This is a genomic window from Streptomyces sp. ASQP_92 (assembly GCF_025399895.1).
GTDB lineage: Bacteria > Actinomycetota > Actinomycetes > Streptomycetales > Streptomycetaceae > Streptomyces.
The window spans coordinates 170,145-227,367 of record NZ_JAODUA010000006.1; the positions used below are offsets into that span (position 1 = coordinate 170,145).

The 57,223-nt window shown below is 71.8% G+C and carries 49 protein-coding genes, 5 tRNA genes, 1 other RNA gene and 1 pseudogene (1 of these 56 running past the window's edge); 27 read left to right on the top strand and 29 right to left on the bottom strand.

Translation table 11 applies throughout. The features are described 5' to 3' along the window. Positions 1-77: 77 nt before the first annotated feature. Together N4G70_RS16710 and N4G70_RS16715 are read left to right on the top strand one after the other, a co-directional pair. Positions 78-851: a GntR family transcriptional regulator gene (locus tag N4G70_RS16710; RefSeq protein ID WP_261713444.1), complete on the top strand. Its 774-nt coding sequence runs from the start codon at positions 78-80 to the stop codon at positions 849-851. Next, positions 848-1,417, top strand: a complete 570-nt coding sequence (locus N4G70_RS16715; protein WP_261713445.1) for a GNAT family N-acetyltransferase — start codon at positions 848-850, stop codon at positions 1,415-1,417. Before N4G70_RS16710 ends, N4G70_RS16715 begins: the two co-directional genes overlap by 4 nt. 248 nt (positions 1,418-1,665) lie before the next feature. Here N4G70_RS16715 and N4G70_RS16720 read toward each other — a convergent pair. Then, a pseudogene (locus N4G70_RS16720) lies at positions 1,666-1,847 on the bottom strand (NUDIX hydrolase); the annotation flags it as partial. 172 nt (positions 1,848-2,019) lie between these two features. Between N4G70_RS16720 and N4G70_RS16725 the strand changes: the two are divergent. After that, a complete protein-coding gene (locus N4G70_RS16725; RefSeq protein ID WP_261713446.1) occupies positions 2,020-2,229 on the top strand; it encodes a hypothetical protein in 210 nt (69 codons plus the stop codon). A gap of 54 nt (positions 2,230-2,283) precedes the next feature. Here N4G70_RS16725 and N4G70_RS16730 read toward each other — a convergent pair whose 3' ends face one another. Further along, positions 2,284-2,535, bottom strand: coding sequence for a hypothetical protein (locus N4G70_RS16730; protein ID WP_261713447.1), 252 nt, complete (start codon positions 2,533-2,535; stop codon positions 2,284-2,286). A 103-nt stretch (positions 2,536-2,638) separates the two neighbouring features. Between N4G70_RS16730 and N4G70_RS16735 the strand changes: the two genes are divergently transcribed. The 8 genes from N4G70_RS16735 to N4G70_RS16770 all read left to right on the top strand — a co-directional run bounded on the left by N4G70_RS16735 (position 2,639) and on the right by N4G70_RS16770 (position 13,998). Next, positions 2,639-3,517 (top strand): DUF2797 domain-containing protein, encoded by an 879-nt coding sequence (locus N4G70_RS16735; protein WP_261713448.1) that lies wholly within the window; start codon positions 2,639-2,641, stop codon positions 3,515-3,517. Between the two features lie 565 nt (positions 3,518-4,082). Then, a complete protein-coding gene (locus N4G70_RS16740) occupies positions 4,083-4,946 on the top strand; it encodes an amidohydrolase family protein (protein WP_261713568.1) in 864 nt (287 codons plus the stop codon). Positions 4,947-5,125: 179 nt separating this feature from the next. Then, on the top strand, positions 5,126-5,866 hold the full coding sequence (locus N4G70_RS16745) for a response regulator transcription factor (protein WP_315904262.1): 741 nt from the start codon (positions 5,126-5,128) through the stop codon (positions 5,864-5,866). A 114-nt stretch (positions 5,867-5,980) separates the two neighbouring features. Beyond that, positions 5,981-7,552: a sensor histidine kinase gene (locus tag N4G70_RS16750; RefSeq protein ID WP_399035789.1), complete on the top strand. Its 1,572-nt coding sequence runs from the start codon at positions 5,981-5,983 to the stop codon at positions 7,550-7,552. A 296-nt stretch (positions 7,553-7,848) separates the two neighbouring features. Next, positions 7,849-9,192: a bifunctional glycosyltransferase family 2/GtrA family protein gene (locus tag N4G70_RS16755; RefSeq protein WP_261713450.1), complete on the top strand. Its 1,344-nt coding sequence runs from the start codon at positions 7,849-7,851 to the stop codon at positions 9,190-9,192. Further along, on the top strand, positions 9,189-11,366 hold the full coding sequence (locus N4G70_RS16760; protein WP_261713451.1) for a glycosyltransferase family 39 protein: 2,178 nt from the start codon (positions 9,189-9,191) through the stop codon (positions 11,364-11,366). Before N4G70_RS16755 ends, N4G70_RS16760 begins: the two co-directional genes overlap by 4 nt. A gap of 196 nt (positions 11,367-11,562) precedes the next feature. Continuing rightward, a complete protein-coding gene (locus N4G70_RS16765) occupies positions 11,563-13,074 on the top strand; it encodes an MFS transporter (RefSeq protein ID WP_261713452.1) in 1,512 nt (503 codons plus the stop codon). 114 nt (positions 13,075-13,188) lie between these two features. Then, positions 13,189-13,998, top strand: coding sequence for a TetR/AcrR family transcriptional regulator (locus N4G70_RS16770; RefSeq protein WP_261713453.1), 810 nt, complete (start codon positions 13,189-13,191; stop codon positions 13,996-13,998). A 471-nt stretch (positions 13,999-14,469) separates the two neighbouring features. Here the strand turns inward: N4G70_RS16770 and N4G70_RS16775 are convergent, their stop codons facing one another. From N4G70_RS16775 to N4G70_RS16785, 3 genes are all read right to left on the bottom strand, one after another. Next, on the bottom strand, positions 14,470-15,291 hold the full coding sequence (locus tag N4G70_RS16775; RefSeq protein WP_261713454.1) for a YceI family protein: 822 nt from the start codon (positions 15,289-15,291) through the stop codon (positions 14,470-14,472). A 161-nt stretch (positions 15,292-15,452) separates the two neighbouring features. Next, positions 15,453-17,912 (bottom strand): MFS transporter, encoded by a 2,460-nt coding sequence (locus tag N4G70_RS16780; RefSeq protein ID WP_261713455.1) that lies wholly within the window; start codon positions 17,910-17,912, stop codon positions 15,453-15,455. A gap of 49 nt (positions 17,913-17,961) precedes the next feature. Next, a complete protein-coding gene (locus N4G70_RS16785; protein WP_261713456.1) occupies positions 17,962-18,519 on the bottom strand; it encodes a MarR family winged helix-turn-helix transcriptional regulator in 558 nt (185 codons plus the stop codon). A gap of 250 nt (positions 18,520-18,769) precedes the next feature. Between N4G70_RS16785 and N4G70_RS16790 the strand changes: the two genes are divergently transcribed. Further along, positions 18,770-18,988 (top strand): hypothetical protein, encoded by a 219-nt coding sequence (locus N4G70_RS16790; RefSeq protein ID WP_261713457.1) that lies wholly within the window; start codon positions 18,770-18,772, stop codon positions 18,986-18,988. Positions 18,989-19,050: 62 nt separating this feature from the next. Here the strand turns inward: N4G70_RS16790 and N4G70_RS16795 are convergent, their stop codons facing one another. The 9 genes from N4G70_RS16795 to N4G70_RS16835 form a co-directional block, all read right to left on the bottom strand. Beyond that, positions 19,051-19,293 (bottom strand): hypothetical protein, encoded by a 243-nt coding sequence (locus N4G70_RS16795; protein WP_261713458.1) that lies wholly within the window; start codon positions 19,291-19,293, stop codon positions 19,051-19,053. A 716-nt stretch (positions 19,294-20,009) separates the two neighbouring features. Beyond that, complete coding sequence (locus tag N4G70_RS16800; protein WP_261713459.1) at positions 20,010-20,861, bottom strand: RNA polymerase sigma factor SigF; 852 nt, start codon at positions 20,859-20,861, stop codon at positions 20,010-20,012. Positions 20,862-21,138: 277 nt separating this feature from the next. Beyond that, complete coding sequence (locus tag N4G70_RS16805) at positions 21,139-22,014, bottom strand: RNA polymerase sigma factor SigF (RefSeq protein ID WP_120727956.1); 876 nt, start codon at positions 22,012-22,014, stop codon at positions 21,139-21,141. 229 nt (positions 22,015-22,243) lie between these two features. After that, a complete protein-coding gene (locus tag N4G70_RS16810; protein WP_261713460.1) occupies positions 22,244-22,537 on the bottom strand; it encodes a Dabb family protein in 294 nt (97 codons plus the stop codon). Between the two features lie 50 nt (positions 22,538-22,587). Then, entirely contained in the window at positions 22,588-22,749 is a 162-nt protein-coding gene (locus N4G70_RS16815; protein WP_162952557.1) for a hypothetical protein, read from the bottom strand. Between the two features lie 475 nt (positions 22,750-23,224). Continuing rightward, a tRNA-Ser gene (locus tag N4G70_RS16820) sits at positions 23,225-23,309 on the bottom strand. A 58-nt stretch (positions 23,310-23,367) separates the two neighbouring features. Next, positions 23,368-23,796, bottom strand: coding sequence for a tRNA adenosine(34) deaminase TadA (tadA, locus tag N4G70_RS16825; protein WP_261713570.1), 429 nt, complete (start codon positions 23,794-23,796; stop codon positions 23,368-23,370). A 44-nt stretch (positions 23,797-23,840) separates the two neighbouring features. After that, positions 23,841-24,398 (bottom strand): hypothetical protein, encoded by a 558-nt coding sequence (locus tag N4G70_RS16830; protein ID WP_261713571.1) that lies wholly within the window; start codon positions 24,396-24,398, stop codon positions 23,841-23,843. A gap of 228 nt (positions 24,399-24,626) precedes the next feature. Next, positions 24,627-24,806 carry a hypothetical protein gene (locus N4G70_RS16835; RefSeq protein ID WP_261713461.1) on the bottom strand — a complete coding sequence of 60 codons (180 nt, stop codon included), beginning with the start codon at positions 24,804-24,806 and terminating at the stop codon, positions 24,627-24,629. Positions 24,807-24,929: 123 nt separating this feature from the next. Between N4G70_RS16835 and upp the strand changes: the two genes are divergently transcribed. Further along, positions 24,930-25,565 (top strand): uracil phosphoribosyltransferase, encoded by a 636-nt coding sequence (upp, locus tag N4G70_RS16840; RefSeq protein WP_053725981.1) that lies wholly within the window; start codon positions 24,930-24,932, stop codon positions 25,563-25,565. Positions 25,566-25,626: 61 nt separating this feature from the next. Here the strand turns inward: upp and N4G70_RS16845 are convergent, their stop codons facing one another. Further along, on the bottom strand, positions 25,627-26,253 hold the full coding sequence (locus tag N4G70_RS16845) for a LytR C-terminal domain-containing protein (protein ID WP_261713462.1): 627 nt from the start codon (positions 26,251-26,253) through the stop codon (positions 25,627-25,629). 143 nt (positions 26,254-26,396) lie between these two features. After that, a complete protein-coding gene (locus N4G70_RS16850) occupies positions 26,397-26,693 on the bottom strand; it encodes a type II toxin-antitoxin system VapB family antitoxin (protein ID WP_053725882.1) in 297 nt (98 codons plus the stop codon). 366 nt (positions 26,694-27,059) lie between these two features. Between N4G70_RS16850 and N4G70_RS16855 the strand changes: the two genes are divergently transcribed. Then, entirely contained in the window at positions 27,060-28,541 is a 1,482-nt protein-coding gene (locus N4G70_RS16855) for a DUF853 domain-containing protein (RefSeq protein WP_261713572.1), read from the top strand. Between the two features lie 539 nt (positions 28,542-29,080). On the opposite strand, the gene N4G70_RS16860 is transcribed toward N4G70_RS16855, so the two are convergent. Further along, on the bottom strand, positions 29,081-29,698 hold the full coding sequence (locus tag N4G70_RS16860) for an HhH-GPD-type base excision DNA repair protein (RefSeq protein WP_261713463.1): 618 nt from the start codon (positions 29,696-29,698) through the stop codon (positions 29,081-29,083). Between the two features lie 458 nt (positions 29,699-30,156). Between N4G70_RS16860 and N4G70_RS16865 the strand changes: the two genes are divergently transcribed. After that, positions 30,157-32,493 (top strand): terpene synthase family protein, encoded by a 2,337-nt coding sequence (locus tag N4G70_RS16865; RefSeq protein ID WP_261713464.1) that lies wholly within the window; start codon positions 30,157-30,159, stop codon positions 32,491-32,493. Positions 32,494-32,555: 62 nt separating this feature from the next. Here the strand turns inward: N4G70_RS16865 and N4G70_RS16870 are convergent, their stop codons facing one another. After that, positions 32,556-33,674 (bottom strand): hypothetical protein, encoded by a 1,119-nt coding sequence (locus N4G70_RS16870; RefSeq protein ID WP_261713465.1) that lies wholly within the window; start codon positions 33,672-33,674, stop codon positions 32,556-32,558. A gap of 527 nt (positions 33,675-34,201) precedes the next feature. Here N4G70_RS16870 and N4G70_RS16875 point away from each other — a divergent pair. Then, on the top strand, positions 34,202-34,723 hold the full coding sequence (locus N4G70_RS16875) for a two-component system response regulator (protein WP_261713466.1): 522 nt from the start codon (positions 34,202-34,204) through the stop codon (positions 34,721-34,723). A 155-nt stretch (positions 34,724-34,878) separates the two neighbouring features. Here N4G70_RS16875 and N4G70_RS16880 read toward each other — a convergent pair whose 3' ends face one another. Together N4G70_RS16880 and N4G70_RS16885 are read right to left on the bottom strand one after the other, a co-directional pair. After that, the gene (locus tag N4G70_RS16880; RefSeq protein ID WP_261713467.1) at positions 34,879-37,308 is read right to left on the bottom strand and encodes a helicase-associated domain-containing protein; all 2,430 of its coding nucleotides are present in this window, start codon (positions 37,306-37,308) and stop codon (positions 34,879-34,881) included. A 281-nt stretch (positions 37,309-37,589) separates the two neighbouring features. Then, positions 37,590-37,677 (bottom strand) — tRNA-Ser (locus N4G70_RS16885). Positions 37,678-37,748: 71 nt separating this feature from the next. Here N4G70_RS16885 and ffs point away from each other — a divergent pair. From ffs to N4G70_RS16915, 6 genes are all read left to right on the top strand, one after another. Further along, an RNA gene (ffs, locus tag N4G70_RS16890) (signal recognition particle sRNA small type) lies at positions 37,749-37,847 on the top strand. A gap of 113 nt (positions 37,848-37,960) precedes the next feature. Continuing rightward, a complete protein-coding gene (locus tag N4G70_RS16895; protein ID WP_261713468.1) occupies positions 37,961-40,258 on the top strand; it encodes a DNA polymerase III subunit gamma and tau in 2,298 nt (765 codons plus the stop codon). A 58-nt stretch (positions 40,259-40,316) separates the two neighbouring features. Beyond that, positions 40,317-41,573: a phosphoribosylamine--glycine ligase gene (gene purD, locus N4G70_RS16900; RefSeq protein ID WP_261713469.1), complete on the top strand. Its 1,257-nt coding sequence runs from the start codon at positions 40,317-40,319 to the stop codon at positions 41,571-41,573. Between the two features lie 303 nt (positions 41,574-41,876). Next, positions 41,877-43,526 carry a hypothetical protein gene (locus N4G70_RS16905; RefSeq protein WP_261713470.1) on the top strand — a complete coding sequence of 550 codons (1,650 nt, stop codon included), beginning with the start codon at positions 41,877-41,879 and terminating at the stop codon, positions 43,524-43,526. Positions 43,527-43,797: 271 nt separating this feature from the next. Next, positions 43,798-45,288, top strand: a complete 1,491-nt coding sequence (locus N4G70_RS16910; protein WP_261713471.1) for a N,N-dimethylformamidase beta subunit family domain-containing protein — start codon at positions 43,798-43,800, stop codon at positions 45,286-45,288. Between the two features lie 211 nt (positions 45,289-45,499). Further along, a complete protein-coding gene (locus tag N4G70_RS16915) occupies positions 45,500-46,399 on the top strand; it encodes a phosphoribosylaminoimidazolesuccinocarboxamide synthase (protein WP_261713472.1) in 900 nt (299 codons plus the stop codon). Positions 46,400-46,514: 115 nt separating this feature from the next. Here the strand turns inward: N4G70_RS16915 and N4G70_RS16920 are convergent. The 8 genes from N4G70_RS16920 to N4G70_RS16955 form a co-directional block, all read right to left on the bottom strand. Further along, positions 46,515-46,587: transfer RNA gene (locus N4G70_RS16920), tRNA-Gly, on the bottom strand. A gap of 22 nt (positions 46,588-46,609) precedes the next feature. Then, the gene (locus N4G70_RS16925; RefSeq protein WP_261713473.1) at positions 46,610-47,221 is read right to left on the bottom strand and encodes a response regulator transcription factor; all 612 of its coding nucleotides are present in this window, start codon (positions 47,219-47,221) and stop codon (positions 46,610-46,612) included. After that, on the bottom strand, positions 47,218-48,366 hold the full coding sequence (locus N4G70_RS16930; RefSeq protein WP_261713474.1) for a sensor histidine kinase: 1,149 nt from the start codon (positions 48,364-48,366) through the stop codon (positions 47,218-47,220). The genes N4G70_RS16925 and N4G70_RS16930 overlap by 4 nt, the downstream gene beginning before the upstream one ends. Positions 48,367-48,453: 87 nt before the next feature. Continuing rightward, the gene (locus N4G70_RS16935; protein WP_261713475.1) at positions 48,454-49,272 is read right to left on the bottom strand and encodes an ABC transporter permease; all 819 of its coding nucleotides are present in this window, start codon (positions 49,270-49,272) and stop codon (positions 48,454-48,456) included. Then, positions 49,269-50,213 (bottom strand): ABC transporter ATP-binding protein, encoded by a 945-nt coding sequence (locus N4G70_RS16940; protein ID WP_261713476.1) that lies wholly within the window; start codon positions 50,211-50,213, stop codon positions 49,269-49,271. The genes N4G70_RS16935 and N4G70_RS16940 overlap by 4 nt, the downstream gene beginning before the upstream one ends. A gap of 132 nt (positions 50,214-50,345) precedes the next feature. Beyond that, a tRNA-Gly gene (locus N4G70_RS16945) sits at positions 50,346-50,418 on the bottom strand. Between the two features lie 78 nt (positions 50,419-50,496). Then, positions 50,497-50,568 (bottom strand) — tRNA-Gly (locus tag N4G70_RS16950). 123 nt (positions 50,569-50,691) lie between these two features. Beyond that, positions 50,692-51,009: an Lsr2 family protein gene (locus tag N4G70_RS16955; protein WP_120722308.1), complete on the bottom strand. Its 318-nt coding sequence runs from the start codon at positions 51,007-51,009 to the stop codon at positions 50,692-50,694. A 321-nt stretch (positions 51,010-51,330) separates the two neighbouring features. Here N4G70_RS16955 and purS point away from each other — a divergent pair, with 321 nt between their 5' ends. From purS to purL, 3 genes are read left to right on the top strand one after another with little or no spacing between them, the layout of a single operon-like run. Next, positions 51,331-51,585 (top strand): phosphoribosylformylglycinamidine synthase subunit PurS, encoded by a 255-nt coding sequence (gene purS, locus N4G70_RS16960; protein ID WP_120722307.1) that lies wholly within the window; start codon positions 51,331-51,333, stop codon positions 51,583-51,585. Further along, on the top strand, positions 51,582-52,262 hold the full coding sequence (gene purQ / locus N4G70_RS16965; RefSeq protein ID WP_261713477.1) for a phosphoribosylformylglycinamidine synthase subunit PurQ: 681 nt from the start codon (positions 51,582-51,584) through the stop codon (positions 52,260-52,262). The genes purS and purQ overlap by 4 nt, the downstream gene beginning before the upstream one ends. After that, positions 52,262-54,514 (top strand): phosphoribosylformylglycinamidine synthase subunit PurL, encoded by a 2,253-nt coding sequence (purL, locus tag N4G70_RS16970; protein WP_261713478.1) that lies wholly within the window; start codon positions 52,262-52,264, stop codon positions 54,512-54,514. Before purQ ends, purL begins: the two co-directional genes overlap by 1 nt. 67 nt (positions 54,515-54,581) lie before the next feature. On the opposite strand, the gene N4G70_RS16975 is transcribed toward purL, so the two are convergent. Further along, complete coding sequence (locus tag N4G70_RS16975; RefSeq protein WP_261713479.1) at positions 54,582-56,060, bottom strand: MFS transporter; 1,479 nt, start codon at positions 56,058-56,060, stop codon at positions 54,582-54,584. A 95-nt stretch (positions 56,061-56,155) separates the two neighbouring features. Here N4G70_RS16975 and N4G70_RS16980 point away from each other — a divergent pair, with 95 nt between their 5' ends. Together N4G70_RS16980 and N4G70_RS16985 are read left to right on the top strand one after the other, a co-directional pair. Continuing rightward, positions 56,156-56,794, top strand: a complete 639-nt coding sequence (locus tag N4G70_RS16980) for a TetR/AcrR family transcriptional regulator (protein ID WP_261713480.1) — start codon at positions 56,156-56,158, stop codon at positions 56,792-56,794. A 10-nt stretch (positions 56,795-56,804) separates the two neighbouring features. Continuing rightward, positions 56,805-57,223: the 5' portion of a maleylpyruvate isomerase family mycothiol-dependent enzyme gene (locus N4G70_RS16985; protein ID WP_261713481.1), read on the top strand. 379 nt of this gene lie beyond the right edge of the window; the window shows 419 of its 798 coding nt (coding positions 1-419); its start codon is at positions 56,805-56,807; the stop codon falls past the right edge of the window.

Here is a 57,223-nt window from a genome sequence, read left to right on the forward strand (position 1 = left end):
ACCCACGGACAGTGAGTCGTCAAGGGATTGGGGCCTACATGTACCAACAAGTTGCGCGAGTGCGTCATGATGAGGGCATGAACAAGCAGCCGAAGTACCGGCAGGTGGCCGACGCGCTCCGCCGAGAGATCGACAACGGCACGTACCCGCCGGGGTCGCGGCTGCCCTCAGAGAGCGAGCTTTCCGCCCGCTTCGAGGCGTCTCGCAACACCGTCCGCAACGGCCTGAGTCTCCTGGTGACGCAGGGACTCATCTCGTCCAGCCAGGGACTTGGATACGAGGTCGCCAAGCACGAGGTGTTCGAGCTGAACGCCTCACGCTTCGAGAACCTGGAGTTCCCGCAGAACGGTGACGCGTACAGCACGGACGTCACGAACGCGGGGCGCCGACCGCACCAAACCTTCCGAGTCGAGCTGACTCCCGCCCCGGGATACGTGGCTGAGCGCTTGAAGGTTGAGGAGGGTTCCACGGCCGTACTGAGGTTCTGCCACCGGTTCGTGGATGACGTTCCGTGGTCGACACAGGCCACCCATTACCCGGAGTGGCTCGTCAAGCAGGGGCCGCGACTGACCGACCCCGGGGACATCGCGGAGGGCACGACGCGCTACCTGGCGAGTCTGGGAGTCGAGCAGATCGGCTACTTCGACGAAATCGCCGCTCGTATGCCGACGCCCGAAGAGGCTCGTCTTCTGGAGATCGGCGCGGGGGTCCCGGTGCTTCTGTGGACACGCACTGGGTACTCCAATGAGCGTCCGATCCGGTGCACAGTCACGACCTTCCGGGGCGACCTGAACCGGATGAACTACGAGATCGGCGACCTGTCCGCCCGGAGTGAGAACGAGCCTCAGTGAGAATCGCCAACGCCGTGCCGGCCGATCTGCCCAAGCTGCTCGCCTTCCGAGAGGAGGCGGCGGCTTGGCTCGGTGAGCTAGGCACAGACCAGTGGCGCCGCCCGTACCCGGCGGACCGATTGCTTGCCACGATCGAGGCCGGTGTGGTCTTCATGGTTCGCGACGGGGAAGCCACGGCCGCGACCATAACGCTGACCCCGGATGCGGAAGACGGCCTCTGGTCGGACGCGGAACTATCCGAGCCGTCGATGTTCGTGAACAAACTGACGGTGGCGCGGACACACGCCGGACAGGACCTCGGCGGCCGTTTGCTCGATTGGGCAGGTGACCGGGCGTTCCGGTCCGGCGCCGTATGGCTCCGCTTGGATGCCTGGACCACGAACGAGCCGCTCCAGCGCTACTACCTCAACCACGGATTCGAGCACGTTCGTACGGTCACGGAGGGCGGGGCGGTGAATGGCGGGCCTCGCGTCTCGGGTTGGCTTGCACAGCGGCCAGCGCGACGCGACGCAGGTCACGGGCTGGACGACACGACTTCGGCGCCGACATCAATTACCGCTGTGTGACATCAACGGCTGACATCAACGTGGGCGTACACCGGGAGACATCCACGGATACGGCACGGCTTGAGCTGGCCTCTCAACCCGGTCTCCTCCCGGCGTGCGACTGGCGCCTAATAGGGGCGCACGCGCCTACGGATCAGAAGGTTGCAGGTTCGAATCCTGCCGAGTGCACAGCAGGTGAGAGGCCCCGGACATCGCGTCCGGGGCCTCTTGCGTTGGGTCGTGGTCGTACAGCAGCGAAGTACGGCAACGCGGTGCCGCCACATCATCAGGACCTCGCGCCGCTCGTTGACCACGGCAGCCAACGCCAGGTGCCGGAGCTTGACGACGTGGTGCTCCCAGCGGTTCCCGTCCGGCGTCTCGACGTCGGTGAGCCACAGGTTCACCCGGCTGTTCTCGTAGATCGGACGTTCCCGTGGATCTTCCACTGCATCGCTGCGGCCCCTCCCGATCGGCTTCCAGAGTCTCAGACCAAGCCAAGAGGAGACGTACGTGCAAGTCGTTTGGCGTCAACTGGGCGCGGTGGACGCGCAGTTGCACTGCTGCGCACGAGGAGTGAGCCGCATCTAAGTGATGGTTTCTGGCCCGGGCGATAACGTGGCGCCATGGATGAACCCCGGATCAGGCTCTACGGCTCGGCGGACGAAGTCACCATCGCGGCCAATGCTGCCGGGTTGAGGGAACTTGCCGAGCGACTCCTGGGACTTGCGGATCCCGAACTTCGGGACGGCTACCACCAGCACCTTGATGCGGGTATCAACCTTGAAGAGGGGTCCATCAACCTGATTCTGGAGCGCGACGACAAGGTTTGGTGACGACGCGCCCCGCGAGGGTCGGACCGTGCGGCGACAGGGGTGGGCGCGTGCGGACTACTGGTCCGCCTTCCAGTCCGTGTCCAGGGTTGCGGCGTGGACGGTCGCGACGATCAGGGTGATGGTGAGGACGCCCCACACCCAGTTCTTGGGGTTGCCGAAGATCGAGCCCCCGAAGGCGGAGCCATAGACGAGTGCTCCGTAGATGGCCGGCATGGCCATCGTGACGAGGCGCTTCTTGGCGGCGATGAAGAACAGCGGCGGCGCCAGCAGGCCGGCTGACAGCACGACCGCGGCGATCCAGATCACCTTGTGCTGCTTGCTTCCGAGGTTGCTGTCCGGCGCCCATTCCTGTCCGCTCCCGCTTCGCGAGAGCGGCTGGGTTGTCAGTAGGGGGCGGTAGCTTCGAGGGGTGGCTGGGTTGTGGCGGTGTGTTGGGGTTCGGTGGGGGGCCGACGGGCCCGGGCTGCGGTGGGAAGGGGGGCGGGTCAGTGCGCTCGGCTACGGGCGGGATGTGGCGTTCCGGGCCGTCGGGGTGCGGAGCTGTGTGGGGGCGCGGGGGAATCCCTGTCCGGTGACGGCGCCGGTGCCGGGGCGGGGTACGCAGGCGCGGTGCGCTGAATGTGCTCGGCTCGATCGGGCGCACTCCGTGGCCGCCGACACCTACGTCGATGACCCGCGCACCTATCGCGTCTACCTCGCCTGGTTCGGGAGCGGGATGGTCAAGGTCGGGATCACCGCGGAGGAGCGCGGGTCGGCCCGGCTGCTCGAACAGGGGGCGGTGGCGTTCGGCTGGCTCGGGCGCGGGCCCCTGATGGCGGCCCGCCGCTGCGAAGAGCTGCTCCGGGCTGCCCTCGCGGTGCCGGACCGGATTCCCTACGCGGCAAAACGTGCGGTACGGGCCCGGCTTCCCGGGGTGGCCGAGCGCGCGGCCGAGGTCGCCGCCCTGCACGCGCGGGCGGTCGCCCTGCCCGGCTGGCCCGAGTCATTGCAGCGGCTGGAGTGCCAAGTCGTCGACCACGCAGGGGAGTTCGGGCTCGACGGGCTTCCGCCCGCCTCGGGGGTGGTCACCGAGCTCGTGGACCAGGGCGTGGTGAGCGGTCGGCTCGTCGCCGCTGCGGGGCCCGACCTCCACCTGGAGGCCGGGGGCGGGCGCGGTGTCCTGGTGCTGGACGCGCGGCTCATGAGCGGGTGGGATCTCGCGGCGGTCGGTCCCAGTGAGGCGGAGGGTGTGACCGTGCCGGTTCGGGATGTTCCCAAGGAGGGTGGGGTCCAGGATTTGTTGTTTTGAGGGGATCTGCGCGGGTTGCGGGTTGCGGGTTGAGGTTTGTGGGTTGTGGGTTGTCCTGCGGGGCCCGTTCGGCTGGGCGCCCGTTCGGCCGGGCGGCCGTTCGGCAGGGCTGCTGGGTCGTCGGAATGGGAGTGTGCCGCGTTCCAGGTTCCCGTGATCGCTGGACAGGGTTCGCGGGGCGGCCGAGGGTGGGGGCATGAGTGATCGGGTGGGGTGGCGGGGATCGGTCGGTGACTCGGCGTCGGCCGGAAGCGCGGCATTGAGCGGCGGCGACGACGAGGTGCTGGGCAGCGGCAGCGGCAGCGGCGGCGGCAGCGGTGGGGTTCTGGGCGGCGGCCACGCGTCAAGGACCGGCCACGCGTCAGGGACCGGCCGCCCCGCGTCGCCCGGTCACCCCGCAGCGCCCGGCCACTCCGCGTCCCCCGGCCGCCCCGCATCGGTAGGCCACCCCGAATCGGCCCGCTCCAGCGGCGCCGGCGCCCACCCCGCATCGCCCACCCACCCCGCATCCCCCGGCCGCGTCGAGCCTGGTGAGGGGGGCCGGGTTCGGGGGTTCTGGGGGCGGATCGGGGTGCCTGGGGGCATTGATGTCCATACGCACTTCATGCCCCGGCGCGTGCTCGACAAGGTGTGGCGGTATTTCGACTCCGCGGGGGAGTTGGTGGGCGGGGTCGAGTGGCCCATCACCTATCGGGAGGAGGAGGCCGAGCGGGTGCGGCTGTTGCGGGAGGAGTTGGGGGTGCTCGCCTTCACCTCGATGATCTACCCGCACAAGCCCGGGATGGCTGCCTGGCTCAACGGGTGGAGTGCCGGGTTCGCCGCGCGGACGGACGGGTGTCTGCACACCTCCACTCTCTTTCCCGAGCCGGGGGCCGCCGCCTATGTGCGGGATGCCCTCGAAGCGGGGGCCCGGGTGTTCAAGTCCCATGTGCAGGTGGGGAGTTACGATCCTGGCGACCCGCTCCTCGACCCCGTATGGGGGCTGCTCGCCGAGGCGGGCGTGCCTGTGGTGATGCACTGCGGGTCCGGGCCCGCGCCGGGGAAGTACACGGGGCCGGGGCCGGTCGGGCGGGTGCTCGCGCGCCACCCCCGGCTGCGGCTGATCGTCGCGCACATGGGGATGCCGGAGTACGCCGACTTCCTCGACCTCGCCGAGGCGTACGACTCCGTCATGCTCGACACGACCATGGCCTTCACCGACTTCAGTGAGCGCCTCGCGCCGTTCCCCGCCGACGAGCTCGGCCGGTTGCGCGACCTAGGGGATCGGGTGCTGTTCGGTTCGGACTTTCCCAACCTCCCCTATCCCTACCTCCATCAGCTGGAGTCGCTGGAGCGGCTCGGGCTCGGGGACGCGTGGCTGCGGGCCGTCTGTCACGACAACGCGGCCCGTCTCTTCGGGCCGGTCCCCGGGCGGCCTCCGGGTGATTAGGCCCGCTCCGCGCCGGGCGGCCTCCGGGTGAGTAGATCCGTCCCGCGCCGGGCGGCCCCGCGTCCGTCCGGCCCATACGGCTGCCGTACCGCCGTACCGCCCCATCGTCGCCGCACTTTCTCAGGGAAATCACAGGATCGGCCAAGGCTGTTCTCACGGCCCCCTCACAGGGTGGGCGCATGACCGTTACCTCCTCGCCCCAGGGGCGGACCGAAATGCTCAGGCCGGACGGCAGTCCCGTCCGGGTGCTCGTCGTGGACGACGAGGCGCCGCTCAGCGAGCTGCTCTCCATGGCGCTGCGCTACGAGGGCTGGGAAGTGCGCAGCGCCGGTGACGGGGCCGGGGCGGTGCGCGACGCCCGGGCCTTCCGGCCCGACGCCGTGATCCTGGACATCATGCTGCCCGACATGGACGGCCTCGCCGTGCTCGGCCGGCTGCGTCGCGAGCTCCCCGACGTGCCGGTGCTCTTCCTCACCGCCAAGGACTCCGTCGAGGACCGGATCGCCGGGCTCACGGCGGGCGGCGACGACTACGTCACCAAGCCGTTCAGCCTGGAGGAGGTCGTGGCCCGGCTGCGTGGTCTCATCCGCCGCTCGGGCACGGCGGCGCTGCGCAGCGAGTCCGTCCTGACCGTCGGCGACCTCACCCTCGACGAGGACAGTCACGACGTGACCCGGGGCGGGGTCAACATCCATCTCACCGCGACCGAGTTCGAGCTGCTCCGCTTCCTGATGCGCAACCCGCGCCGGGTGCTCAGCAAGGCGCAGATCCTCGACCGGGTGTGGTCGTACGACTTCGGCGGACAGGCCAATGTCGTCGAGCTGTACATCTCCTACCTGCGGCGGAAGATCGACGCCGGGCGCTCCCCGATGATCCACACCCGGCGCGGCGCGGGATATCTGATCAAGCCCGGGGAGTAGGACCGCGTGGGCAGGCTCCGGGGGCCCTGGTCGCTCCGTACCCGGCTCGTCGTGTCGGCGGTGGCGCTGCTCGCGGTGGTGGGGGCCGTCATCGGCACCGTGACCGTGCTCGCGATGGGCGCCAACCTCCAGAGCCAGCTCGACGCCCAACTGCGCGGCGCCCTCGTGCCGGGCCGGATGGTCGGCCACGAGTCGCCGGGCTCGGGTCCGCCGACCGGCGCCCCGGCCGGCGGGACCGGCGACACCACCACCGGCACGGGTGCGGACCCCGGTACGGGCAAAGCCGCCGACCCCGGTACGGGCAAAGCCGCCGACCCCGGTACCGGCAAAGCCACCCCCGGCACCAGTACCGGCAGAAGCGCCGGGCGGATCGACTTCGTCGTGTCGCGGCCCGGGCAGCCGCTGCACGCGGTGGCGGCCGGCGCGGGCGCCGACGGACGGGTCGCGGGTGCGCAGGCCGTCCGGCCCGAGCGCCAGGGCGAGGCCCGCAGCGCCGCGCTGACCGCGGCGCAGACCCGGGCCCTCGCCGCCGTGCCCAAGGACGGCCGGGTGCACTCCGTGGCGCTGCCCGGCCTCGGCGACTACCGGGCCGTGTGGGACCGCGAGAACGACTTCGTGCTCGGCTTCCCCACGACCGCCGTCGACTCGACCGTCAACACCCTTGTGGTCGTGGTCATTTGCGTGACCGCCGCGGGGCTCGTCGCCGCTGGGATCGCGGGCGCGGCCATCGTCGGGGTGGCCCTGCGGCCGCTGCGCCGGGTCGCGTCGACGGCCACCCGGGTCTCCGAACTCCCCCTGCACAGCGGCGAGGTGGCCCTGCATGAGCGGGTTCCGGCGGCCGAGGCGGACGCCAGGACCGAGGTCGGCCAGGTGGGTGCCGCGCTCAACCGGATGCTGGACCACGTCCACGAGGCGCTCAGCGCGCGCCAGGAGAGCGAGACGCGGGTGCGGCAGTTCGTCGCCGACGCCAGTCACGAACTCAGGACCCCGCTCGCCTCGATCCGCGGTTACGCCGAGCTGACCCGGCGCGGTCGCGAGGACGTCGGACCCGACACCCGGCACTCCCTCGGCCGCATCGAGTCGGAGGCGGCCCGGATGACCGGCCTGGTCCAGGATCTGCTGCTGCTCGCCCGGCTCGATGCCGGACGCCCGCTCTCGTACGAGAGCACTGATCTCTCCGCACTCGTGGTGGACGCGGTCGGGGACGCGCACGCCGCCGGGCAGGGCCACTGCTGGCGGCTCGAACTGCCCCAGGAACCCGTCGCCGTGCACGGGGACGCGGAGCGGCTCCAGCAGGTGCTGGTCAATCTGCTCGCCAACGCCCGTACGCACACCCCGCCGGGGACGACCGTCACCGCCCGGGTCGAGGTGCGCGGGCCGGACGCCGTCGTCGTCGCGATCGAGGACACCGGGCCGGGGATCCCGTCCGCGCTGCTGCCGCACGTCTTCGAGCGGTTCGCGCGCGGGGACGCCTCCCGATCCCGCAACGCCGGATCCACCGGCCTCGGGCTCGCGATCGTGCAGGCCGTCGTCGTCGCGCACGGCGGCCGGGTGGAGGTACGGAGTCGGCCCGGGCGGACGGTGTTCACGGTGCACCTCCCCGGCGCACCCGGCCCCGGCATGCCCGGCCCCGCCACCCCGGCCCCCACCTCACAGGCTGAGCACAGGGCGACCACACAGGTGTGACAGGGGGGCTCGCGAGGGTCGGACGTATGCGAACCGAACCCTCTGCGGGCGCCACCGGCGCTACGGGCGCCGCGACCGCGCCCCGCGCGGCCGACCCGGCGCATCCCGCGCCCCATGTGGCGCCCCGCGCGGCTGACCTGCCGCATCCCCCGCCCCGCGCGGCCGACCCGACGCATCCGGCAACCCCGCCGTCAAACCCGCCGGCAACCCCGCCGGCAACCCCGCCGGCAACCCCGCCGGCAACCCCGCCGGCAACCCCGCCGGCAGCTCCGCCGGCAACCCCGCCGGCACCGCCGATGGCCCTGCCCGCCCGGCAGCACCTGCCCGTCCAGGCGGCCGACGTCCCCGTGCTCGATGTGGTGATCCCCGTCTACAACGAGGAGCGGGACCTTGAGCCGTGTGTGCGGCGGCTGCACGAGCACCTCGCGCGGACCTTCCCGTACGGCTTCCGGATCACCATCGCCGACAATGCCAGCACCGACTCAACTCCCCTGATATCAGCCGGACTTGAGGGCGCGTTGCCCGAGGTGCGGGCGTTCCGGCTGGAGGAGAAGGGGCGCGGGCGGGCCCTGCGGACCGTGTGGTCGGCCTCCGACGCGCCCGTGCTCGCGTACATGGACGTGGACCTGTCCACGGACCTCAACGCCCTGCTGCCGCTGGTCGCGCCGCTCATCTCGGGCCACTCGGACCTCGCCATCGGCTCGCGGCTCGCGCGGTCCTCGCGGGTGGTGCGCGGCGCCAAGCGGGAGTTCGTCTCGCGGACGTACAACCTGATCCTGCGCGGCTCGCTGGCGGCGCGGTTCTCCGACGCCCAGTGCGGGTTCAAGGCGATCCGGCGCGATGTGGCACAGCGGCTGCTGCCGATGGTCGAGGACACCGGGTGGTTCTTCGACACCGAGATGCTGGTGCTCGCCGAGCGGGCGGGGCTGAGGATCCACGAGGTGCCGGTGGACTGGGTCGACGATCCGGCGAGCACCGTGCACATCGTCAGCACGGCGGTGGACGACCTCAAGGGAGTGTGGCGCGTCGGGCGGGCGCTGGCGGTGGGGGCGCTGCCGCTGGACCGGCTCGCGCGGCCGTTCGGCGACGACCCCAGGGACCGGCAGCTCCCCGGAGTGCCGGGGGGTCTGGCCCGCCAGCTCGTCGGGTTCTGTGTCGTGGGCGCGCTCTCCACCCTCTTCTACCTCGTCCTGTACTCACTCGCGCGCACCGCCATGAGCCCTCAACTCGCCAACGCCGCCGCCCTGTTGGTGTCAGCGGTCGCCAACACCTCGGCCAACCGGAGGCTCACCTTCGGGGTGCGCGGCCGGGACCGGGCGGTGCGCCACCAGGCGCAGGGCCTCGCGGTGTTCGCGATCGGGCTCGCCCTGACGAGCGGCTCGCTCGCCGCCCTCGACGCCGCGCACGCGAGCGCCGCGCACTCCACCGAGGTGGCCGTCCTGGTCGCGGCGAACCTCGCGGCGACGGTCCTGCGCTTCCTGCTGTTCCGCGCCTGGGTCTTCCCCGACCGTGCGCCGGCCCCGGGCGAGGCGGCCTCCCCCGCCGCCCCGCCCGAGCCGTCCGCGCCCGCCACCGCCGCCACCATCGCGCCGGAGGCGGCGGCCTTCCACCACCCCCACCCGAAGGGCGACGCACGATGACCACGACCTCCTCCCCCCAGGCCGGTCCGCGCGAGGGGGCCGGGGCGGTCCGGCGCCGTCGGGGCGCCCCGAGCCGGTGGTGGCGTGGCCGGGCCGACGATCCGGCCTGGGCGCGGCCCGCGTTCCTCGCGCTGCTCGCCGCCACCTTCGCCGCGTACCTGACGAACCTCACCGCCTCCGGCTACGCCAACTCCTTCTACTCGGCGGCCGTTCAGGCGGGCAGCGAGAGCTGGAAGGCGTTCTTCTTCGGTTCGCTGGACGCCGCCAACGCGATCACCGTGGACAAGCCCCCGGCCGCGCTGTGGCCGATGGCCCTGTCCGTACGCCTCTTCGGGCTCGGCTCCTGGCAGATCCTGCTGCCCGAGGTGCTGATGGGCGTGGGCACGGTCGCCGTCCTGTACGCGGCGGTGCGGCGCCGGTTCAGTGCGGCGGCGGGGCTGATCTCCGGCGCGGTGCTGGCCCTGACGCCCGTCGCCGCGCTCATGTTCCGCTTCAACAACCCGGACGCGCTGCTCGCGTTCCTGATGACGGTCACCGTGTACTGCGTGCTGCGCGCCCTGGAAGGGGCCCGTACCCGGTGGCTGGTGTGGGCGGGGGTCGCGATCGGCTTCGCGTTCTTGACCAAGACGCTCCAGGCGTTCCTGATCCTGCCGCCGCTCGCGCTCCTGTACGCGGTGTGCGCGCCCACCTCGGTGCGGCGCAGGCTCGCTCAACTCGCTCTCGCCACAGGGGTGTTGGTGGTCTCCGGCGGGTGGTGGGTGGCGGCCGTGGAGCTGTGGCCGAAGTCGTCCCGCCCGTACATCGGAGGGTCGCAGCACAACTCGTTCCTGGAGCTCACCTTCGGCTACAACGGGCTGGGGCGGCTCAGCGGCGACGAGACGGGCAGCGTCGGTGGCGGGGGCGTCCGGCCACGCGGCATGGACCTCCCGGCGGGCGTGGAACTCCCGGCCGGGATGCGGGCGGGCGGCGCAGGCGGGGGCGGGGGTGGCTGGGGTGAGACCGGCATCGGCCGGATGTTCAACTCCGAGATCGGCGGCCAGATCTCGTGGCTGCTGCCCGCAGCCCTGTTCCTGCTGATCGCGGGCCTCGTCGTCACGTGGAGGGCCGGGCGCGCCGACACCGCGCGGGCCGCGTTCCTCGCCTGGGGCGGGGCGCTCCTGACGACCGGCGTGGTCTTCAGTTTCATGGCCGGGATCTTCCACCAGTACTACACGGTGGCCCTGGCGCCCTACATCGCGGCGCTCGTCGGCATGGGCGTCACGGTGCTGTGGGAGGAGCGGTCGCGGATCGGCGCGGCCCTCGCGCTCGGGGTGACGGTGGCGGGCACGGCCCTCTGGTCGTATGTGCTGCTCGGGCGCACCCCGGACCATCTGCCCTGGCTGCGGTGGGCGGTCCTGATCGGCGGCCTCGTGGCGGCGGTCGGCCTCGCGGTCATGGGCCGCCTGAACCGCCGGCTCGCCCTCGGTGTCGCGGGGTTCGGCCTCGCGGCCTCGCTGGCCGGGCCCGCCGCGTACGCGGTGAGCACCCTGGACACCGGGCACACCGGCTCGATCGTCACGGCCGGCCCGGCCGGGGCGGGCGGCGGCCCCGGGGGCGGTGGGCCCGGTGGCGGGCGGATGCGGTTCGGCGGGGCGCCGGGCGCGGGTCGGAACGGCGGGACCGGCCAGAACGGCGGGCTGCCGGGTGGCGGCGCCCTGGGCCGCCCGCCCACCGCACCCACCGCACCCACCGCACCCGGCCAGAACGGCCAGAACGGCCAGAACGGCCAGGGAGGGCGCGGCGGGATGGGCGGTCTGCTGGACGGTGCCAAGGTCGGCGCCGACGCCCAGGCGCTCCTGAAGAGGAACGCGGAGCACTACACCTGGGCCGCGGCCGCCATCGGCTCGCAGAACGCCGCGAGCTATCAACTCGCCACCGGGCAGCCCGTGATGGCGATCGGCGGCTTCAACGGCAGTGATCCCTCGCCGACCCTGGCCCAGTTCCAGCGGTACGTCGCCGAAGGCAGGATCCACTACTTCATCGCCAGTGGCGGCGGGATGACGGCGGGCGGCGGTCAGGGCGCTCAGGCCGGTGGCAGCTCCCTCAGTGGCTGGGTGGAGTCGTCGTTCAAGAAGGTGACGGTCGGTACGGCCACCTTCTACGACCTGACCTCACCGGTGAAGGCGGCGGACTGACGGCCCCACCCGCGGCGACGGTGCGGCGGTGGTCCGAGGCGCGAAGGCGTCCCGGCCGCCGCCGCGTCGGGTGCTCCGCGTCCCGTGGCCGATGGCGAAAGGAACGGCCGCGTAATTCACTTTACGGCGTAGAAGAACAGCCTTACGGTGTACAACGACACCTTCCCTTACGCCGTACAAGGAGCCAGGAGCCGCCATGACGGCCACGACAGCCGAGAACTCCACCACCCCCACCGGGCATCCGCAGCGCTGGTTGATCCTCGGCGTCATCTGCGTGGCCCAGCTCACGGTGCTGCTCGACAACACCGTCCTCAACGTCGCCATCCCCTCCCTCACCACCTCGCTCGGCGCGTCCACCGCCGACATCCAGTGGATGATCAACGCGTACTCGCTCGTCCAGTCGGGGCTGCTCCTCACCGCGGGCAGCGCGTCCGACCGCTACGGGCGCAAGAAGATGCTCGCGGCGGGGCTCGCCCTCTTCGGCATCGGTTCCCTGGCGGCCGGCCTCGCGCAGAACTCGGGGCAGCTCATCGCGGCGCGCGCGGGCATGGGCATCGGCGGGGCGCTCCTCATGACCACCACGCTCGCCGTCGTCGTGCAGATCTTCGACGACGAGTCCCGGATCAAGGCCATCGGCATCTGGGCCACCGTCAACTCCCTTGGTTTCGCGGCCGGTCCGCTCATCGGCGGGGTCATGCTCGACCACTTCTGGTGGGGCGCGATCTTCCTGGTGAACATCCCGGTGGCGGTGCTCGGTCTGATCGCCGTCGTCGTCCTCGTACCGGAGTCGAAGAACCCGCAGGGCGACCGGCCCGACCTGCTCGGGGCGCTGCTCTCCACGATCGGCATGACCGGGGTGGTCTACGCGATCATCTCCGGGCCGGGCCACGGCTGGCTCTCCGGCCATGTGCTGGTCTCCGCGGGCGTCGGCGCGGTCTTCCTCGCGGCCTTCGTACGCTGGGAGCTGTCCATCGAGCACCCCATGCTGGACATGCACTTCTTCCGCAACCAGAAGTTCATCGGCGCCGTCGCCGGATCGATCCTGGTCGCCTTCGGCATGGGCGGCTCGCTGTTCCTGCTCACCCAGCACCTCCAATTCGTCCTCGGATACGGCCCGTTGGAGGCGGGGGTGCGGACCGCGCCGCTCGCGCTCAGCGTCGTCGCGCTGAACATGACGGGCGTCGGGGCGAAGCTGGTCGCCAAGGTCGGCACCCCGCGCGCCATCGCGATCGGCATGACGGCGAACGCGGCCGGGCTCGCCTCGATCGCGCTGCTCGGTGGGCACAGCTACGGCGGCACGCTGCTCGGCCTGGTCGTCATGGGCGCGGGCATCGCGCTGTCCATGCCCGCCATGGCCAACGCCATCATGAGCGCGATCCCGCCGGAGAAGGCGGGGGTGGGCGCGGGCGTCAACGGCACGCTGGGCGAGTTCGGCAACGGGCTCGGCGTGGCGGTGCTCGGCGCGGTGCTGAACTCCCGGTTCGCGGCGCTCGTGCCGGTGGCCGCGGCCTCGCTGCCGGCGGCGCTCGGCGCCGCCCGGGACGACGCCGAGCGGGGCAGGATCGCCGACGCGTTCGCCTCCGGCCTGGAGACCAGCCAGCTCGTGGGCGCGGTCGCGGTCCTCGCGGGCGGGCTGCTCGCGGCGGTCCTGCTGCACCGCGCCGAACGATCGGCGCCCGCACCCGCCGGAGCGGCTCCCGCCGCATAGCATCGTCGGGGGTGGAAGCCCCGAATTCCGGACCGAATTCCGGACATGACCTGTGATGGGCCGGTTCTTGACGCCTTGACGGGTTACCAGAACCCAGGCCAAAGGAGGGCGGCGATGGTGTCGGCGGCGGACCGTTCGAAGGACGCGGCGCGTACCAGCGTGTGGCTCGGCAGCAAGGCGGGCCACCGGGTGCGCCGCACGGAGCCGGCCGAGGGCGGGCCCGCGCTCGACCGGGACCGGATCACCGCCGAGGCCGTACGGCTGCTCGACGCCGAGGGCGCCGCCAAGTTCTCCATGCGGCGCCTGGCGGGCGAGCTCGGCGTCACCGCGATGTCCCTGTACTGGTACGTCGACACCAAGGACGACCTCCTCGAACTCGCCCTCGACGCGGTGTTCGCGGAGGTCGCCCTGCCCGACGCGGCGGACGAGGCGGCCGACTGGCGCGATCAGCTCCGCGCGGTCGCCGTGGGCTATCGCGCGGCCTTCGTCCGCCACCCCTGGGCGTCCGCGCTGATCGGGCGCTACCTCAACATCGGGCCGCACTCCATGGCCTTCTCGCGCACCGCCCAGCGCATCATGGCGCGCACCGGGCTTCCGCCCCACGGGCAGATGGGCGGGCTCGCGGCGGTGTTCCAGTTCGTGTACGGGTTCGGCACGATCGAGGGCACGTTCGTGAAGCGGTGCGCGGATGCGGGGCTCACCCAGGACGAGTACTTCGCCTCGGCGATGGGGGCCTTGGTGGAGCGGCCGGAGTATCGGGAGCAGTTCGCGGATGCGGCGGAGTTGATGGCGGCGCGGGGTGGGGAGACGGTGGTGGACATGCGTCAGCGGGACTTCGACTTCGCGCTGTCCCTCCTGATCGCCGGCATCGAGGCCCTGACCCCACCCCCCGGGGCTCCACCCCAGCCCCCGCGCGCGCCTTGAGCCCGCTCGTCCTCAATCTCCCCCAAGGCCTTAAGGGCCAGGGGGGACCCCCATGACAGGCTGAGGCTGCTCGACGCGGGCCGGCACCGGCGCTGCCAGGGGCGCGGGGAACTGCGCGAGAAGCGACCACGGTCCGCAGCCGAAAGCGGGGTTGCCCGGGGCTCCGCCCCGGACCCCGTATCGCGCCTGAACGGCGCTCGTCCTCAATCGCCGGACAGGCTGAGGTTGCTCGACGCGGGCCAGCACCGGCGCTGCCAGGGGCGCGGGGAACTGCGCGAGAAGCGACCACGGCCCGCAGTCGAAAGCGGGGTTGCCCGGGGCTCCGCCCCGGACCCCGTATCGCGCCTGAACGGCGCTCGTCCTCAATCGCCGGACGGGCTGAAGGTGCCCCAGCACAGGAGCACTTAAGGGGCGCGAGGAACTGCGCGAACGGCACGGGGCCGCAGCCACCCCGCCCCCCGACCCGGAGGGTCAGACCCCCGGGGGCAGGGAATCCCCCCGCACCGTCTGGACGTCCAGAGCGACCCGCAACGTCGTTCCGATCGCCGAAACCCCCGCCCGCACCACCTGGTTGTAATTCATCGCGAAATCCTCGCGCCGCAGCTCCGCCGTCGCCCGGTACGCCGCCCGCACCCCGCCCCACGGGTCGGGACCCGTACCGAGGTAGGAGAGGTCGAGGTCGACCTCGCGGAGTACGCCGTGCAGGGCGAGTTCGCCGTGGACCGTCCAGCGGTCGGGGCCCGCCGGGGTCAGGCCGTGGCTGCGGTAGGTGATCTCCGGGAAGCGCTCGACGTCGAGGAAGTCCGGCGACTTCAGATGCCCGTCGCGCATCGCGTTGCCCGTGTCGATGGAGGCCGCCCCGATGACCGCCTCGACCCGCGACTTCTCCAGGTCCTCCGCGATCTCGATGCGTCCGCCGAACTCCCCGAAGCGGCCGTGCACGCTGGAGATCCCCAGGTGCTGGGCGACCGCGCCGACCGAGGAATGCGCCGGGTCGATCGTCCAGGGCCCCGGCGGCGGCAGCTCGACGCCGCCCTGGCGGGCCAGTACCACCGTGCCGACCGAGGCCCGGCCGCTCGCCGTCACCAGTGCCGTGGAGGCGGCCGGCGCGTAACCGACGGCCGTCACGATCACCGTGTACGGGCCGGGCGCGAGGTCCGCGTCGGCCGTGACCGATCCGTCCTCGGCCGCCGCAGCGCGCAGCACCTGCGTGCCCGTCATGTCGGTCATCGTCACCACGGCGTGCGAGAGTGCCCAGCCGTCGCGCGTCCTGACCTGTGCCCGCAGTCCCATCCCGTTCTCTCTTCTCTCCTCGTAAAAAAGTCGGGCCCCGGGGGCGGGGCGGCCGGCCGTCCCCTGCCCGCCGCCCCTGCCCCGGGGCCCATTTCCACACCGGGTGCGGCGGCCGCCTCCGCTCGAAGCGGGCCGCACCCGGGGGGTCTGGATTACCTCGACTACTCGCCGGGGTGGGCGAGTTCGACGTCGTGGCCGTCGACGCCGCGCCCGGCCACGGTCAGCGAGCCGGCCACCGGCGGGTAGCCCGTCGCGATCAGCGTGTACTCGCCGGAGGTGAGGTCGGCGAAGGCGTACGCGCCGTCCTCGCCCGTCGTCGCGTTGGCCACGACGTTGCCCGCCGCGTCCAGGAGGGTGACCCGGGCGTCGGCCAGCGGTCGCCGGTCGGCGCCGCCGCGGATCGTGCCCTGGACCAGCGCCCCGGCCTGGAGCGCGGCCTCGACGCGGGTCACGCCGTGGCCCGCGATCTCCACCGGGAGGGCCAGCGGGCGGAAGCCGTCCGCGTTGACCGCGACGGTGACCTGGCCCGGAACGAGCTCGCCGAAGGTGAACTCGCCCGTGGTGCCGGACTTGCCGGTGGCCAGCAGGTCGCCGCGTACATCGGTCACGATCACCATCGCGCCCTCCACGGGCGCCCCGGTCTCGGCCGCCTTCACCGTGCCGACCAGGCCACTGGTGCCGGCCAGGAGGATGTCGTACGCGAGCGGCTCGGCGCCCACCACGATCGTCGAGGCCTGCGGCTGGAAGCCGTCGGCGGCCGCGATCAGGACGTAGCTGCCGGCGCCGGGCGCGGCGAGCGCGTACCCGCCGTCGGGGCCCGCCACCGCGCGGCCGAGCTGGCTGCCGCCGAGCGAGATCAGGGTGACGGCCGCCGAGGCGACGGGCGCCCCTTCGGCGCCGCGGACCGTGCCGCGCACCGGGATGCCGTCCACGACCGGAGCCGGGGTGGTGACGTCCGCCGCGGCCGGGGCGGCCTCGACCGCCGCCGCCGGGGCGGGGGTTTCGGCGCCCGGCGCCTTCTCGGCGGCGGTGGCGCCCACGGCGTGGGAACGCAGCGGGATCTCCTTGATGAAGAGGGTGATCAGGAAGGCGAGCAGCGCGCACGGCGCCGCGTACAGGAACACATCGCCGACACCGTGCCCGTAGGCGCTCTCGATGACGGTACGGATCGGCGCGGGCAGCGTGGCCAGGTCCGGGATGGCACCGGAGCCGCCGCCGCTCTTGGCCGCGGCCGCGCCCTGCGGGCCGAGCGCGGTGAGCCCGTCCGTGACGTAGTGGGTGACCCGGTTGGCCATGACCGCGCCGAGCGCCGAGACGCCGACCGCACCACCGAGGGAGCGGAAGAAGACGACGACGGAGGAGGCCGAGCCGAGGTCGGCGGGGGAGACCTGGTTCTGGGTGCACAGGACCAGGTTCTGCATCATCATGCCGATGCCGAGGCCCATCAGCGCCATGTAGATCGCGAGGTGCCAGTACGGGGTGTCGTAGCGCATCGTGCCGAGCAGACCGAGGCCCGCCGTCACCAGCACACCACCGCTGACCAGCCACGCCTTCCACTTGCCGGTCTTGGTGATGATCTGGCCCGAGACGGTGGACGAGATGAAGAGTCCGCTGATCATGGGGATCGTCATGACACCGGACATCGTCGGCGTCCGGCCGCGCGCCAGCTGGAAGTACTGGGAGAAGAAGACCGTGCCGGCGAACATCGCGACACCCACGAAGAGCGAGGCGAGCGAGGCCAGCGTGATGGTGCGGTTGCGGAACAGGCGCAGCGGGATGATCGGCTCGCTGGCCTTCGACTCGGCCAGCACGAACAGCGCGCCAAGCACGATCGAGCCGCCGACCATGGCGTACGTCTGCCACGAGATCCAGTCGTACTTGTCGCCCGCGAACGTCACCCACACCAGGAGCAGCGAGACGGCGGCGCTGATCAGGAAGGCGCCGGTCCAGTCGACCTTGACGTCCCGCTTGACGACGGGGAGCTTCAGGGTCTTCTGGAGCACGATGAGCGCGATGACGGCGAAGGGCACGCCGACGTAGAAGCACCAGCGCCAGCCGAGCCAGTCGGTGTCCGTGATCAGACCGCCGAGCAGCGGCCCGCCGACCGTCGCGACCGCGAACGTGGCACCCAGGTAACCGCTGTAACGGCCGCGCTCACGCGGCGAGATCATGGCGGCCATGATGATCTGGGCGAGCGCGGAGAGACCGCCGACGCCGATGCCCTGGACCACGCGGCAGGCGATGAGCATGCCCGAGCTCTGGGACAGACCGGCCACGATCGAGCCGGAGACGTAGATGATCAGGGCTATCTGGACCAGCAGCTTCTTGCTGAAGAGGTCCGAGAGCTTGCCCCACAGCGGGGTGGTCGCGGTCATCGCGAGCAGCGAGGCGGTGACGACCCAGGTGTAGGCGGACTGGCCGCCGCCCAGGTCGCTGATGATGTGCGGCAGTGCGTTGGAGACGATCGTCGAGGACAGGATGGCGACGAACATGCCGAGCAGCAGCCCGGAGAGCGCCTCCATGATCTGCCGGTGAGTCATCGGCGCGCCACTGTCGGACGGCGCGTGCCCTCCGTGCTTGGCGTGGCCGCCCCGCACACCGGCTGGTGTGGTCGTAGCCATGAAGTTCCTTGTCTTGTGCGTCTGTTGGGCAGGTGTACGGGTTGTGGTGCTAAGCGGGTGTACGGGTCGGCGGACGGGTCTCGGGCGCCTTGAGGTGGGGTGCTCCCCCATGGGCTCCGCCCACATCGGGTCCTTCTCCATGGGCTCCGCCCACATGGGGGGCCCGGACGTGGGGTGCCCGGCAATCTCCGAAGGAATCACGCAGGCGGGCCAGCATCGTGTTGAGCTGCCCGACCTCGTCGTCCGACCAGTCCTTGAGGGTGTGCGCGAACATCTCCGTGGTGCGCGTCCCCAGGTCGTCGATCATGGCCTGGCCCGCGGGGGTGAGCCGCAGGATCCGTGAGCGCTTGTCCGCGGGGTCGGCGGACCTCTCGATCCAGCCCCGCTGGGCGACGTGCGCGACATGACGGCTCGTCACCGACATGTCCACCGCGAGGAGTTCGGCGAGTCTGCTGATCCGCATCTCGCCGTGGCGCTCCAGGAGGGTCAGCACCGCGGCCGAGCCGCCCGGGCACTCGGGCGGCAGGATCCGCGCGAGCCCGCGCTTGACCGCGCCGATGGCGCTGAGCTGGCGGGCCAGCTCCTCGTAGAGGCTCTGCGCGGCCATGGACACCTCCCGGAAAATGTTGTTGCTTCGGGCAACCATAAGATTGTTGGTTGCCGAAGGCAAACTAAATCCGGGGTGCTGGAGCAAAGGAAGCGCAAAGGCTTCGCAAGTGAAAACCCAAGGTGCAGGTCAAGGCCTTGCGGGCCGGTTCGGCGGAGGACTCGCCGGGTGCCCGGGGAGGTTCTCGCGGGCGCGTTCGCGCGGGGGCGGGGGTTGGGTGGAACCCCCAACTTCGCTAGGGTCCTGCCCCATGGCACACAACCCCCACGCGCCCCAGGGTCCCGAGGGCAACTACGACCCGGCGGGCTCCACGCAGATGTTCCGCGCCTTCGTCGACGAGGGCGCGCCCCAGGGCGGCCGTCCGGCTACCCCGGCCGCGGCCCCGGCGGGCCCACGAGTAGGCCTGATCGTCGGCGTCGTCGCCGTGATCGTGGTCCTTGCGGCGGTGGCCTGGCTGGCCCTGGGCTGAGGCGTTCTCCGCCTCTCTTCCGGGTGAGCGGGCAGGGGGTGGGGGGGGCGAGAGAGCGGCCCCTACCCCCAACTGGCCGTCACGGACCGCGTTTCCACATGCATCCCCAGCGGCACCCGCCACGCGTCCACACACACCCCGTACGTGCGTGACCGCACCGCCCCCGCGGGGATCGGCACGGGCAGGTCCTGACGGGACGTGATGGTGGCCCAATCCACCCCGAGCAGCCCGATGATGTGCGTCGCGAACACGACGCTGCCCGACGTCACCGCCGTACCCCCGGTGTTGCGGAACTGCACCGTCACGTTCTCGCACCACCGGTGATCCCCCGCCGACCGGCTCGGCGCCCCGAGCGCGAGCACGGCCGGCCCGGCGGGCGGGCGGGGTCTGCCGGGGTCGGACGGCGTACCGGCCGGGGCGGACGGCGTGCCGGGCCCGCCGGTACCACCGGGGTGACCACCCGTACCCCCCGTGGCGGAGCCGCCGGGCACCCCCGAGTCTCCGCCCGCGCTCGAACTCCCGGACCCGGCAGGCGGGTTGGGTCCGCCCGGAGTCCCTGGGGTCGCGGTCGTCCGCCCCGCCGGAGAGCCGCTCCCGGCCGGGGTGGAAGGCGCCCCGGAACCACCGGACGTAGCGGAACCACCGGACGTACCGGAACCACCGGGCGCCCCGGAAGCACCGGACGTACCGGAAGCACTGGACGCCCCCGGGGCTCCGGATGCGCCAGGAGCGCCGGGGGACCCCGATCCCGGCCCCGGCGACCCCGAACCGTCCAGGGGGACCAGCTTCACCTCGCCGTGGGGCGGCAGCGCGCGGCCTGGGGCGTCGGGGCCGGTGCCGGCGGCGCCGACCGCCACATAGCCGGCTCCGTCCCCGCCCCCGGCGCAGGCCGCGAGGGCGCCGCCCAGGCCCAGCACCACCGCCACCGGGATCCCGATCAGCGCAGCACGTCGTCGCATCGCGCCAGTGTGTCTGACGATGCGTCAATTAACCAGAGGGCGAGGCGGGTTCACCCGCCCACTCAGTCGGAGATCAGGCCCTCGCGGAGCTGGGCCAGCGTGCGGGTCAGGAGACGGGAGACGTGCATCTGGGAGATGCCGACCTCCTCGCCAATCTGCGACTGCGTCATGTTCGCGAAGAAGCGGAGCATGATGATCTGCCGTTCTCTGGGCGGCAGTTTGGCGAGCAGCGGCTTCAGGGACTCGCGGTACTCGACGCCTTCGAGCGCCGTGTCCTCGTAGCCGAGCCGGTCCGCGAGCGAGCCCTCGCCGCCGTCGTCCTCGGTGGCGGGCGAGTCGAGCGAGGAGGCGGTGTAGGCGTTGCCCACCGCGAGCCCGTCGACCACGTCCTCCTCGGACACCCCGAGCACGACGGCCAGTTCGGGGACGGTGGGCGAGCGGTCGAGCTTCTGCGCGAGTTCGTCACTGGCCTTGGTGAGGGCCAGGCGCAGCTCTTGGAGGCGGCGCGGCACCCGCACCGACCAGGAGGTGTCGCGGAAGAAGCGCTTGATCTCGCCGACCACGGTCGGCATCGCGAACGTGGGGAACTCCACGCCGCGTTCGCAGTCGAAGCGGTCGATCGCCTTGATCAGGCCGATCGTTCCGACCTGGACGATGTCCTCCATCGGCTCGTTGCGGCTGCGGAACCGCGCGGCCGCGTACCGCACCAGCGGCAGGTTCAGCTCGATGAGGGTGTCGCGTACGTACGTACGCTCCGGGCTGTCGGTGTCCAGCGTGGCAAGGCGCAGGAACAGGGAGCGGGACAACGTGCGGGTGTCGATGGCTGCGGTGTTTGCGGCGTGTCGGTGCACGGCGGGTGCGGGTGCGCTCTTGGTGAGCGTGAGCACCTTCGAGCTGCCCTGTTCTACGGACATGCCAACCCCCTTGAAGTTGCGGCGGTCGCGGACGGTCGTGTGGGCCACGACCATCGGAGGAAGCAGCCTCCACCTGAATACCGGACGGGGGGCTGCGGCAAACGCGGTTTCCGCAGAATGTCACATGTCGGCAACACGCTGTAGTGACTTGTCGACAAGGCAAGTCGGAGTACGTGCAGGAAGCAGGGGGTGTGAGCCTTTTGGGGCGGGAATCTTTTTACCGAGCCAAAAACAATGGCACGCAAGGGCGAACAGCGGCCCGGCTCACTCGAACCGGTTATGCCTCGATTCGATTTGCGGATCGAAGTCGGGCGAAGCTCCTGGCCAGAAGCCTTGACACATGCATCTGTGACACTCCCAATTCCTGACTGATCTGGGACTGCGTCAGATTGCTGTAATAACGGAGCATCAGGATCCGCTGCTCGCGTTCGGGCAGTTGTACGAGCAGATGACGGACGAGGTCGCGGTGTTCGACGCCGGCGAGCGCGGGGTCCTCGTAACCGAGCCGGTCGAGCAGACCGGGCAGCCCGTCACCTTCCTGGGCCGCCTCCAGGGAGGTCGCGTGGTAGGAGCGGCCCGCCTCGATGCAGGCGAGCACCTCGTCCTCGCCGATCCGGAGGCGCTCGGCGATCTCGCCGGTGGTGGGGGAGCGGCCGTGCAGGGTCGTCAGGTCCTCGGTGGCGCCGTTCACCTGCACCCACAGCTCGTGCAGCCGGCGCGGGACGTGCACGGTGCGGACGTTGTCGCGGAAGTAGCGCTTGATCTCGCCGACGACGGTGGGCATCGCGAAGGTGGGGAACTGGACGCCGCGGTCCGGGTCGAAGCGGTCGATCGCGTTGATCAGGCCGATGGTGCCGACCTGGACGACGTCCTCCATGGGCTCGTTGCGGCTGCGGAACCGGGCGGCCGCGTACCGCACCAGCGGCAGGTTGGCCTCGATGAGCGCCCCGCGCACGCGGTCGTGTTCCGGGGTGCCCGGTTCGAGGTTCTTGAGCTGGCCGAACAGCACCTGGGTGAGGGCACGGGTGTCCGCTCCCCTGGTGGAGGTTCTGACGGGACCCCTGGGGCCCTCCGCGGTGTCCTGTGCGGGCACGTCGGGGGTGTCCTGGGGCTCGTTCTGGGGCGGCACTTGAGGCGTAGTACTGGCCGGCACGGTCACGCCACCCCTTAGTCTTCGGTCCACTCATCCGTCAAAAGCGGTCATAGCATCACAAGACATGTCCACTGTGTGCAAGCACCGTATAACCACGTGTTGAGGGCAAGTTGGGACAGATGCCCCGGTCGGCGGTGTGCCGGGCCACGAAAAAGCCCCGCACCTCTCAGGTGCGGGGCCGGGCCGCGTACCGGTTCGGCCGACGGACCGGCCGGGAAGGGGACGCCGGTCAGAACGGGTAGTCGGCGATCACCCAGGTGGCGAACGCGCGCCACTGTCCCGCTGCCGCCTGATGGGCGGGGTGCTCGATGTAGCGCTTCAGGGCGTCCGCGTCGGCGACGGTGGAGTTGATGGCGAAGTCGTACGCGATCGGCCGGTCGGTGATGTTCCAGGCGCACTCCCAGAACTCGATCTCGGGAACGATCCCGTCGAGCTCCTGGAAGGCCTTCACACCGGCGACCACGCGCTCGTCGTCGCGCCGGACGCCCTCGTTGAGCTTGAACAGGACCAGGTGGCGGATCATGACGTCTCCTACGAACGCGGCTGTGACGAGGGGATGGTGGACGGGTCGGCTCAGCGGACCAGGTTGGTCATGAACTCGCCGACGCCCTTGGCCGCACTCGATATGCCCTCGAACCCGGTCTGGACCATCCCGGCGGCCTGCACCGGCGACGTGATGATCGTGTACAGCACGAAGACCACGGCGATGTAGAGCAGGACCTTCTTGATGTCCACTGTGTCGAGCCCCTCCCCGGCGCCACCCCTGTGCGGTCGGGTGAGTCTAACCGCCGTCCGCCCGGTCCTCACCCGGCCTTTAAGGACCAAGGGCCCGGCGATCGGGGCCGTTTGCCCGGCAGTACGGAAGTGACGGGAGAGCAGGATGGTTCTTGAGCCCGCCACGTCTGGCAGGAATGCGGAGGGCTCAGGAACAGGACCTCACTGCGGGGTCCGCGCCGCGCGCTTCCCCCTGACTGCGGCGCAGGGCTTGCAGGTTCTGTTCTCATCGGGGGGAGCGGCTTGTCCCCCCGATGCCGCTCCCCCCGTCCCCACGTCGAAGCCCCGGTCGCCCCCCGACCGGGGCTTCGTCGCGTACGCGGCCGGGCACGACGGGGGCTTCAGGAACGTTGATGACCGGCCACGACGGGGGCTCTCCCGCGCCGGCGAACGGGCATGCAAGAAGGGCCCCGACACTGTCGGGGCCCTTCAGAAGCGGTAGCGGAGGGATTTGAACCCTCGGTGAGTTTCCCCACACTCGCTTTCGAGGCGAGCTCCTTCGGCCGCTCGGACACGCTACCGAGAGAGAGCTTAGCCCAAGGTGGCCCGTGGTTTGAAATCGGTTCGGGGAGAGCTGGGTCACCGCTGCCGGAAGAAGGCCGTGAGCTGCGCCGAGCACTCCTCCTCGAGGACGCCCGCGACGACTTCGGGGCGGTGGTTGAGCCGCTGGTCGCGTACGAGGTCCCAGAGCGATCCGGCCGCTCCGGCCTTCTCGTCGCGGGCCCCGTAGACGACCCGCTCGAACCGCGCCTGCACCAGGGCGCCCGCGCACATCACACACGGCTCCAGGGTGACGACGAGCGTGCAGCCGGTCAGCCGCCACTGGCCGGTGCGGTGTGCCGCACGCCGGATCGCGAGGACCTCCGCGTGCGCGGTCGGATCGCCGGTCGCCTCGCGTTCGTTGTACCCGGACGCCAGGAACGTGCCGTCCGGGGCGAGCACGACCGCGCCGACCGGCACATCGCCGGCCGACTCGGCCTGTGCGGCCCCGGCCAGGGCGGAGCGCATCGGCTCCGCCCACCGTTCGCGTACGGGGTCGTGCGGATGGAGCACTAGCGGACGGCCTCCAGGACCTCGGCCGCGCCCAGCGCGTCCGCGATCGTCACGAGGGCGTCGCCGTCGAGGGCGAGCAGACGGCGCTCGCTCACTCCGAGGTCGGCGAGGATCGCACTCTCGCCGAGCGGGCCTGCGGGGGCGCTGCCGATGCCGTCCGACGGGTCGTCGATGACGTCCGGCTCGTCCTCGGCAGCGGTCGTCCCGTCCTCGTAGCCGTCCTCCGTGCCGTCGAGGTCAAGGGTCTCCAGCTCGTCCTCCTCGTCGTCCTGGTCGTGGCCGAGCAGTTCGTCGGTGAGCATGGCCCCGTACGAGGAGCGGGCTGCGACGGCGGCGTTGGAGACGAAGACACGCGGGTCCTCCTCGCCGTCGACGCGGACGACGCCGAACCAGGCGTCCTCCTGCTCGATGAAGACGAGCACCGTGTCGTCGGCCCCGTCGGTTGCTGCTTCCCGGGCCAGATCGGCCAGATCGGACAGCGTCTCCACATCGTCGAGCTCTGTGTCGCTCGCTTCCCACCCGTCTTCGGTGCGCGCGAGCAGTGCGGCGAAGTACACCGTGACTCTCCCACTGGTCATAGGCGTGCCGGTTGGGGGTCCCCCCGGCTGTGCTTCCTTCGGAATCGTGGCAGAAAACCCGGCGGTTGCGAGAGTTCTTCCGCGGTTGCGTTTTTCCGGTCGCCGCGATCACGGGTTCCGGCACGCCGTGATCACGGGTTCCGGGCCACCCCGGTCACGGGGTGCCGACGGCCGCGACCGCGGGCGCCGGAGCACCGGTTTCGCGGGTCACCAGCGGAAGGTTCGCATGCGCATGGCCTGGCGCATACGGGCCGCGCGGGCGCGGCGCGGCTGGACCCGGTCGCGCAGCGCTTTCGCCTCGTGCAGTTCGCGCAGGAACTGGGCGCGCCGCCGCCTGCGCTCCGTGTCGCTCTCGGGTTGTCGCTCTGCGCCGTGCTGGTCCGGCATTGGCTCACACCGCCCCGGGTCGGTTCGTCTCTCTCACCTTCCCCCCGTTCGGGCTCTTGACGCCAGCGTGAACCGTCACCAGGTGGGACGCGGGGCCGCCACGCCCCGGTTACTGTGGTCGTCATGCGGATCCATGTCGTCGACCACCCTCTCGTGGCGCACAAGCTCACCACGCTGCGCGACAAGCGCACCGACTCCCCGACCTTCCGGCGGCTCGCCGACGAGCTGGTCACCCTGCTCGCCTACGAGGCCACCCGGGACGTGCGCACCGAGCAGGTGGACATCGAGACCCCGGTGACGCCGACGACGGGCGTGAAGCTCTCGTACCCGCGTCCGCTGGTGGTCCCGATCCTGCGGGCCGGCCTCGGCATGCTCGACGGCATGGTGCGGCTGCTGCCGACCGCCGAGGTGGGCTTCCTCGGCATGATCCGCAACGAGGAGACCCTGGAGGCCTCCACGTACGCGACCCGGATGCCCGAGGACCTCTCGGGCCGTCAGGTGTACGTCCTGGACCCGATGCTGGCGACCGGCGGCACGCTCGTCGCGGCCATCCGTGAGCTGATCAAGCGCGGCGCGGACGACGTCACCGCTGTGGTGCTGCTGGCCGCCCCCGAGGGCGTCGAGATCATGGAGCGGGAGCTGGCGGGCACGCCGGTGACCGTGGTGACCGCCTCGGTCGACGAGCGCCTCAACGAGCACGGCTACATCGTGCCGGGCCTTGGCGACGCGGGCGACCGCATGTACGGGACGGCCGACTAGCCGTCGGCCAAGGGGGGCCGCCCGACCGGCGGCCCCGCTCACGCCGTCGGACGGCGTGCTGTCAGCACTTCCCGGAGGGCGCGGGTGCGGGCTTGGCCAGGGCGGCCAGGGTCGTGTCCGCGTCCTTCGGCGTGTTCAGGTTGGCGAACGTCGTTCCCAGGATGAGGTCGACGTCCTGCGTGTCGCGCGTGTCGGTCTTCTGCGTGGCGCCCTTGAGCTGCGCCCCCAGTACGGAGAAGGGCCCGCGGGCCGCCGCCGGGGCGCCGAGCAGCACTCCGTTGCCGGGGACCTTCTTGTCGTACTCGGAGGGCGCGTTGCCGACCTTGCCGATCGCGAAGCCGCGCTTCTTCAGCTCGTCGGCGACCGACTTGGCGAGGCCGCCGCGCGGGGTCGCGTTGTAGACGTTGACGGTGATCTGCGCGGGCTTCGGCAGCGCCTGGGGGGCGGCGGCGGTCGACGCCGAGGGTGCCGGGCAGGGCTTCTGGTGGGCGGCGGCCCTGGACTTGCCCCCGCCCCCGAACACGTCGATGAGCTGGATCGTCCCCCAGCCGATCAGGCCGAGGGCCACGACCGCGCCGACCAGCGCGAGGACCAGTCGGCCGCGCTTGCGGGGACGTCGCATCCGTGGGTACGCGTCACCCTTGATGCGGTACTTTCCGCCCATGCCGGGGGGAGTGAGCATGCTCATAGGCGCAGGGTAGTGCCGACCCGGGACGATGCCTACTAAACGATCAACGGGTGGCGTACATCTGCGCCCGTATGCGTCCGAAAGGGTCCGAAAGGCTCACCCGGCTGTCGGGTTCGATCCTTTTCGGGTACGCGCTGTCGGACTCAGTCCATTTCGAGGACGCGGGCGTGCAGGACCTGGCGCTGCTGGAGCGCCGCCCGTACCGCCCGGTGCAGCCCGTCCTCCAGGTAGAGGTCGCCCTGCCACTTCACGACGTGCGCGAAGAGGTCCCCGTAGAACGTGGAGTCCTCGGCGAGGAGGGTCTCCAGGTCGAGCTGGCCCTTGGTGGTCACGAGCTGATCGAGCCGGACCGGGCGCGGCGCGACATCCGCCCACTGCCGGGTGCTTTCCCGGCCGTGGTCGGGGTAGGGCCGCCCGCTTCCGATGCGCTTGAAGATCACACGGAAAGCCTACCGGGCGAGCGGCTCCGGGCGCAGCCATGGAGCGCGAGTGCGATCCTGGGCAAAACGCCTGAAACCCGACGCAGGGGGCCCGCCATGACCGACAGCGACCAGACGGCGGCCGCGCGCGAGCCCGCCGGCGCCGCGCCGTCGGCGGGGACGCCGGCCGGGACGGCGCCCAGGGACCAGGAACCCCACGAAACCGGAGTGCGGGATCCCGCAACGGCGCCCGCCGCCGAGCCCGCGCCCCCCGCGCCCGCTCCACCTCCCTCCCCCGCAGAGGGGACGACAGCGGGCACCGAGCCCCAGGCCCTGCCGCAGGTCGCGGCGGACATCGCCGCCGGGTACGCCTTCACGGGGCCCGCGATGGAGCTGGGCGCCCTGCTCTGGGACGGCCAGTGCCTGGCGGACGCGCCCATCCGCATCCCGCTGTCCATGCTCAACCGGCACGGCCTGGTCGCCGGGGCGACCGGCACCGGCAAGACCAAGACCCTCCAGCTCATCGCCGAGCAGCTCTCCGCCAATGGCGTCCCGGTGTTCCTCGCCGACGTGAAGGGCGACGTGTCCGGCATCTCGGCCCCCGGCACGCCCGGCGCCAAGGTGGCCGAACGGGCCGCGCAGGTCGGCCAGGACTGGGAAGCGGCCGGATTCCCCTGCGAGTTCTACGGCCTCGGCGGCATCGGCCCCGGCATCCCGCTGCGCGCCACGGTCACCAGCTTCGGCCCCGTCCTGCTGTCGAAGGTGCTCCAGCTCAACCAGACGCAGGAGCAGTCGCTGGGCCTGATCTTCCATTACGCGGACAGCAAGGGCCTGGAGCTGTACGACCTGAAGGACCTCAAAGCGGTCGCCGGCTTCCTCGTCTCGGACGTCGGCAAGGCGGAACTGAAGGGAATCGGCGGCCTGTCGTCCGCCACGGCCGGGGTCATCCTGCGGGCGATCACCGCGTTCGAGCAGCAGGGCGCCGCGCCGTTCTTCGGGGAGCCGGAGTTCGACACGAGCGAGCTGCTGCGCCTGGCCCCGGACGGCCGCGGCCTGGTGTCCGTCCTTGAACTCCCGGCGGTCCAGGACAAGCCCCAGCTCTTCTCCACCTTCCTGATGTGGCTGCTGGCCGACCTCTTCCACCGGCTCCCCGAGGTCGGCGACGTCGACCGGCCCAAGCTCGTCTTCTTCTTCGACGAGGCGCACCTCTTGTTCAACGGCGCGTCGAAGGCCTTCCTGGAATCGATCACCCAGACGGTGCGGCTGATCCGCTCCAAGGGCGTCGGCATCTTCTTCGTCACCCAGACCCCCAAGGACGTCCCCGGCGATGTCCTGGCCCAGCTCGGCAACCGCGTCCAGCACGCGCTGCGGGCCTTCACCCCGGACGACGCGAAGGCCCTGAAGGCGACTGTACGGACCTTCCCGAAGTCCCCCTACGACCTCGAAGAACTCCTCACCGGGCTCGGTACGGGGGAGGCGGTCATCACCGTACTGAGCGAGAACGGCGCGCCCACCCCCGTCGCGGCGACCCGGCTGCGGGCCCCCCGCTCCCTGATGGCCCCCCTCGACCCGGCCGCCCTGAACCAGGCGGTCAACTCCTCGTCCCTGTACGGCCGTTACGCCCAAGCGGTCGACCGTGAATCGGCCTTCGAGAAGCTGTCGGAGGCGGAACGCGAGCGCGCGGAAACGGCGGTGACCGAGGCCCTGGACACCCCCGCGTCCGCCCCGTCGCCCCGCCCGAAGAAGCAGGACGCGTCGCTGGCGGAGCAGGTGGTGGGGAGTGGGATCTTCCGGTCCCTGGCGCGGTCGGTGGGGACGCAGTTGGGGCGGGAGATCACGCGGTCGTTGTTCGGGACGCGGAGGAGGTAGGGGGCCTTTTCCCCTCCCCACCCCGCCCCTCCCCGAGCCCCTCCGGGGGACCCGGCCCCCCCCCGCAGACCGTGCCCCCTTTTGCGCAGTTCCCCGCGCCCCTGAACCCGCTCGATCCTGCGGGTCGTGCGTGGCTGGTCGCGCAGTTCCCCGCGCCCCCAAAACCCGCCTCCGTCCGTGGATCGTGGTCGCTTCTCGCGCAGTTCCCCGCGCCCCTTAACTGCTCGGTGCTGGGGCACCTTCAGCCCGTCCGGCGTTTGAGGACGAGCGCCGTTCAGGCGCGAACGGGGTCTGGGGCGGAGCCCCAGAGGTCCCGGCACTCTCCAACCCTGTGCTTACGGGCGGGTGGGTGGGCGAGGTGCCCGGGGTCTGGGGCGGAGCCCCAGGTGGGCCGGAACCCTCCAGTCCCGCCGCACGGGCGGGTGGGTGGGAACCCCCGGGGTTTGGGGCGGAGCCCCAGGGAGGGCGGGGCCAACCAACCCCCTGCACGGGCGGGCGGGTGGGAAAACGGCCCGGGGGCTGGGGCGGAGCCCCAGGGGTCACCCCGCATCGGGGCGCGGCCGGCCCCCGACCCCGCCGGAGGCACCCCGCGCGGCCCCCTTCGCCTCCCGCTTGTGGACCCGTACCTTCGCCAACGACTCCGCCCCCGTGATGTCCGCCACCGACCGGAAACACCCCGCCTCCCCGTACGCCCCCGCCGCCTCCCGCCACCCCGACGGCCGGACCCCGAGCTGCTTGCCCAGGAGCGCGAGGAAGATCTTCGCCTTCTGCTCCCCGAAGCCCGGCAGCGCCTTGAGCCGGGAGAGCAGCTCCGCCCCGGACGCCACCCCCGTCCAGACCCCGGCCGCGTCACCCCCGTACTCCTCCACGAGGAACCCGCACAGTTGCTGGATCCGCTTGGCCATGGAACCCGGGTAGCGGTGTACGGCGGGCTTCTCCCTGAGGAGTTCCGCGAACGCCTCGGGGTCGTACGCGGCGATCGCCCCCGCGTCGAGATCGTCCACCCCCATGCGCTGGGCGATCGTGTACGGGCCGCAGAACGCCCACTCCATGGGGATCTGCTGATCGAGCAGCATGCCGACCAGCGCGGCCAGCGGACTGCGGCCGAGCAGTTCGTCGGCCTCGGGCTGCTGGGCGAGCCGAAGGGTTGTGTCCATGCCTCGATGATCGGCGGGCGACGACCACGGCGCACGCGGACCCGCGCCCGCGTGTCCGCGGCGGCGCGAGCGCCTCTTTTCCCGCGCCCCTTCCGGACCGCCCCCTTCCGGACCGCCCCTCTTCCGAACCGCCCCCTTTCGAATCGCGCCCTCTCGAACCGTCCCTTTCCGACCCCTTTCTTTTCGAACCGCCTCACGCTTTCGCATGACACACACCCGCCCGCGGAATGGCGCAGGCCCGGTGGGGTAGCTCGGCTCGGACCACCCCGTGCGTACCGGGCACGCACGTACCCAAGGCGTACGCACCGGATACGGACATATCCACAAGGCCGTACAGCGAACCCGTACAGCGAACCCGTACCGCGAACCCATACCGCGAACCCATACCGCCCGGACAGACCAGCAAGGCCGTATCCGCACGCGCGTACCGCCCGTGCGCAGCAAGAGGGGCAACCGCAGTGAGCCAGCCTTTCGTCCTGCCGGATTTCTATCTGCCGTATCCGGCCCGGCTCAATCCCCATGTGGAGTCCGCGCGCGAGCACTCCCGCGTCTGGGCCCGGGACATGGGCATGCTGGAGGGGTCCGGGATCTGGGAGCTGAAGGATCTCGACGCCCACGACTACGCCCTGCTCTGCTCCTACACCCATCCGGACTGCGACGCGGACCAGCTCGCCCTGGTGACCGACTGGTATGTGTGGGTGTTCTTCTTCGACGACCACTTCCTGGAGATGTTCAAACGCACCCTCGACCGCAAGGGCGGCAAGGACTACCTCGACCGGCTGCCCGCCTTCATGCCGATGGACCTCGCCGACGGGTTCCCCGAGGCGACCAATCCCGTCGAGGCGGGCCTCGCCGACCTGTGGGCGCGCACCGTGCCGTCGATGACGCCCGAGTGGCGCGAGCGCTTCGCGATCAGCACCCGCAACCTGCTCAACGAGTCGCTCTGGGAGCTCGCCAACATCAACGAGGGGCGTATCGCCAACCCCGTCGAGTACATCGAGATGCGCCGCAAGGTGGGGGGCGCGCCCTGGTCGGCCGGCCTCATCGAGTACGCGGCGAACGCCGAACTCCCCGCCTCCATCGCCGAGTCGAGGCCGGCGCGGGTCCTCACCGACGCCTTCGCCGACGCCGTCCACCTGCGCAACGACCTCTTCTCCTACCAGCGCGAGGTCGAGGACGAGGGCGAACTCAGCAATGGAGTCCTGGTACTTGAGACGTTCCTCGGCTGTACGACGCAGGAGGCCGCCGAAGCCGTCAACGATCTGCTGACCTCGCGGCTCCAGCAGTTCGAGAACACCGCGCTCACCGAGATGCCGCGCCTGTGCGCGGAGAAGGGCCTCACCCCCGACCAATGCGCTGCCGTCGGCGCGTACGTCAAGGGCCTCCAGGACTGGCAGTCCGGCGGCCATGAGTGGCACATGCGCTCCAGCCGCTACATGAACGAGGGCGCCACACTCTCCGCCTCGCCCTTCGACGGGACGCTCGGCACCTCGGCCCGCCATGTCAGCACGCTGTTCGGGCGCCCCGCCGAGGCCCGCCGGCGCAGCTTCGCCCATGTACCGATGCAGCGGGTCGGCCCATCGCTGCTGCCCGACTTCGACATGCCGTACCCCTTGACGCTCAGCCCACATGTGGCCGGCGCACGTGTGGCGTCCATCGACTGGGCGGACCGGATGGGGCTGCTCGACGACATCTGGGACGCGGAGAAACTGGCGGGGTACGACTTCGCGACCTGCGCGGCCGGCCTCGACCCCGACGCGACGCCGGAGGAGCTCGAACTCAGCACCCAGTGGCTGACCTGGGGAACCTACGGCGACGACTACTACCCGCTGGCGTACGGACGGCCGCGCGACCTGGCCGGCGCGCGGGCCGCCCATGAACGGTTCTTGGCCTGTATGCCCCTCGACGAGCCCGGTGCCGGGCGCCTGGTGGCGAGGGCGCCCCTGGAGCGCGGCCTCGCCGACCTGTGGGCGCGCACCGCGGAACCGATGACCCGCGAGGCCCGCGCGGCCTTCCGCCGAGCCGTCGACACCATGCTGGAGAGCTGGCTCTGGGAGCTCCACAACCAGGCCCAGCACCGCATCCCCGACCCCGTCGACTACATGGAGATGCGCCGCTACACCTTCGGCGCCGACCTCACCATGAGCCTGTCGCGCCTGCGGCACGCGGGCCAGCTCCCGCCCGGGCTCCAGGAGAGCGGCCCCATGCGCAGCATGGAGAACGCGGCCGCCGACTACTGCACGCTCCTCAACGACGTCTTCTCGTACCAGAAGGAGATCGAGTACGAGGGCGAGCTGCACAACGGCGTCCTGGTCGTCCAGAACTTCTTCGACTGCGACTACCCGACGGCGCTGCGCATCGTCGATGACCTAATGCGCTCGCGGCTGCGGCAGTTCCAGCACGTCATCACGCATGAACTTCCCGTCCTGTGCGAGGACTTCGAGCTCGACGAGGCCGGTCGCCATGTGCTCGACGCCCATGTGGCCGAGCTCCAGGACTGGATCGCGGGCATTCTGAACTGGCATGTATCGACGCGCCGTTATGGGGCCGCCGACCTCCCGGACGCTCTGCCGCACGGGAGCTCCCCCGAGAGTGCGGCCCGGGGCAGTGTGGCCCCCTGGTGGATGCGGCCCACGGGCCCGGGGACCTCGGCGGACCGGGTACGGCTGCCGGAGGTGCCGGCGTCGGTCTCGGAAACGGCGGCGCCCCCGGCCAGGGCCGCGTACTCCGTTCCGGCCGGGCCGCCCCCGCCCGTCCTCCCTCTCTCCACCGTGGCGGGAGGCCACGCCTCGTGATCCTCTGATGTGCGGGGGCCCGAGGGGCGTTTCAGGGGCGGTTCAGGGCGGTTCAGGGCGTTTCAGGGGCGGCGGTTCAGGGCGCCCAACACCCAAGGGACGTAATCCTGTTGGGTCACCACATACACCGGGGTCGCTCCGTCCCGGCACTCCACGACCTGGCATCCGGGTGCGGGCCGGGGGCCCGGGTCGGTCCAGTACGGCGGGCGGACCCGGACGGCCGTGAGGGTGCGCGGCACCGGGCGGCGGGCGATCCGGCCGGACGGGTCCGGGGTGGCGGCGAGCAGCCCCGGCGCGGCGACCAGGTACCCGAACCCCTCGTGGCAGTACGGGACTTCGCCGAGGACCGTGCCCGGGAAGCACTCCTCGGCGGGCGGGACCAGGGGGTTCACCCTGATGGTGTCCGGGGTGCGCCGGCGGTGTCGGTGCGTCAGCCAGGCGGCGCCGGACAGAACGGGCACGGCCCCGACCGCCGTGAGCAGCAGGGCGGTGGGCACGCCTCCGGTGATCCAGGGGGTGCCGAACGCGAAGCACGCGATCAGCAGGACCGAACCCAGGGGCAGGGTGAACCGCCAGGGCTCGTACACCGGCGGCTTGGTGGCACTCCGTGCCGAGCAGTAGGCGGCGCGCAGGCAGGCCACCCCCACGGAGAGCGAGACGAGCGCCCCGGCCAGCGGCAGCCGGTAGCCGCCTCGCGGGTCCGCCGTCGTGTACTGGCGCAGGTTGTGGAACTCCACGTATCTGATCTCCCCACGCCAGTACGTGAGATGGAGTGTGGCCCCGGGCCGTACCGCGGCGAACACCGGCGCCCGGCCGTCCATCTTCACGCGGTGCGGCGGCGCGGCCGTGCCCGCCGGGCTCCTCGCGGGACTGGCCTTCAGCCGCCCCGGCAGCGGCCCCGACCCCTCCTGTACGTGGCCGAGCCCCAGCCAGTAGGAGGTCGAGCGGTGTTTGTGGTCGGCCGCGGCGGTGGTCACCGTGGCCGTGATGGTGTGTCTGCACTCCGTCGAGACCTCGGCCACCGGGCATCCGGCCGCCGACGCGAACGCCCGCTCCTCGTCGAGCGCCCGGGGCGCGGTCGCCAGGAGCAGCCAGCCGGCGACGAGCAGGAGCGCGACGCCGATCACCGCGGGAGCCAGGACGGCCGAGCGGTCGCGGACCGTGGCGGGGGCTGTGTTCACCGCTCGCCGCTCCGGGGCACGTACCGCACGAAAGGGGATGACTGGATCATCATCCGGTCATTCTGAAGCCTGTGCGGGGCCATGTCGCTTACGGGCCAAGGTGGTTCAGACCTCTCGGGACACCCGGGTCCGGACCGGCGGAACCGATCTTGCACCTGTCGCGGTTCCGTCTCGAGCCGACCGGGACCGTCTGGCCCACCTGCGAGGGTTCACCCATAGGTGTGAGCGGGTGGAGACATGGGCCAGTGGCACTTGCGTGACGGCACCCAGTGCCACGCGCGGAGCGGCCGGGGTGGAGCCAACAGACATCGTCGGCACCCTGATGTTCCGGCCCGCCCGGTGCGAGAATTCGGTCCACACAAGCCAGCCGACGACCATGTGCGGACCGATACCGGCCCATGCATGCCACATGTGCATCCCCCACATGCACGCCACAGTGACACCCCAGTGGTGCTCCCCGACTGCGTACGAGCGGCCGCGAACGGGCATATGCCTGTCCGGTGCTCCCGAATGAAGGTGATGGGGCCATGTCCGCGGACATGAAGGTGCTACTGGTCGACGACCACGAGGACAACCTGTTCGCCATGGAGAGCATCCTCGCGCCGCTCGGCTATCCCCTGGAGCTCGCGACCAGTGGGGATGCCGCCCTCAAGGCCGCGCTGCACGGGGGGATAGGAGTCGCGGTCCTCGACGTCGTGATGCCCGGCGTGAGCGGCCTGGACGTCGCCCGCTATCTGAGCCGCCTGACACAGACCCGGTTGATCCCCGTCATCCTGGTGACCGGCCGTGGCCACGACAACGAAATCGCCACCCAGGCCCTGCGCTTGGGCGTGGCCGACTACTTGATCAAACCGATCGATCCCTGGGCCCTGCGGATCAAGGTGCAGTACCTGTACCGCACGAGCGCCCTCCTGACCGGCCCCGCCCCCCGCCAGCGCGGCCCCCGCACCCACCCCGGCGAACCGCCCCAACTCCCATCAAGGCGCCGCCAGTTGCGCCCCACGGAAACCGTCCGCATCCCCCACCAGTCGGAGGATCCACCCCGCTGACCGGCCCCGCTGGCCGACCCGCTGACCGACGGCGCCGGCCCGGATCGCCGCCCCGGATCGCCGCCCCGGACGACGGCGATGAAGGGCGCCGCCATCGCTCTCCTTTGCAGCTCGGCCGTCGCGCACCCCGGGCGCCCGGACCCGGCCGCCGAGCCCTACGCGGGCATCACGCCATGGATGCGGGAGAGAGTGAAGACGCGTTCCGCTTCGCGCAGGTGGCACCAGGCGTCGAGGTAGGGCGGGTCCAGTGCCAGGTCGCTGAGGGTGCGTACGGTCCGGTTGCCCGAGGTGGCGATGTACTCGACGGTGATGGCCGCACCGGTGTCGATGGCATGGGCGACCTGGCGGACGTCGGTGTACGACAGGTGTTTCGCGTATCCGGCGACGATCTCCTCGGTGTCCGTCGCGAAGGGCAGCCCGCTGCCGAACGGGTCGGGTTCCGGTGCGGTCGGCGGGGCCTTGAGCAGCCGGTCGGCCAGGGCGTCCATCCCGGCGTCGGCGGGCAGGTCGGGGGCGTGGGCCGCGGTGGTTCGGGGCCCGCGCCGCCCGACGTTCCTTCGCGGCGGCGGGATGGCAGCGGCGGCCCTCTGCGGCAGGAGCTTCTCGATGCGTACCGTTCCCTCGGCGGTCTCGGCGACCGGGGCGTAGCCCGCGGCGCGGAGCGCGGCGAGAGTCGTCCCGGGTGGGCCGGCGCTGACCAGGACCGTCGGGGCGAGCTGCCGCAGGGCGAGCTCGGACAGGGCGCGGTGTGCGGCGAGTTCGGCCAGGAGCGCGGGTTCGTCGCTGTGGATGACACAGGCCGCGGGCGCGACGCGCACCCGTCCGTGACCTCGTGCGGTGTCGGCGACGAGATAGGTCAGCGGCTGTGGCAGGGCCGTGGCGGAGGCGGCCGCCAGGTCGGCGGTGATGTCGTCGGGGGTGCGGCCGGCGTCCAGGGCCCGGCGGATACTGGCGGCACTGAAGCGCCATACCGACGCCGTGCCACTGGTCTCCCGGTCGGCCAGCGAATCCAGCAGCGCCGCGAGTCGCGCGGACGGGGTGCCGGTGACGACGGCGGTGAGGTCGGCGCCGATCCGGGCCGTCGTGGTCGCGGGGGGCAGCAGCCGCCGGGCCGTGTTGCCGAGCTCTTCGTCGGCGCGGGCCGCCAGGTGGGCGCCTAGCGGGGACAGCGCACCCCGGGCCAGCACGCCCAGCAGTTCGCCTTCACGGATCACCGTGCTGAACGGTGCCGCGTCCTGGGGCGAGGCGTCGTCGGCGAGCGGACGGTGCCAGGCCACGAGCGGCCCCAACTCCGAAGCGACCTTCACCCCCTGTCCCGCCGGGAGCCCCGCGGCCGCGGTGAGCAGCCCGTGGCGGGCGTGAAGACAGCCGCCGCAGCAGGGCGCACCGGCGAGCGCGGGGAGCGCCTTGTTGTCTTCGTCGCGCGCCCGGGTGGGGGTGAGCGGCAGGTCCCGCCAAGCCCGGAGCAGTACGGCGAGTCGTTCTGCGGGCTCCTGCTCGGACCAGGCGTCGTACGCCTCGGTGGGAGGTACGTGATCGCCATCGCGGGCCAGCAGTCCGGCGGCGTACGCGGTCTCCAGGGCGAGGCGTACGACGGCGTCGTCCGCCTGGGCGGCCTTGCCGAGCCGGGCCAGTTCACGCGCGCCGATCCCGCCCGACTTCAGCCGGGTCGGTGGAGCGGTCGCGCACGCCGAAAGGACGGAGGCGGCATGGGCCACGAACGCGGTGGCGGCTGCCGCGGCCTCCTGCTCCACCTCCGAGGAGGTGAGGGGCACCAACTGAGGGACGGGCGGCAGAGGTTCGAACGGAGCATGCCAACCGGGGCCCCGCAGAGCCAGGGCCACCTCGGCCGGGATCCGGACGGGCTCGTACCGGTGACGGTCCTGGAGCAGAAGCCCGCGGTCGAGAGCCCATCGGGCGCCTGGCGGGAGGTCGCGGCCAGGAGCCCCGAACACGGCGGACAGCGACTGACGCGGCGTGGCCCCGGCGCTCTGCTCGAGCAACTTCCGTGTGGCGGCCGGTGCCCCCGCCACCAACGCGGCGACCCGTTCCGCGTCCCTGTGATGCTCCACCAGAGCCGCGAGCCGCTGCTGCCTGGTGCCGGGTGGCTTGATGCCCAGGACCGCCAGCATGCCGCGCAGTTCCTCCGAGGTGGTGCCGACCAGCAACTCTTCCAGCGGGGCGTCAAGTCCCAGGGGCGTGCCCCACGCCTGCCGCAAGGGCGTAGGCATGTGGAGTGCCTCGTTGCCGTCGTGCCACACGAGCGCCCGGTCCGACAGCGCCTCCAGGGTCGCGTCCAGCGCCTGTACCGCCGCAGGGGATGTCGAGCCGAGCAACTCGGCGAGGCTGTCCCGGGTCGCTCGTGCTCCCAGGGCCGCCAGCGCCTCGGCGGCCTGCAAGCACGGCAGCGTGAGGTGCGGCAGGACGAGTGCCACGGACCCCGGACGCTGGAGACGGTCGGCCAGCTCCCCCACCGAGCGTGGTTCCGGGGAGGAAGCCGCGTCCTTCCGCAGGGTGAGTACGCGTGCCAGGCGAGGACCGTCGAGTCCGCTCAGCCAAGTCGCAAGCGTCGATCGGGACTTCATGAGGGTGCACCTCGGTAGACAGGGAACGTCACAGGCGGGCCGAAGCCGCTTCGGCGCCGAGGTCAAGGATGGCTCAGTTCCATGATCCGTGGATGCCGTACGAAGACAGAGCCTGGGGCTCCTCCTCGTCCCTCCTCGTCCTCCTCGCCGCCGGCCCAGCCCGACGACGACGATCCGAACGGTTCCGCCGGAGCGCGTTGAGACTGTAGATGAGACCACGAACGCCGAAGGGCCCCGCAGCGAACTGCGGGGCCCTTCGACGTATTGCCCGGTGAGAGCAATGGCGGAGGATACGAGATTCGAACTCGTGAGGGGTTGCCCCCAACACGCTTTCCAAGCGTGCGCCCTAGGCCACTAGGCGAATCCTCCGCGGCAAACAATACAAGACGTTGGGGGGTGCTCGCGAACTCGTTCCCACGTCAGGGATCGGGTACCCTGTGCGGAGCCCCTCACGTGGCGCTATCTGACTGAACTCCCCCAGGGCCGGAAGGCAGCAAGGGTAGGTCGGCTCTGGCGGGTGCGTGAGGGGCGCTTGATTTTGTGGGGCCGAGGGCCCCGATCCCCTGTGCGGCGGGGGCGGGCCGGGTTCCGGGCGGGGTGGGCGGGCCGTCGGCGGGGCCGGTTGTCAGTGGGCCCCGATAACCTCGTATGCGTGTCGTCCCTTGCGCTGTACCGCCGCTACCGCCCCGAGTCGTTCGCCGAGGTCATCGGGCAGGAGCATGTCACCGACCCGCTGCAGCAGGCGCTGCGGAACAACCGGGTCAATCACGCGTACCTGTTCAGCGGGCCGCGGGGCTGCGGCAAGACGACCAGCGCCCGCATCCTCGCCCGCTGTCTGAACTGCGAGCAGGGGCCGACGCCCACCCCGTGCGGGGAGTGCCAGTCCTGCCGGGATCTCGCGCGCAACGGGCCGGGTTCCATCGACGTGATCGAGATCGACGCCGCGTCGCACGGTGGCGTGGACGACGCCCGTGAGCTGCGCGAGAAGGCCTTCTTCGGGCCCGCCTCCAGCCGGTACAAGATCTACATCATCGACGAGGCGCACATGGTGACCTCGGCCGGCTTCAACGCCCTCCTGAAGGTCGTCGAAGAGCCGCCGGAGCACCTCAAGTTCATCTTCGCCACCACCGAACCCGAGAAGGTCATCGGGACGATCCGGTCGCGTACGCACCACTATCCGTTCCGGCTCGTCCCGCCCGGGACGCTGCGGGAATACCTGGGCGAGGTCTGCGGGCAGGAGGGCATCCCCATCGAGGACGGCGTGCTGCCGCTGGTGGTGCGGTCGGGTGCCGGATCCGTGCGTGACTCGATGTCCGTCATGGACCAGCTGCTCGCCGGTGCCGCCGAAGACGGTGTGACGTACGCCATGGCCACGGCCCTGCTCGGATACACCGACGGGTCGCTGCTCGACTCGGTGGTGGACGCGTTCGCCGCGGGGGACGGGGCCGCCGCCTTCGAGGTGGTCGACCGCGTCATCGAGGGCGGCAACGACCCGCGCCGCTTCGTCGCCGACCTCCTGGAGCGGCTGCGGGACCTCGTCATCCTGGCCGCCGTCCCCGACGCGGGCGAGAAGGGGCTCATCGACGCGCCCGCGGACGTCGTCGAGCGGATGCAGGCGCAGGCCTCCGTGTTCGGCGCGGCCGAGCTGAGCCGCGCCGCCGACCTCGTCAACGCCGGGCTCACCGAGATGCGCGGGGCCACCTCGCCCCGGCTCCAGCTCGAACTGATCTGTGCACGGGTGCTGCTGCCCGCCGCGTACGACGACGAGCGCTCGCTCCAGGCCCGCATCGACCGCCTTGAGCGTGGTGCCCACTTCCAGTCGGCGCCCGCCGGCGGGCCCGCCATGGGGTACGTGCCCGGGCCCGAGGCGCATGCGCCGGCGCAGGGCGGTCCCGGTGGGCCCGAGGCGGCTCGGGCCGCGGCGCGGGGTGGCGGGGGCGGAGGGGTGGCGCCGGTTGCCGGGCCCGCCCATTCGGGGGCGGCCGCGCCGTCCGGTCCGGCCGGGCAGCAGCCCCCGGCGCAGCAGCCGCCCGCGCCGCAACCCGCCGCGCAGCAGCCCGCTCAGCAGGCGCCGGTCGCGCCGACCCGGGCGGTTCAGCCGGAACCCGCTCCGGCTCGGGCGGCCCAGCCCGCGCAGTCCGCTCAGCAGAGTCCCGCCGGAGCCTGGCCCTCGGCTGCCTCGCCCGGGCAGGGGGGTGGCCAGCGGCCCGGTGCCTGGCCCGGTGCGGCCGCCCCCGCCCCGGCCCCCTCCGCCGGTGCCTGGCCCTCGGCCGCGCCCGCCTCCGCTCCGGCCCCGGCGCCCGCACCCACGGCCGCCCCGGCCGCGCAGGCGCCCGCTCCCGGCGGCGCTCAGGGCAACGCCATGCAGGTGCGCGCCATGTGGCCGGACATTCTGGAGGCCGTCAAGAACAAGCGGCGCTTCACCTGGATCCTGCTCAGTCAGAACGCGCAGGTGGCCGGATTCGACGGCACCACCGTGCAGCTCGGGTTCATCAACGCCGGGGCCCGCGACAACTTCGCGAGCAGCGGCAGCGAGGACGTGCTGCGCTCCGTGCTCTCGGAGCGGTTCGGGGTGCAGTGGAAGGTCGAGGCGATCATCGACCCGTCGGGCGGTGTCCAACCTCCGCCCGCCGCAGGCAACTTCGGGGGCACCGCCCCCAGCCCCCCCGCGCCTCCCGTCCAGCAGTACCAGCAGCAGCACCAGGCCCCGCCCTCCGCGCAGGCCCCCCGCCCGGAGACCCCGTCCGCCCCCGCCCCACACGTACGGCAGCCGCCGCAGGCCGCCGCTCCCGTACGCCACGAGGAGCCCCCGCCGCCCCCGGTCCGGCCGGAGGACGACGTTCCGGAGGACGACGACCCGGATCTGGTGGACAACGCGCTGTCCGGGCACGACCTGATCGTGCGCGAGCTCGGGGCGACCGTGGTGGAGGAATATACGAACGAGGGCTGACGGTCCACTGGGTGGCCCGCACAAAGATCAGGCCATCGCGGCGGCTAGGCTGGCTGCCGTGAAGGTCCTTGTCATCGGCGGCGGTGCCCGTGAGCACGCCCTGTGCCGTTCCCTGTCCCTCGACCCCGACGTGACGGCGCTGCACTGCGCCCCCGGCAACGCCGGGATCGCGGAGGTCGCCGAGCTCCACCCGGTCGACCAGCTGGACGGTGGAGCGGTCGCCCGCCTCGCCGTCGAGCTCGGCAGCGACCTGGTGGTCGTCGGACCCGAGGCGCCGCTGGTCGCCGGGGTCGCCGACGCCGTACGGGCCGAGGGGATCCCCTGCTTCGGCCCCTCCCGGGAGGCCGCCCTGCTGGAGGGCTCCAAGGCGTTCGCCAAGGACGTGATGGCGGCGGCGAACGTGCCGACCGCCCGCTCCTACGTCTGCACCACCCCCGAGGAGATCGACACCGCCCTTGACGCCTTCGGCGCTCCGTACGTGGTGAAGGACGACGGTCTCGCGGCCGGCAAGGGCGTCGTCGTGACGGACGACCTCGCCGCCGCCCGGGAGCACGCGCTGGCCTGCGACCGCGTCGTCATCGAGGAGTTCCTCGACGGCCCCGAGGTCTCGCTGTTCGCGATCACCGACGGCGTCACCGTCCTTCCGCTCCAGCCCGCGCAGGACTTCAAGCGCGCGCTCGACGGCGACGAGGGCCCCAACACCGGTGGTATGGGCGCCTATTCGCCTCTTCCGTGGGCCGACCCGAAGCTGGTCGACGAGGTCATGGAGAGTGTGCTCCAGCCGACCGTCGACGAACTGCGCCGCCGTGGCACGCCGTTCTCCGGACTGCTGTACGCGGGCCTCGCCATCACCTCGCGCGGGGTGCGGGTCATCGAGTTCAACGCCCGGTTCGGCGACCCCGAGACCCAGGTCGTGCTCGCCCGGCTCAGGACCCCGCTCGCGGGCGTCCTGTTCCACTCGGCCAAGGGCACCCTCGACGTGCAGCCGCCGCTCGCCTGGCGGGACGACGCGGCCGTCACCGTGGTCATCGCCTCGCACAACTACCCCGCGACCCCGCGCACCGGCGACCCCATCGAGGGCCTGGCGGACGTCGCGGCGCAGGACGAGCCCACCGCGTACGTCCTGCACGCCGGGACCCGGCGGGACGGCGACGCCGTGGTCAGCGCGGGCGGCCGGGTCCTGTCGGTCACCGCGACCGGCGAGAACCTCGCCCAGGCCCGGGAACGCGCCTACAAGGCGGTCGGCCGCATCCGGCTCGACGGCTCGCAGCACCGCACCGACATCGCACGCGAGGCGGCCCGCGCGCAGGGCTGACCCGCGCCACGCCTTCCCGGGCCCCGGCCGCGCGCCGGGGCCCTCGCGTTGCGCCCGTGCCGTCCCGCGGCCCCACCCCGCAAGCCGCCCCGGAACATCCGCACCTTTGCCCAAAGCCATTCCATCGAGTGACGGCTGGCCCATCCGGATGACTCCTGCCCATGCCCCAACTAGGGTGCGGCGAAGGCGTTCCGGCACTTGGCCCACCGGCATTGCGGTGTCAGTGGCGGGTGCCACAGTGGGGGAGTGAGCAACGCCGCCGCAGGGCAGAGGGGGTGAAGTCCGGCCGTGTCCGGTACCGGAATGAGTGGAGAGGTGGGCGCGCTGCACGCGCGCTCGCGGGCTCTCGCCGTGCTGCGCGTCCGCAGCAGGGCGCTGGCCGTGGCTCTGCTGCCGGCGGCTGTCGCCGTCGTGCTGATCGTCGCCGCCGCGCAGGGCCGCATCGAAGGCAGCGCCTGGCACACCGCGCGCTGGGCGGTCACCGCCGCCGCGCTGCTCGTCCTGTTGCTCGCGGCCGTCGTCGCGGCCGTCATCGCCCGGGCCAGACCGGCCCTCTCTCCGACGGTGGACCTCGCCGAGTCGTCCGCCCCCGATCTGTACCGCCTGGTCAGGGACCTGGCGGAGCGGCTCGATGTGCCCCCGCCCTCGGCGATAGCCCTCACTCCCGACTGCGACAGCTGGCTGGAGGACCGTACGCATCCGGCGCACACCGCCGGCCGGGGGGTGCTGCCCGCGCGCTTCATACGCGACGCGGGTGCGCGGGCCGCTCGCGCCCGGCGGGTGCCGGCCGCGCCGGTGCTCGTCATCGGCTCGCCCTTCATGTGGTGGATGCGCGTCGGAGAGCTGCGCGCGATCCTCGCCCCGGTCGTCGCCGGTACGGGCCCCTCCGCGCACCCGGACATAGCGGCCGCCCGCCGCTTCGTACGGGGTCTGGACGCGGCGGTCGGCGTGGCCGCGCGGCCCGGGCTCGACCCGGTGCGGCGCCTCGCGCTCGGCTTCGTCGGATCCATCGCCCGGCTGCTGCTTCGCGGGTGCCGGGTGCACGCCGCCGAGATGGAGCGCGGGGTCGCGGTCGCCGCGTCCGAGCGCGCCCAGGCGGTGGACTACGGGGTGCGCATCGTCGCCCAGGAGCAGGTCGGGCTCGCCTACGCGGGCTGGGACCGGCTGCTGACCCGGGTCGCGCTGCCCGCCTGGCGGATGGGGCGCTGGCCCTCCCGGCTGGACGCGGGAGTGGTCTCGGCGCTCACCGAGCTGTCCCGGCGCGACCGCCTGGCCGAGGGCTTCACCTCCCGGCTCGGCGAGCGGCCGGCCTGCGACCTCCTGGAGGAGCCCGGGATCGCCGACGAGGCGACCTCGCTGCTGGCCGCCCGGCTGTTCCACGGCGGCCCCGCCGACCCCGGCCCCGACTGGGCGCCGGTGGACTGGGCCGCGTATCCGGAGGAAGTCGTCGACCGCAAGTGGCGCACCGAGGCGGCCCGGCTGCACCGGGTCCTGGACGCGCTGGACGAGCGGGGCGAGGCGGAGTCCGCGGCGCCCACCCTGTCCCGTGTCATCGACCACCTCGCCGCGTCGGACGGCGAGGCCGCGGATCGGCTGTCCGCCAGGATCGCGGCGGCGGTGGCCGACGAGGAGGCCGCGTCCGCGCCGCCCCCGCCCGGGCCCGAGGCCTGGGGGGACGCGGTGCCGCTCTTCCCGCTCCAACCGCCGCGCACCGGAAGGGAGTTGCTCGCCGACCATGTGACGGCGATGGTGTGCTGCGCCGCGGTCGACACGGCGGGCGCCCTGCCCGGGCTCGACTGGCTGGACGGTCCCTCGCTGCTCATCGACGAGGTCCGCCGCTCGGACCTGGCGTCTCCGGTGCTCGCCCTGGTCGAGGACGGCGACGCGGACGATCTGCGCGGCTGGCTGGCCTCGGTCGGCGTCCGCCCCGAGAAGCCGGTACGCCTGGTCTGACCCGGCCAGGACCGCCCCGGCCACCCGGCCCGGCGCCGCCTCGGCCGCCCGCCCCGGCCACAGGCCAGGACCGCACCGGGCCCCCAACACCGCTCCCACACCGCCGAGTTGACCCCACCCATCCGGAATGTCGAGTTCCCGTTGACGTCAATTCGCGACGAACGGTGACGGAGTGCGTGCGTTATGTGATGTGCTGGGGACCGGTCGCGGACAGACCGCGCACCACAGTCGCGTCAACTGTTGTCACGGGGGATCGAGAGAGGAAAGTGACATGGGGGTGGATCGGTCGGAACACATCCGGCGCTGGGAGTCCGGTGCCCTCGCGCACGCCGTCTCGGACCCCTTCGGCCAGGGCCCGCTGCCCTGGCTGCGCGGCAGCGAGCACTACTTCGACGACACCGGCCATGTGGTGCCCTGGTACGTCGACCACGTCCCGGCCCAGCGGGATACCCCGCGCGGCACCGCACGCGTCACGGGGCCGCGCACCGCCGACGACGTACGCCGGCAGATCAAGGGGTTCGCCTCCGGCGGGGCCGTCGCGCCCGGCGAGGCCATCGACTTCCACATCACCGTGGACCCCCCGCAGCAGTTCACCGTCGACGTCTACCGGATCGGGCACTACGGCGGCGACGGAGCGGCGAAGATCGCCACCAGTCCCCGGCTCTCCGGCATCGTCCAGCCTCCGCCGCTGACCGCCGACCGGACCGTCTCCTGCCACCACTGGTGGCAGTCCTGGCGCTACCAGGTCCCCGCGCACGCCTCGATCGGCGCCCATGTCGCCGTGCTGACCACCGCCGACGGCTACCGCTCGCACATTCCCTTCACGGTCCGCGACGACCAGCCGGCCGATCTGCTCCTGCTGCTGCCCGACATCACCTGGCAGGCCTACAACCTCTACCCGGAGGACGGCCGCACCGGCGCGAGCCTCTACCACGCCTGGGACGAGGAGGGCCGGCTGCTCGGCGAGGAGGACGCGGCGATCACCGTCTCCTTCGACCGGCCGTACGCGGGCGCGGGCCTGCCGCTGCACGTGGGCCACGCCTACGACTTCATCCGCTGGGCCGAGCGCTACGGCTACGACCTCGCCTATGCGGACGCCCGCGATCTGCACGCCGGCCGCGTCGACCCCACCCGCTACCGGGGCCTGGTCTTCCCCGGCCACGACGAGTACTGGTCGGCCCCCATGCGCCGGGCCGTCGAGCGGGCCCGTGACGGCGGCACCTCGCTGGTCTTCCTGTCCGCCAACTCCCTTTACTGGCAAGTGGAGTTGGGGCCCTCACCGTCCGGTGTGCCCGACCGCCTGCTGACCTGCCGCAAGCGGCGCGGCCCCGGTCGGCCCGCCCTGTGGCGCGAGGTGGCCCGGCCCGAGCAGCAGCTCCTGGGCATCCAGTACGCGGGCCGCGTCCCCGAGCCGCACCCCATGGTCGTCCGCAACGCGGACCACTGGCTGTGGGAGGCGACCGGGGCCGGTGACGGCGAGGAGATCGAGGGCCTGGTCGCGGGCGAGGCGGACCGCTACTACCCGCGCACCGCCCTGCCCGAGCACCAGGACCGCATCCTGCTCGCCCACTCCCCGTACCGGGACGGCGAGCAGAACCTCCGCCACCAGGAGACGTCCCTGTACCGGGCGCCCTCGGGAGCCCTCGTCTTCGCCTCGGGCACCTTCGCCTGGTCCCCCGCGCTGGACCGGCCCGGCCATGTGGACCCCCGCATCCAGCGGGCCACGGCCAACCTCCTCGACCGCATCTGCAAACGCGACTGACCCCGCGCCCACCTCCGGTGCCGCGCTCGGCCGGGCCGCACCCGCCGGGCCGCACCAGACCGCCCCGCACCAGACCGCCCCGCACCCGGCCGGGCCGCGCTCGACCCCGGCCGCGTCCGGCCCGACAGGCGCGGGTCCGACCCGCGACCGCCGTACCCGGTCGCATGCGAGAGAATCGGAACGCTCCTGGATCAACCTACGCGGAGGAACCGTGTCCGGATTCGTAGAAAAGCCCGAGCCGCTCAAGGTGCCGGGCCTGACCCACCTCCACACGGGCAAGGTGCGTGACCTCTATCAGAACGAGGCGGGCGACCTGGTCATGGTCGCCAGCGACCGGCTGTCCGCGTACGACTGGGTGCTGCCCACCGAGATCCCCGACAAGGGCCGGGTGCTGACCCAGCTCTCGCTGTGGTGGTTCGACCTGCTCGCCGATCTCGTCCCCCACCACGTCATCTCCAGCGAGGTCCCGGCCGGCGCCCCCGCCGACTGGGCGGGCCGCACCCTGGTGTGCAAGTCCCTGGCGATGGTCCCGGTGGAGTGCGTGGCCCGTGGCTACCTCGCGGGCTCCGGCCTCGTCGAGTACAAGGCCTCCCGTACGGTGTGCGGCCTCGCGCTGCCCGAGGGCCTGGTCAACGGCTCCGAGCTGCCCGCGCCGATCTTCACCCCCGCCACCAAGGCCGCCGTCGGCGACCACGACGAGAACGTCAGCTACGAGGAGGTGGCCCGTCAGACCGGCGCGGAGACCGCCGCCCTGCTGCGCCAGACCACCCTCGCCGTGTACGGCAGGGCCCGCGACATCGCGCGCGAGCGGGGCATCATCCTCGCGGACACCAAGTTCGAGTTCGGCTTCGCGGGCGAGGAGCTCGTCATCGCCGACGAGGTGCTCACCCCCGACTCCTCGCGCTTCTGGCCGGCCGAGAGCTGGGAGCCGGGCCGCGACCAGCCGTCCTACGACAAGCAGTACGTCCGCGACTGGCTGACCTCGCCCGACTCCGGCTGGGACCGCACGAGCGAGCGGCCCCCGCCGGCGCTGCCGCAGCACGTGGTGGACGCGACCCGGGCCAAGTACATCGAGGCGTACGAGCAGCTCACCGGCACGAGCTGGTCCTAGCCACCCCGTCGGCCCGGTCCGGGGGCCGCGCACCGCCCCCGGGGCCGCGCGGACCCCGGCCGGGCCCGACCACACGAAGAAGCCCCCGGCCGATGACCGGGGGCTTCCTCTTCTGAGCGAACGACGAGGTTCGAACTCGCGACATCCACCTTGGCAAGGTGGTGCTCTACCAGCTGAGCTACGTTCGCATGCGCCGTGGCGCGGAGACCACTATACCCAACCTCGCTCGCGCGCGAGACGCACGGCCGTATGACGGTTCTCCGCACCCAGCTTCGTGGCGGCCGACGAGAGGTAGTTGCGCACCGTCCCCTGCGACAGCGCGGCCCGCTCGGCGATCTCCGCGACGGGCGCCCCGTCGGCCGCGAACCCGAGCACCTCGGCCTCGCGCGCGGTCAGCGGCGAGTCCCCCGCCGAGATCGCGTCGGCCGCCAACTCCGGGTCCACATAACGGTTTCCGGCGTGTACGGAGCGGATGATCTCGGCGAGCCGCTGGGCGCTCACCGTCTTCGGTACGAAGCCGCGCACCCCCGCCGAGAGCGCCCGCTTGAGGTGTCCGGGGCGGCCGTGCCCGGTCACGATCATGGTCCGGCAGGAGGGCAGTTCGGTCCGCAGCGTTGTGGCCACTGTCACACCGTCCGCGCCCGGCATCTCCAGATCGAGGACCGCCACATCGGGCCGGTGGGCGCGCGCCATGGCGAGCGCCTCGGGTCCTGAAGCGGCCTCGGCGACCACCTCCAGGTCGTCCTCCAGGCCGAGCAGCGCGGCGAGCGCGCCCCGGATCAGATGCTCGTCGTCGGCGAGCAGCACCCGTACGCGGTTCACCGGGGCACCTCCGCGGTCAGCCGGAACAGTCCGTCCCCGACCGGGCCGGCCTCCAGCGTCCCGCCGAGCGCGGACAGCCGCTCGCGCAGGCCCGCGAGGCCGGAGCCGGGGGTGCCGTGGGGCCGGTCCGGTGCGCCGTCGTTCTCGACGACCAGGGTCGCGGTGCCCTCGGCGACGGCGAGGGTGATCGCCACGCTGCGGGCGTCCCCGTGCCGCAGCACATTGGTGGTGGCCTCGCGCACCACCCAGCCGAGCGCCGACTGCGCCTCGATGGCGAGCGCCTCGTCCGGTCCCGCGTACCGGCAGCCGATCCCGGCCGCCCGCAACACCCCCCGGGCGCCCTCTATCTCGACGCCGAGGTCCACCTCGCGATAACCGCGCACCACGTCCCGTACCTCTTTCTGCGATTCCTGGGCGATGCGCTGCACCTCCACCATCTGGGCCACCGCCTCGGGCCGGCCGCGCTGGGCGAGCTGGACGGCGAGTTCGGCCTTGAGCGCGATGACCGCGAGGTTGCGGCCGAGCACGTCGTGCATGTCCCGCCCGAAGCGCAGCCGTTCCTCGGCGACGGCCAGGCGCGCCTCGGTCTCACGGGCCCGGTCGGACTCCCACATCACCGACAGCGTCCAGGCCCCGCAGCGCGCCATCAGCAGGATGTACGTGCCGGACAGGGCGACCACGAGCCCCAGGGCGAGCAGACGCCCGCCCCGCACCCCGACCGCCGCGAACACGGCCACGGTCGGCAGCGCGAGCAGGGCGAACCGCCACAGGAAGGGCCACGGCGGGGTGAGGGTGCTGTACGTCATCCCGAACGGCAGCACGACGTAGAGCACGATCAGGACGAGGTCGGTCTCCTTGAGGCCGTGCGCCGCGTACAGCGCGCCGACCAGGGCGAGGGAGGCCAGGCACAGCGCGCAGGACACCAGGAGCGGGCGGCGCGGCGCGTCACCGCGCCCCAGGTACTGGTCCAGCGCGCCCCGGTGCGAGCGGACGCCCTGGAAGGCCTGTGCCGCGCCCAGGGCGAGCGCCGCGACGGCCAGGGCGAGCGGCAGGGGTTCGTGCCGCAGGCCGGTCAGCACGAACGGCACGTGCCAGCTGAGGAAGAAGAACCAGGTCGTGCACCGCCAGATCAGCCGGCTCTGCACTTCGACCTTCTCGACCCTGCTGCGGTCCCGCCAGTGGCGCTGATGCCACGCCCGTATCCGCCCCACCACCGCGTCGTCCCCCTCGTCTCAGCGTCGCGGTTCCCACCGGAAGCGCTTGCGCACGACCAGCACCGCGATGAACGTCCAGACAACCATGACGAGCAGCTGGCGCAGCACCTCCCCGATGTCCGCGCCCCCGGTCCAGCCGTCCCTGATCAGGGCGATGACCGGTGTCAGCGGCAGCAGTTCACAGACGGAGGCCAGCCGGTCGGGCATCACGGCGAGCGGCACGACCATGCCCGAGCCGAACAGGGACAGCATCATCAGCGGCAGCACCGCGACCTGGGCGGCCTCCGCGGACCTGGTCAGCGCCGCGGTCGCCGCGGCGAGCGCGCCCATCAGGCCCATGCCGAGCAGCAGCCCGACGGCCGCGAGCCACACCGAGCCCGGTACCGCGACATCCAGGAGGACCGAGCAGCCCGCCGCGAGCAGCAGGGACTGGGCGAGCCCGATGAGGACCGCGGGCAGCGCGGCCCCCGCCAGGATCTCCAGGTCCCGCAGCTCCCCGGTGCGCAGCCGCTTGAGGACGAGTTCCTCACGGCGTACGACGTAGACGCCGCTCAGCGTCGAGTACACCGCGAACAGCAGCACATAGCCGAGCGCGCCGGGCAGCAGGAGCGTTCCGACGGTGAGCCCGGTGTGCTCCAGGTCCATGCCCCGCACGGCGGGGCGCATGGAGAAGGTGAGCATGCTCGGCAGCACGAACATGGTGAACAGGGCGGACTTGTTGCGCCCGAGCAGGGTCAGTTCGGCGCGTCCCAGCGCCGTCATGCGCTCCACGGCGCTCCTCCGGTTCCGGGCGGGCTCCAGGGCCGGGCTCCGTACCGCGTCCAGGGTGGTGCTCATCGAACCGCCTCCGTTTCCTGGCGCTGCTCCCGCGCGATCTTCAAGAACGCCTCTTCGAGCGAGGCCGAGCGCACATCGAGCCCCCGCAGCTCGACGTCGCTGTCCCTGGCCCACAACAGCAGCCCGGTGGCGGCCAGTTGGAGCTGTGTGGTCTTCAGCCGTACGGTGCGCCCGGCCGTCTCGTGGCCGACGACGCCGAGCCGGTCGAGCGGCGGCAGATCACCCAGGTGGTAGCCGTCGGGCAGGTCGAAGGAGATGTGCGAGGGCTGGGCGGCGACCACTTCGTCGAGCCGGCCGCTCGCCGCGATCCGTCCGTCGTGCAGGATCGCGAGCCGCTCGGCGAGCGCCTCGGCCTCCTCCAGGTAGTGGGTGGTCAACAGGACGGTGGTGCCGCCGTCGCGCAGCGCCCGCACCAACTCCCAGGTGGCGCGCCGCCCTTCGGGGTCCAGGCCGGTCGTCGGCTCGTCGAGGAAGAGCACCTCGGGCCGCGCGAGCAGGGCGAGCGCCAGGTCGAGCCGGCGCTTCTCGCCCCCGGAGAGCTGCTTGACGCGCACCTGGGAGCGCCGGGCGAGATCGACCAGTTCGAGCGCCTCGGCCACGGGGCGGGCTCCACTGGTGCACCCCGCCCACATCCGCACCGTCTCGGCGACGGTCAGCTCGGCGGGAAAGCCGCCCTCCTGGAGCATCACGCCGGTACGGGGACGGACGGCGGCCCGCTCGGTGTACGGGTCGTGCCCGAGGACCCGGACGGTGCCGCCGCTGGGCGGGGCGAGGCCTTCGAGGAGTTCGACGGTGGAGGTCTTGCCCGCGCCGTTGGTGCCGAGCAGCGCGAAGAGTTCGCCGCGCGCCACGGAGAAGGAGATACCGGAAACGGCCTCGAAGCCTCCGGCGTAGGTACGCCGCAGCTCCTCGACCTCGATCACATCTGCTGTTCCTGCCATGACGTCAGCGTTCCGCGGGAACGGCGGCCGGGGCAGTGCGCGGTGTCATCGCCGCCCATGACAAATGTCAGGAGCGGCCGGGCACATGACGAAGGCCCCGGTTCGATGAACCGGGGCCTTTCGTGCTTCCTGAGCGGACGACGAGATTCGAACTCGCGACCCTCACCTTGGCAAGGTGATGCTCTACCAACTGAGCCACGTCCGCATGCCTCCGACCAGCTCTCACTGGGCGGCGCGAGCATCACTCTACCTGATCCACAAGAGGGACTGGTAGGCGATGCGGAGCGGGTGACAGGAATTGCACACTGCGCCTCCCCCCTGGAAGGGGGGTGTTCTACTACTGAACTACACCCGCACGCTCCGGTGGACCGGGCCTTTCGGCCTTGCCCCTCGGCGTGCTCCAGACTCTAGCTGATCAGCGGGGGGGTCGTGCAACTCCGGTGTCCGGGGCGGGCGCAGGGCCGCCCCGGACACCGGGTCAGCTCGCCTCGGCGAAGGCCTCGTAGACCTTCTTCGGGATCCGGCCCCGGGCGGGTACGTCCATCTTGTTGGAGCGTGCCCAGGCGCGGACGGCCGCCGGGTCGGGGGCGACGGCGGTGTGCCGGTAGGTCCTGCCGGACTTCGTGTGCTTGCGGCCCGCCGTCACGTAAGGCGCGAGCGCCTTGCGCAGTTTCTTTGCATTGGCGGGATTGAGGTCGATCTCGTAGACCTTTCCGTCCAGGCCGAACGTGACCGTTTCCGCCGCTTCTCCGCCGTCGATGTCATCGGAGAGTGTGACCACTACGCGCTGAGCCACGGATATCGGTTCCTTCCTGAGGTGTCGCCGCCCTCGCATGCCTGACGTGCGGCGATACCGGCCTTGCGGCTGTTATGGAGCAATGTTGTTTTCGCTGGGATTCCTTTGTACAGCGGTACCCATTGCAATGTGAAGCCCAGCCAATTGCATCAGCGTGTCTCCACGCAATGACTTCGTCGACTTTTTCTCGGGATTTTTCCCACGTGTTGTCGCCGCCGAAACCGGAACGTGATCAGGCGTTACCGATATCTACCCGCGTAGATTTTTCGGGCGGGTACTCTGAGGGAACCGCCTTCGCACCACACCACACCGGGAGTGCCAGTGGCACGCGTCGTAGTCGACGTCATGCTCAAGCCGGAAATCCTCGACCCGCAGGGACAGGCGGTGCAGCGCGCACTGCCCCGTCTCGGCTTCGAGGGGATCGGCGACGTACGTCAGGGAAAGCGTTTCGAGCTGGAAGTGGACGGGCCGGTCGATGAGGCCGCTCTCGCCCGTATCCACGAGATGGCCGAGACCTTCCTCGCCAACACCGTCATCGAAGACTTCACCGTCAAGGTCGAGGAGCAGTCCAAGTGACTGCGCGTATCGGCGTTGTGACCTTCCCCGGCACGCTCGACGACCGGGACAGTCTGCGGGCCGTGCGCATCGCGGGGGCCGAGCCGGTCTCCCTGTGGCACCGCGACAAGGACCTCAAGCAGGTCGACGCGATCGTCCTGGCCGGCGGGTTCTCCTACGGCGACTATCTGCGGGCCGGGGCCATCTCCCGGTTCTCGCCGGTGATGGAGACGGTCATCGAGCAGGCCAGGGCCGGTATGCCGGTCCTCGGCATCTGCAACGGCTTCCAGATCCTCACCGAGTCGCACCTGCTGCCGGGCGCCATGCTCCGCAACAACCACCTGCACTTCATCTGCCGCGAGCAGAAGCTGCGGGTGGAGAACGCGGAGACCGCCTGGACCGCCGACTACGAGGCGGGCCAGGAGATCCGGGTCCCGCTCAAGAACATGGACGGCCGCTACGTCGCCGACGAGCGCACGCTGGACGAGCTGGAGGCCGAGGGCAGGGTCGCGTTCCGCTACCTGGATGGCAATCCGAACGGCTCGCTCCGTGACATCGCCGGCATCACCAACGCCGCCGGCAACGTCGTCGGCCTGATGCCGCACCCCGAGCACGCCGTGGAGCCCTTGATCGGTACGGGCCGTACCGACGGCCTCGGATTCTTCACCTCGATCCTGAAGAAGCTGGTCAACGCCTGATGACTCTCGACACTGTTCTGCACGCCGCCGAGACCCCGGACGTCGAGCAGCCCTGGAAGGAGCTCGGCCTCAAGGAGGACGAGTACGCGCGCATCCGGGAGATCCTCGGCCGCCGCCCGACCGGCGCCGAGCTCGCCATGTACTCCGTCATGTGGTCCGAGCACTGCTCGTACAAGAGCAGCAAGGTCCATCTGAAGCAGTTCGGCGACAAGGTCCCCGAGAACGACGCGATGCTGGTCGGCATCGGTGAGAACGCGGGCGTCGTCGACGTCGGCCAGGGGTACGCGGTCACCTTCAAGGTCGAGTCGCACAACCACCCCAGCTACATCGAGCCCTACCAGGGTGCGGCCACCGGCATCGGCGGCATCGTCCGCGACATCCTCGCCATGGGCGCCCGCCCGGTCGCGGTCGTCGACCCGCTGCGCTTCGGCGCGGCCGACCACCCCGACACCAGGCGTGTGCTGCCGGGCGTCGTCGCGGGCATCGGCGGCTACGGCAACTGCCTGGGGCTGCCGAACATCGGCGGCGAGGTCGTCTTCGACGCCTGCTACCAGGGCAACCCGCTGGTCAACGCCGGCTGCATCGGCGTGATGAAGCACGAGGACATCCACCTCGCCCAGGCCTCCGGCCCCGGCAACAAGGTCATCCTGTACGGCGCTCGTACGGGCGGCGACGGCATCGGCGGCGTCTCGGTGCTGGCCTCGGAGACCTTCGAGTCGACCGGCCCGGCCAAGCGCCCCGCCGTCCAGGTCGGCGACCCCTTCCAGGAGAAGCTCCTCATCGAGTGCACCCTGGAGATCTTCAAGGAGAAGCTCGTCGCGGGCATCCAGGACCTCGGTGGCGCGGGCCTGTCGTGCGCGACCTCCGAGCTGGCCAGCGCCGGTTCGGGCGGTATGCGCGTCGAGCTGGACACCGTGCCGCTGCGTGACTCCTCGCTCTCGCCGGAGGAGATCCTCATGAGCGAGTCGCAGGAGCGCATGTGCGCGGTGGTCGAGCCGCAGCACGTGGACCGCTTCATGGAGATCTGCGAGAAGTGGGACGTCATCGCCACCGTCATCGGTGAGGTGACCGAGGGCTCCCAGCTGGAGATCTTCTGGCACGGCGAGAAGATCGTGGACGTGCCGCCACGCACCGTCGCCCACGAGGGCCCGGTGTACAACCGCCCGTTCGCCCGCCCCTCCTGGCAGGACGCGCTCCAGGCGGACGACGCCGGCAAGCTGGCCCGCCCGCAGTCGGGCGAGGAGCTGAAGGACCAGGTCCTGAAGCTGGTGGCCTCCCCGAACCAGGCCTCCAAGGCGTGGATCACCGACCAGTACGACCGTTTCGTGCAGGGCAACACGGTGCTCGCGATGCCCGAGGACGCCGGCATGGTCCGCATCGACGAGGAGACCAATCTCGGGGTGGCCATGGCGACCGACGGCAACGGCCGCTACGCCAAGCTCGACCCCTACACCGGCGCCCAGCTCGCGCTCGCCGAGGCGTACCGCAATGTGGCGGCCTCCGGCGCCAAGCCGCTGGCGATCTCGGACTGCCTCAACTTCGGCTCCCCCGAGGATCCGGACGTGATGTGGCAGTTCGCGGAGGCCACTCGTGGTCTCGCGGACGGCTGCCTCCAGCTCGGCACCCCGGTGACCGGCGGCAACGTCTCGCTCTACAACCAGACCGGCGAGACGGCCATCCACCCGACCCCGGTGGTCGCGGTGCTCGGTGTGATCGACGACGTGAACCGGCGCACCCCGATCGCGTTCGCCGAGCAGGGCCAGCTGCTCTACCTCCTCGGGGACACCCGCGAGGAGTTCGGCGGCTCGGCCTGGTCCGAGGTCATCCACGGCCACCTCGGCGGGCTGCCGCCCCGGGTCGACCTGGACCGCGAGAAGCTGCTCGGCGAGATCCTCATCTCGGGCTCGCGCGACGGCATGATCGACGCCGCGCACGACCTGTCCGACGGCGGTCTGATCCAGGCCGTGACCGAGTCCTGCCTCAAGGGCGGCAACGGCGCGCGCCTGGTCGTCCCGGACGGTCTGGACGCGTTCACCTTCCTGTTCAGCGAGTCGGCGGGCCGCGCGGTCGTGTCCGTGCCGCGCTCGGAGGAGCTGCGCTTCACCGACATGTGCGGCGCGCGCGGCCTCCCGGCCACCCGGATCGGCGTCGTGGACGGCGAAGCCATCGAGGTCCAGGGCGAGTTCAGCCTCTCCCTCGCCGAGCTGCGCACCGCCCACGAGGCGACCATCCCGGCGCTGCTCGCCCACTGAGGTCCGGGCGTACGCGCCAACTCCTCGGCCCCGTAACCCTGTTGAGGGATACGGGGCCGAAGTGTGTTCAGGCGGCGACGAGTTCGCGGTCCTCGACCGGTGCCGCGGCCGGGCCCGTCTCGGCGGGGAGCCAGGTGGCGAGCAGCGCGGCGACCGCCATGACGCAGGCCGCCACCGCGAAGACCACATCCATGGCGCCGACGAATCCCCGGATCGCGCTGTCGTGGGCCGCGCCGGTGAGATGGGCGATGGCGCTGGTCGAGCCGCCCGGCACCTTCGCCTCGTAGACCCGGCTGAGCAGCGTGCCGAAGACGGCGGCGCCGAGCGCGTTCCCCAGGGTCTGGAAGAACCGGATGCTGGTGGTGGCGATGCCCAGCTGGTGGGCGGGGGCGGCGTTCTGGACGTAGGGGACGAGCTGGCCTATCAGCAGGCCGAACCCGCAGCCCATGAGCAGCAGCGCGCCCCGGATCAGCCAGAGCGACGTGTCGGCGTCGAGGGTGGCGAGCGCGGCGAGGCCGAGGGCGGAGGCGAGGGTGCCGGTCAGGACGAAGGTCTTCATCCGCCAGCCGCGCTCGGAGAGCCGGCCGGCGCCCAGGCCGACGGCGGTCATGCCGAGCGCCATGGGAACGAGGTAGAGCCCGGCCGCCGCGGGCCCGATGCCGCGCACCGCCTGGAGGTAGACCATGACGTAGACGAGCGCGCCCATCATCGCGGCGCCGAGCAGCCCCTGGATCGCGAAGCCGTACCGCAGTTGGGGCACCTTGAACAGGGTCAGCGGGAGGACGGGTTCGGCGGCGGTGGCCTGGCGGCGCAGGAACAGGGCGAGCGACAGGGCGCAGGCCACGGCCAGGCCGATGATCTGGGGTGAGCCCCAGGCGTACTGCTTGCCGCCCCAGCTCGTGGCCAGGAGCAGGGTGCTGGTGAAGGCGGCGGCGAGCGCGGCGCCGAGGTAGTCGATGCGGTGGCGGACCGGGGAGAGCGGCAGCTTCAGGACGAGGACGGCGCCGATCAGGGCGGCGATGCCGAGCGGCAGGTTGATGTAGAAGATCCAGCGCCAGTTGGCGTGGTCGGCGAGGGTGCCGCCGATCCAGGGGCCGATCGCCATGCCGAGGCCGGCGACGATCCCGCCGATCCCGCTGCCCTTGGTGCCGCCTGCGCCCGGCGTCCTGAGCTGGGCGAGTACGACCATGGTGACGCTCATGAGGCCGCCGCCGCCGAGGCCCTGGAGGGCGCGGGCCGCGATCAGTTCGGTCATGGACTGGGCCGCGCCGCACAGCGCCGAGCCGAGCAGGAAGGTGACGACCGCGCCGACGAAGACCTTCTTCGCGCCCAGGCTGTCGCAGAGCTTTCCGTACAGGGGCAGCGCCGCGGCCGAGGCGAGCGCGAACGCGCTGATCAGCCAGGGGATCTTGTCGACTCCATGGGCGGGGTCGAGGTCATGGGCGATGGGCACGGTCGCCGACGAGACGATGTTCATGTCGAGGACGGCCAGCAGGACCGTGGCGAGGCAGATGAGGAAACCGAGGACGGTCTGGGTCTTGGTCATGGGCACCACCATGAACCAGAAGATGTACCCAGTCAATCTTTCAACTCGGCTTACTTTTCATCCGGGCTTAATTTTCATCCTGGTACAGTGATGTCATGACTGCTGGTGAGGGCCTGCGCGAGCGCAAGAAGCGGGAGACCGGGATGCGGATCTGGCGCACGGCGCTGGATCTCTTCACCGAGCGGGGCTTCGACCATGTCTCCGTCGCGGAGATCGCCGCCGCCGCCGACGTCTCGAAGATGACCGTCTTCAACTACTTCGGCACGAAGGAAGAACTGGTCACCGCCCCGATGATGGACCACGTCGGCGATGTCGTACGGGCCGTGCGCGAACGCGCGCCCGGGGAGTCGGCGGTCGACGCGGTGCGCCGCCAGTTCCTCGACATGATCGAGGCGCGGGACCCGTCGATCGGCCTCAACGACGACCCGCGCTCCCTCCAGGCCCGCCAACTCATCCAGAACACCCCGGTGTTGCTCCAGCGCGCCTCCGTCGCGTTCCGCACCTCGCAGCAGGAACTCGCCGAGCTGCTCGCCGAGGAGGGCGGCGACCCGATGCTCGCCGCGGTCGCGGCCGCCCAGCTCATCGGCGCCCGCAACGCGCTGATCTTCGAGCACCACCGCCGCATCCTCGCCGGGGAGTCCGTGCAGTGGGTGATCAGGGATGCGGCCGAGCGCGCGGAGCGGGCATTCGACCAGGTCGAGAACGGTCTGCGGGGCTACCCGGGCCCGGCGTAGGCTCGGTTTCATGCCCCCGGCCAAGAAGCGCACCCGCAGGTACGACCCGGCGAAGATCCGGGCCGCCGTCCTCGCCCAGTTCGCCCATGTGCACGAGGCCGTCCGCACGCTGACGCCCGAGCAGCTCGCCCGGCCCACCCGGCTCGGCGACTGGACGGTACGCGAACTCGTCGCGCACCACACCATGGCGCTCGGCATGCTGGACCGCTACCTCGCCGAGGCGGAGCCGCTCAAGCAGGAGGTCGCGCTGCTCGACTGGCCGTTCCGCACGGCTGCCGTGTCCGGTCAAGTCGACGACCAGACACGGGAGTTGGCGGCCTCGACCCCCGATCTGGACGCCCTCTTCCAGCAGCGGTCCACCCGCACGGCCGAACTCCTGGCCACCACCGAGGACGGCCGCCTCATGCCGACCCGGTTCGGCGCGATGAC

What these genes read in the sequence shown, in the direction of transcription:
- N4G70_RS16710 (WP_261713444.1), top strand. Translation starts at nt 78, where the DNA reads ATGAACAAGCAGCCGAAGTACCGGCAGGTGGCCGACGCGCTCCGCCGA.
- N4G70_RS16725 (WP_261713446.1), top strand. Translation starts at nt 2,020, where the DNA reads ATGGATGAACCCCGGATCAGGCTCTACGGCTCGGCGGACGAAGTCACC.
- N4G70_RS16745 (WP_315904262.1), top strand. Translation starts at nt 5,126, where the DNA reads ATGACCGTTACCTCCTCGCCCCAGGGGCGGACCGAAATGCTCAGGCCG.
- N4G70_RS16750 (WP_399035789.1), top strand. Translation starts at nt 5,981, where the DNA reads ATGGGCGCCAACCTCCAGAGCCAGCTCGACGCCCAACTGCGCGGCGCC.
- N4G70_RS16755 (WP_261713450.1), top strand. Translation starts at nt 7,849, where the DNA reads ATGGCCCTGCCCGCCCGGCAGCACCTGCCCGTCCAGGCGGCCGACGTC.
- N4G70_RS16760 (WP_261713451.1), top strand. Translation starts at nt 9,189, where the DNA reads ATGACCACGACCTCCTCCCCCCAGGCCGGTCCGCGCGAGGGGGCCGGG.
- N4G70_RS16765 (WP_261713452.1), top strand. Translation starts at nt 11,563, where the DNA reads ATGACGGCCACGACAGCCGAGAACTCCACCACCCCCACCGGGCATCCG.
- N4G70_RS16770 (WP_261713453.1), top strand. Translation starts at nt 13,189, where the DNA reads ATGGTGTCGGCGGCGGACCGTTCGAAGGACGCGGCGCGTACCAGCGTG.
- N4G70_RS16775 (WP_261713454.1), bottom strand. Translation starts at nt 15,291, where the DNA reads ATGGGACTGCGGGCACAGGTCAGGACGCGCGACGGCTGGGCACTCTCG.
- N4G70_RS16780 (WP_261713455.1), bottom strand. Translation starts at nt 17,912, where the DNA reads ATGGCTACGACCACACCAGCCGGTGTGCGGGGCGGCCACGCCAAGCAC.
- N4G70_RS16785 (WP_261713456.1), bottom strand. Translation starts at nt 18,519, where the DNA reads ATGGCCGCGCAGAGCCTCTACGAGGAGCTGGCCCGCCAGCTCAGCGCC.
- N4G70_RS16790 (WP_261713457.1), top strand. Translation starts at nt 18,770, where the DNA reads ATGGCACACAACCCCCACGCGCCCCAGGGTCCCGAGGGCAACTACGAC.
- N4G70_RS16800 (WP_261713459.1), bottom strand. Translation starts at nt 20,861, where the DNA reads ATGTCCGTAGAACAGGGCAGCTCGAAGGTGCTCACGCTCACCAAGAGC.
- N4G70_RS16810 (WP_261713460.1), bottom strand. Translation starts at nt 22,537, where the DNA reads ATGATCCGCCACCTGGTCCTGTTCAAGCTCAACGAGGGCGTCCGGCGC.
- tadA (WP_261713570.1), bottom strand. Translation starts at nt 23,796, where the DNA reads ATGCGCTCCGCCCTGGCCGGGGCCGCACAGGCCGAGTCGGCCGGCGAT.
- N4G70_RS16835 (WP_261713461.1), bottom strand. Translation starts at nt 24,806, where the DNA reads ATGCCGGACCAGCACGGCGCAGAGCGACAACCCGAGAGCGACACGGAG.
- upp (WP_053725981.1), top strand. Translation starts at nt 24,930, where the DNA reads ATGCGGATCCATGTCGTCGACCACCCTCTCGTGGCGCACAAGCTCACC.
- N4G70_RS16845 (WP_261713462.1), bottom strand. Translation starts at nt 26,253, where the DNA reads ATGAGCATGCTCACTCCCCCCGGCATGGGCGGAAAGTACCGCATCAAG.
- N4G70_RS16855 (WP_261713572.1), top strand. Translation starts at nt 27,060, where the DNA reads ATGGAGCTGGGCGCCCTGCTCTGGGACGGCCAGTGCCTGGCGGACGCG.
- N4G70_RS16860 (WP_261713463.1), bottom strand. Translation starts at nt 29,698, where the DNA reads ATGGACACAACCCTTCGGCTCGCCCAGCAGCCCGAGGCCGACGAACTG.
- N4G70_RS16875 (WP_261713466.1), top strand. Translation starts at nt 34,202, where the DNA reads ATGTCCGCGGACATGAAGGTGCTACTGGTCGACGACCACGAGGACAAC.
- N4G70_RS16880 (WP_261713467.1), bottom strand. Translation starts at nt 37,308, where the DNA reads ATGAAGTCCCGATCGACGCTTGCGACTTGGCTGAGCGGACTCGACGGT.
- N4G70_RS16905 (WP_261713470.1), top strand. Translation starts at nt 41,877, where the DNA reads ATGAGTGGAGAGGTGGGCGCGCTGCACGCGCGCTCGCGGGCTCTCGCC.
- N4G70_RS16910 (WP_261713471.1), top strand. Translation starts at nt 43,798, where the DNA reads ATGGGGGTGGATCGGTCGGAACACATCCGGCGCTGGGAGTCCGGTGCC.
- N4G70_RS16935 (WP_261713475.1), bottom strand. Translation starts at nt 49,272, where the DNA reads ATGAGCACCACCCTGGACGCGGTACGGAGCCCGGCCCTGGAGCCCGCC.
- N4G70_RS16940 (WP_261713476.1), bottom strand. Translation starts at nt 50,213, where the DNA reads ATGGCAGGAACAGCAGATGTGATCGAGGTCGAGGAGCTGCGGCGTACC.
- purL (WP_261713478.1), top strand. Translation starts at nt 52,262, where the DNA reads ATGACTCTCGACACTGTTCTGCACGCCGCCGAGACCCCGGACGTCGAG.
- N4G70_RS16975 (WP_261713479.1), bottom strand. Translation starts at nt 56,060, where the DNA reads ATGACCAAGACCCAGACCGTCCTCGGTTTCCTCATCTGCCTCGCCACG.
- N4G70_RS16980 (WP_261713480.1), top strand. Translation starts at nt 56,156, where the DNA reads ATGACTGCTGGTGAGGGCCTGCGCGAGCGCAAGAAGCGGGAGACCGGG.